General features: G+C 66.4%; 48 protein-coding genes (2 of these 48 running past the window's edge). 36 read left to right on the top strand and 12 right to left on the bottom strand.

The window, feature by feature from the left end:
* The 4 genes in view from ASC93_RS24655 to ASC93_RS24640 are tightly spaced (at most 36 nt apart) and all read right to left on the bottom strand, a layout consistent with a single transcriptional unit that may run on beyond the window.
* Positions 1-716, bottom strand: partial view of a carbohydrate ABC transporter permease gene (locus tag ASC93_RS24655; RefSeq protein ID WP_056448925.1) — the 5' portion only. The gene continues 199 nt to the left of window position 1, outside the view; 716 of the gene's 915 nt are visible here — the first part of the coding sequence; the start codon lies at positions 714-716; the stop codon falls past the left edge of the window.
* 10 nt (positions 717-726) lie between these two features.
* Positions 727-1,824, bottom strand: coding sequence for an ABC transporter ATP-binding protein (locus ASC93_RS24650; protein WP_307189032.1), 1,098 nt, complete (start codon positions 1,822-1,824; stop codon positions 727-729).
* On the bottom strand, positions 1,821-2,921 hold the full coding sequence (locus ASC93_RS24645) for a 1,4-beta-xylanase (protein WP_056448919.1): 1,101 nt from the start codon (positions 2,919-2,921) through the stop codon (positions 1,821-1,823). The genes ASC93_RS24650 and ASC93_RS24645 overlap by 4 nt, the downstream gene beginning before the upstream one ends.
* Before the next feature lie 36 nt (positions 2,922-2,957).
* The gene (locus ASC93_RS24640; protein ID WP_056448916.1) at positions 2,958-4,202 is read right to left on the bottom strand and encodes a sialidase family protein; all 1,245 of its coding nucleotides are present in this window, start codon (positions 4,200-4,202) and stop codon (positions 2,958-2,960) included.
* Positions 4,203-4,393: 191 nt separating this feature from the next.
* On the opposite strand from ASC93_RS24640, the gene ASC93_RS24635 reads away from it, so the two are divergent.
* The 6 genes from ASC93_RS24635 (at position 4,394) to ASC93_RS24610 (ending at position 15,241) form a co-directional block, all read left to right on the top strand.
* On the top strand, positions 4,394-5,362 hold the full coding sequence (locus ASC93_RS24635) for a transcriptional regulator (RefSeq protein ID WP_056448913.1): 969 nt from the start codon (positions 4,394-4,396) through the stop codon (positions 5,360-5,362).
* Between the two features lie 297 nt (positions 5,363-5,659).
* Positions 5,660-8,398: a TonB-dependent receptor gene (locus ASC93_RS24630; RefSeq protein WP_056448909.1), complete on the top strand. Its 2,739-nt coding sequence runs from the start codon at positions 5,660-5,662 to the stop codon at positions 8,396-8,398.
* Between the two features lie 78 nt (positions 8,399-8,476).
* Positions 8,477-9,970, top strand: coding sequence for an RICIN domain-containing protein (locus ASC93_RS24625; RefSeq protein WP_056448905.1), 1,494 nt, complete (start codon positions 8,477-8,479; stop codon positions 9,968-9,970).
* A 258-nt stretch (positions 9,971-10,228) separates the two neighbouring features.
* On the top strand, positions 10,229-14,236 hold the full coding sequence (locus tag ASC93_RS24620; RefSeq protein ID WP_056448902.1) for an FAD/FMN-binding oxidoreductase: 4,008 nt from the start codon (positions 10,229-10,231) through the stop codon (positions 14,234-14,236).
* Complete coding sequence (locus tag ASC93_RS24615; RefSeq protein WP_056448899.1) at positions 14,233-14,664, top strand: HIT family protein; 432 nt, start codon at positions 14,233-14,235, stop codon at positions 14,662-14,664. Before ASC93_RS24620 ends, ASC93_RS24615 begins: the two co-directional genes overlap by 4 nt.
* 139 nt (positions 14,665-14,803) lie before the next feature.
* A complete protein-coding gene (locus tag ASC93_RS24610; RefSeq protein WP_056448896.1) occupies positions 14,804-15,241 on the top strand; it encodes a gamma-butyrobetaine hydroxylase-like domain-containing protein in 438 nt (145 codons plus the stop codon).
* A 112-nt stretch (positions 15,242-15,353) separates the two neighbouring features.
* Here ASC93_RS24610 and ASC93_RS24605 read toward each other — a convergent pair whose 3' ends face one another.
* A complete protein-coding gene (locus tag ASC93_RS24605) occupies positions 15,354-15,557 on the bottom strand; it encodes a cold-shock protein (RefSeq protein ID WP_056448893.1) in 204 nt (67 codons plus the stop codon).
* A gap of 276 nt (positions 15,558-15,833) precedes the next feature.
* Here ASC93_RS24605 and ubiE point away from each other — a divergent pair, with 276 nt between their 5' ends.
* The 21 genes from ubiE to ASC93_RS24500 all read left to right on the top strand — a co-directional run bounded on the left by ubiE (position 15,834) and on the right by ASC93_RS24500 (position 39,517).
* A complete protein-coding gene (gene ubiE / locus ASC93_RS24600; RefSeq protein ID WP_056448890.1) occupies positions 15,834-16,568 on the top strand; it encodes a bifunctional demethylmenaquinone methyltransferase/2-methoxy-6-polyprenyl-1,4-benzoquinol methylase UbiE in 735 nt (244 codons plus the stop codon).
* Between the two features lie 9 nt (positions 16,569-16,577).
* Positions 16,578-17,528 (top strand): Tim44 domain-containing protein, encoded by a 951-nt coding sequence (locus tag ASC93_RS24595; RefSeq protein ID WP_056448887.1) that lies wholly within the window; start codon positions 16,578-16,580, stop codon positions 17,526-17,528.
* Positions 17,529-17,638: 110 nt separating this feature from the next.
* A complete protein-coding gene (locus ASC93_RS24590) occupies positions 17,639-18,325 on the top strand; it encodes an SCP2 domain-containing protein (RefSeq protein WP_157202109.1) in 687 nt (228 codons plus the stop codon).
* The gene (ubiB, locus tag ASC93_RS24585; RefSeq protein WP_056448884.1) at positions 18,325-19,893 is read left to right on the top strand and encodes a ubiquinone biosynthesis regulatory protein kinase UbiB; all 1,569 of its coding nucleotides are present in this window, start codon (positions 18,325-18,327) and stop codon (positions 19,891-19,893) included. The genes ASC93_RS24590 and ubiB overlap by 1 nt, the downstream gene beginning before the upstream one ends.
* Positions 19,893-20,498 carry a methyltransferase domain-containing protein gene (locus ASC93_RS24580; RefSeq protein WP_157202116.1) on the top strand — a complete coding sequence of 202 codons (606 nt, stop codon included), beginning with the start codon at positions 19,893-19,895 and terminating at the stop codon, positions 20,496-20,498. Before ubiB ends, ASC93_RS24580 begins: the two co-directional genes overlap by 1 nt.
* 312 nt (positions 20,499-20,810) lie before the next feature.
* Entirely contained in the window at positions 20,811-21,122 is a 312-nt protein-coding gene (locus ASC93_RS24575) for an FmdB family zinc ribbon protein (protein ID WP_056448878.1), read from the top strand.
* Positions 21,123-21,198: 76 nt separating this feature from the next.
* Positions 21,199-21,816 carry a DUF502 domain-containing protein gene (locus ASC93_RS24570; protein WP_056448875.1) on the top strand — a complete coding sequence of 206 codons (618 nt, stop codon included), beginning with the start codon at positions 21,199-21,201 and terminating at the stop codon, positions 21,814-21,816.
* Between the two features lie 86 nt (positions 21,817-21,902).
* Positions 21,903-23,696 carry an aspartate--tRNA ligase gene (gene aspS, locus ASC93_RS24565; RefSeq protein WP_200958399.1) on the top strand — a complete coding sequence of 598 codons (1,794 nt, stop codon included), beginning with the start codon at positions 21,903-21,905 and terminating at the stop codon, positions 23,694-23,696.
* Between the two features lie 139 nt (positions 23,697-23,835).
* Positions 23,836-24,291 carry a dihydroneopterin triphosphate diphosphatase gene (nudB, locus tag ASC93_RS24560; RefSeq protein WP_056449227.1) on the top strand — a complete coding sequence of 152 codons (456 nt, stop codon included), beginning with the start codon at positions 23,836-23,838 and terminating at the stop codon, positions 24,289-24,291.
* A 106-nt stretch (positions 24,292-24,397) separates the two neighbouring features.
* Complete coding sequence (locus tag ASC93_RS24555) at positions 24,398-26,074, top strand: diguanylate cyclase (protein ID WP_056448869.1); 1,677 nt, start codon at positions 24,398-24,400, stop codon at positions 26,072-26,074.
* A 163-nt stretch (positions 26,075-26,237) separates the two neighbouring features.
* The gene (locus tag ASC93_RS24550; protein WP_056448866.1) at positions 26,238-27,521 is read left to right on the top strand and encodes an HD-GYP domain-containing protein; all 1,284 of its coding nucleotides are present in this window, start codon (positions 26,238-26,240) and stop codon (positions 27,519-27,521) included.
* A complete protein-coding gene (locus ASC93_RS24545; RefSeq protein WP_056448863.1) occupies positions 27,518-29,194 on the top strand; it encodes an ATP-binding protein in 1,677 nt (558 codons plus the stop codon). The genes ASC93_RS24550 and ASC93_RS24545 overlap by 4 nt, the downstream gene beginning before the upstream one ends.
* 414 nt (positions 29,195-29,608) lie before the next feature.
* Positions 29,609-29,803: a hypothetical protein gene (locus ASC93_RS24540; RefSeq protein WP_056448860.1), complete on the top strand. Its 195-nt coding sequence runs from the start codon at positions 29,609-29,611 to the stop codon at positions 29,801-29,803.
* 106 nt (positions 29,804-29,909) lie between these two features.
* Positions 29,910-30,737, top strand: coding sequence for an endonuclease/exonuclease/phosphatase family protein (locus ASC93_RS24535; RefSeq protein ID WP_056448856.1), 828 nt, complete (start codon positions 29,910-29,912; stop codon positions 30,735-30,737).
* 2 nt (positions 30,738-30,739) lie between these two features.
* Entirely contained in the window at positions 30,740-31,900 is a 1,161-nt protein-coding gene (clsB, locus tag ASC93_RS24530; protein WP_056448851.1) for a cardiolipin synthase ClsB, read from the top strand.
* 10 nt (positions 31,901-31,910) lie between these two features.
* Complete coding sequence (locus ASC93_RS24525; RefSeq protein ID WP_056448848.1) at positions 31,911-32,294, top strand: RNA-binding S4 domain-containing protein; 384 nt, start codon at positions 31,911-31,913, stop codon at positions 32,292-32,294.
* A gap of 166 nt (positions 32,295-32,460) precedes the next feature.
* Entirely contained in the window at positions 32,461-33,090 is a 630-nt protein-coding gene (locus ASC93_RS24520; RefSeq protein ID WP_056448845.1) for a TetR/AcrR family transcriptional regulator, read from the top strand.
* Positions 33,091-33,126: 36 nt separating this feature from the next.
* Positions 33,127-34,917, top strand: coding sequence for an acyl-CoA dehydrogenase C-terminal domain-containing protein (locus ASC93_RS24515; protein ID WP_056448842.1), 1,791 nt, complete (start codon positions 33,127-33,129; stop codon positions 34,915-34,917).
* Positions 34,918-35,043: 126 nt separating this feature from the next.
* A complete protein-coding gene (locus tag ASC93_RS24510) occupies positions 35,044-37,440 on the top strand; it encodes a 3-hydroxyacyl-CoA dehydrogenase/enoyl-CoA hydratase family protein (protein WP_056448839.1) in 2,397 nt (798 codons plus the stop codon).
* Positions 37,441-37,469: 29 nt separating this feature from the next.
* Complete coding sequence (locus ASC93_RS24505; protein ID WP_056448836.1) at positions 37,470-38,666, top strand: acetyl-CoA C-acyltransferase; 1,197 nt, start codon at positions 37,470-37,472, stop codon at positions 38,664-38,666.
* 77 nt (positions 38,667-38,743) lie between these two features.
* Entirely contained in the window at positions 38,744-39,517 is a 774-nt protein-coding gene (locus ASC93_RS24500) for an enoyl-CoA hydratase (protein ID WP_056448832.1), read from the top strand.
* 6 nt (positions 39,518-39,523) lie between these two features.
* Here ASC93_RS24500 and cysS read toward each other — a convergent pair whose 3' ends face one another.
* Positions 39,524-40,903 (bottom strand): cysteine--tRNA ligase, encoded by a 1,380-nt coding sequence (cysS, locus tag ASC93_RS24495; RefSeq protein WP_056448829.1) that lies wholly within the window; start codon positions 40,901-40,903, stop codon positions 39,524-39,526.
* A gap of 157 nt (positions 40,904-41,060) precedes the next feature.
* Between cysS and ASC93_RS24490 the strand changes: the two genes are divergently transcribed.
* From ASC93_RS24490 to ASC93_RS24475, 4 genes are all read left to right on the top strand, one after another.
* Complete coding sequence (locus ASC93_RS24490; RefSeq protein ID WP_056448826.1) at positions 41,061-41,963, top strand: LysR substrate-binding domain-containing protein; 903 nt, start codon at positions 41,061-41,063, stop codon at positions 41,961-41,963.
* A 135-nt stretch (positions 41,964-42,098) separates the two neighbouring features.
* Positions 42,099-43,430, top strand: coding sequence for an MFS transporter (locus ASC93_RS24485; protein WP_056448822.1), 1,332 nt, complete (start codon positions 42,099-42,101; stop codon positions 43,428-43,430).
* A 16-nt stretch (positions 43,431-43,446) separates the two neighbouring features.
* Complete coding sequence (locus ASC93_RS24480; RefSeq protein WP_056449224.1) at positions 43,447-44,658, top strand: CaiB/BaiF CoA-transferase family protein; 1,212 nt, start codon at positions 43,447-43,449, stop codon at positions 44,656-44,658.
* Positions 44,655-45,605, top strand: a complete 951-nt coding sequence (locus ASC93_RS24475; protein ID WP_056448819.1) for a hydroxymethylglutaryl-CoA lyase — start codon at positions 44,655-44,657, stop codon at positions 45,603-45,605. The genes ASC93_RS24480 and ASC93_RS24475 overlap by 4 nt, the downstream gene beginning before the upstream one ends.
* A gap of 9 nt (positions 45,606-45,614) precedes the next feature.
* On the opposite strand, the gene ASC93_RS24470 is transcribed toward ASC93_RS24475, so the two are convergent.
* Positions 45,615-46,559 carry a hypothetical protein gene (locus ASC93_RS24470; protein WP_056448816.1) on the bottom strand — a complete coding sequence of 315 codons (945 nt, stop codon included), beginning with the start codon at positions 46,557-46,559 and terminating at the stop codon, positions 45,615-45,617.
* Positions 46,560-46,562: 3 nt separating this feature from the next.
* Complete coding sequence (locus tag ASC93_RS24465) at positions 46,563-47,312, bottom strand: DUF6345 domain-containing protein (RefSeq protein ID WP_056448813.1); 750 nt, start codon at positions 47,310-47,312, stop codon at positions 46,563-46,565.
* Between the two features lie 239 nt (positions 47,313-47,551).
* Between ASC93_RS24465 and ASC93_RS24460 the strand changes: the two genes are divergently transcribed.
* A complete protein-coding gene (locus ASC93_RS24460) occupies positions 47,552-49,072 on the top strand; it encodes a CYTH and CHAD domain-containing protein (protein ID WP_056448810.1) in 1,521 nt (506 codons plus the stop codon).
* A gap of 18 nt (positions 49,073-49,090) precedes the next feature.
* Here the strand turns inward: ASC93_RS24460 and ASC93_RS24455 are convergent, their stop codons facing one another.
* Positions 49,091-49,675: an O-methyltransferase gene (locus ASC93_RS24455; protein WP_056449221.1), complete on the bottom strand. Its 585-nt coding sequence runs from the start codon at positions 49,673-49,675 to the stop codon at positions 49,091-49,093.
* A gap of 237 nt (positions 49,676-49,912) precedes the next feature.
* Positions 49,913-51,349, bottom strand: a complete 1,437-nt coding sequence (locus ASC93_RS24450; protein WP_056448807.1) for a S41 family peptidase — start codon at positions 51,347-51,349, stop codon at positions 49,913-49,915.
* Between the two features lie 186 nt (positions 51,350-51,535).
* On the opposite strand from ASC93_RS24450, the gene ASC93_RS24445 reads away from it, so the two are divergent.
* Together ASC93_RS24445 and ASC93_RS24440 are read left to right on the top strand one after the other, a co-directional pair.
* The gene (locus ASC93_RS24445) at positions 51,536-53,203 is read left to right on the top strand and encodes an acid phosphatase (protein ID WP_056448804.1); all 1,668 of its coding nucleotides are present in this window, start codon (positions 51,536-51,538) and stop codon (positions 53,201-53,203) included.
* 166 nt (positions 53,204-53,369) lie between these two features.
* The gene (locus ASC93_RS24440) at positions 53,370-54,143 is read left to right on the top strand and encodes a DUF4142 domain-containing protein (protein WP_056448801.1); all 774 of its coding nucleotides are present in this window, start codon (positions 53,370-53,372) and stop codon (positions 54,141-54,143) included.
* A gap of 59 nt (positions 54,144-54,202) precedes the next feature.
* Here ASC93_RS24440 and ASC93_RS24435 read toward each other — a convergent pair whose 3' ends face one another.
* The gene (locus tag ASC93_RS24435; RefSeq protein WP_056448798.1) at positions 54,203-54,778 is read right to left on the bottom strand and encodes an FMN-binding negative transcriptional regulator; all 576 of its coding nucleotides are present in this window, start codon (positions 54,776-54,778) and stop codon (positions 54,203-54,205) included.
* Positions 54,778-55,242 (bottom strand): OsmC family protein, encoded by a 465-nt coding sequence (locus ASC93_RS24430; protein WP_056448794.1) that lies wholly within the window; start codon positions 55,240-55,242, stop codon positions 54,778-54,780. The genes ASC93_RS24435 and ASC93_RS24430 overlap by 1 nt, the downstream gene beginning before the upstream one ends.
* Before the next feature lie 103 nt (positions 55,243-55,345).
* Between ASC93_RS24430 and ASC93_RS24425 the strand changes: the two genes are divergently transcribed.
* Complete coding sequence (locus ASC93_RS24425; RefSeq protein WP_056449218.1) at positions 55,346-56,836, top strand: PLP-dependent aminotransferase family protein; 1,491 nt, start codon at positions 55,346-55,348, stop codon at positions 56,834-56,836.
* Positions 56,837-57,126: 290 nt separating this feature from the next.
* A protein-coding gene (tssA, locus tag ASC93_RS24420) for a type VI secretion system protein TssA (RefSeq protein WP_056448791.1) crosses the window boundary here: on the top strand, positions 57,127-57,671 show its 5' portion. Its footprint extends 520 nt past the window's final position; 545 of the gene's 1,065 nt are visible here — the first part of the coding sequence; it begins with the start codon at positions 57,127-57,129; its stop codon lies beyond the right edge, outside the window.

Below are 57,671 nucleotides of genomic sequence, written 5' to 3'. Positions count from 1 at the left end.
AACACCTGCAACTGTGCGATCAGCTGTGTGACCGCAACGAGGATCACGCTGTGGCGGATCGCCGGCAGCGTGATGTGGCGGAAGCTGCGCCAGCGGCTGGTGTTGTCCAGCGCGGCGGCCTCGTAGACATCGTGCGGGATCTGCTGCAGCGACGCCAGGAACAGCATCATCGGCATGCCGACGCCCCACCAGACGGTGGCCAGCACGACCATCGGCAATGCCAGCCATTCGCTGGTCAGCGGTGCGCCGGCGTCCAGGCCCATGCCATGCGCGGCGTTGGCCAGCATGCCGTGTTCCGGCATCAGCACCAGGCGCCAGACCAGCGTGACGATGGTGACCGACAGCACGCCGGCGCCGAAAAATACGCCGCGCAGGATGGCGGTGGCGCGGCCCGGCCGGTTCAGCGCCAGCGCCAGCGCCAGGCCCGTGATCACCATGGCGGGCGTGCACAGCGCCGCGAACAGCACGGTGTTGAACGTCGAGCGCACGAACATCTCGTCCTGCAGCAGGTCGATGAAGTTGACGGCGCCGACCCAGCGGCCGATGTTGGAGAGCAGGTCGATCGCGTGGAGGCTGAGCCACAGCCCTTTCGCCAGCGGCCACACCAGCAACGCCAGGTAGCACAGCAGGAAGGGGGTGACGAACAGCAGGCCGGTCCAGGCAAAGGCGGTGCGGCGCGCGGGCGCGAGCAGGGCAGAGGGGAGGTCGCGTTTCATCGGTCGCGCCTCATGCCGGATGGTGCGCGGTACCGGCCGCGTCGAACAGGTGGGCGCGCCGCAGGTCCAGGCGCAGGCGGATGGTGGAACCCACGGCCGGCTCCGCGGCGCGCGGCGGCGCGTCGGCCACGATCAGCAAGCCGTCCCGCAACTGCACGTGCAGCAGGGTGCGGTCGCCAAGGCGTTCGATCACCTCCACGGTGCCCTCGAGCTGCCCGTCGGCGGCGGGCGTGATGGCATCCGGGCGCAGGCCCAGTTCCAGCCTGCCTTCCGCCGCGAACGCGGGCACGGCGGTCCGCACGGTCGCGCCGTCTGCCAGCGTGACGGCGCAGCGGCCATCGACGTCGGGCGCGCGCACGACCGGCAGGAAGTTCATGCCTGGGCTGCCGACGAAGCCCGCCACGAACCGCGTGGCGGGGCGTTCATACAGTTCCATCGGCGCCGCGCACTGTTCGATGCGGCCCTGGTTCAGCACCACGATGCGGCTGGCCAGGGTCATGGCTTCGACCTGGTCGTGGGTGACGATGAGCATGGTCGCGCCCAGGCGCTTGTGCAGGCGCGCGAGCTCCAGCCGGGTGCGCGTGCGCAATGCGGCGTCGAGATTGGACAGCGGTTCGTCGAACAGGAACGCGAGCGGCTCCTTGACCACGGCGCGGCCGATGGCGACGCGCTGGCGCTGGCCGCCGGACAGCTGTCCGGGCTTGCGCTCCAGCAGCGCCTGCAGTTCGAGCATGTTGGCCGCATCGGTCACGCGGCGCGCGATGTCCGCTTCATCCATGCGGATGTTGCGCAGGCCGAACGCCAGGTTGTCGCGTACCGTCATGTGCGGATACAGCGCGTACTGCTGGAATACCATCGCCACGCCGCGCTGGCCCGGCGGCAGCGTGGTGACGTCGCGCCCGCCGATGGCGATGCGGCCGCCCGACACCGGCTCCAGTCCCGCCAGCATGCGCAGCAGCGTCGATTTGCCGCAGCCCGATGGACCCAGCAGCGCGATGAATTCGCCGGACGCGATCGACAGGTTGAAGTCCGGGATTACCGCGTTCTGGCCATAGCGCTTGCTGACGTCGACCCACTCGATGCCGCCCAGTTCATGTTCCATCTTCATTCTGTTTTGCCGTACTGCCGCAGCAGTTCGACCTCCTCTGTGCAATAGGGCGTCCCGTCGGCATGCAGCACGTCGTGGAACCAGACGGGCGGCGGCGTGTCCGCGTACGGCGTCTTCCACGAGTCCCACGGCATGTTGGTCTGGCTGCGGCCCGCCACGAAGCCCCAGTTGATCATGCCGATGTGTTCCGTGCGCGCGATCTCCAGGGCGGAACTGAAGGTGGACCCCATGCCGCGCGCCATGTATTCGGTGCAGATCAGCGGGCGGCCGTAGCCCTGCAACTGGTGGACGCGGGCCAGGAATTTTTCCGGACCGCTGTAATCGTGGAAGGTTAACACGTCCGACAGCGCCAACTGCGCTTTCTGCACGTCGTTGAGTACCGTGGACGCCGGCGACCAGTCGTCGCCGAACCAGACGCCGCTGGTCAGCGGCTGCTTCGGCGCGCAGGCCTGGGCCCAGCCGAATACCTGCGGCAGCAGCTTCGCCACCAGCGAGATCTTTTCCTTGGCTTCGAACGGCAGGTAGTACCCCAGGCCGCCGCCCTGGTTGTCAGGCTCGTTCCACAGGTCCCAGCACCACACGCGGTCGTCGTTGCCGAAGCTGGCGACGATGTCCTCCACGTATGCGCGCAGCGCCGGATAGCTGGACGGATCGGCCAGCTGGGCCGCGCCCGGGCTCTGCACCCAGCAGGAATTGTGGACGCCCGGTTCGGGCCAGCGCTGCGGCCCCAGCTCGGGACGCGGATCCCAGCACGAATCGAACAGCACCAGCATCGTACGGATCCCGTGCCGCGCGGCGATGCCCAGGTAAACGTCGATGCGCCGCTTGAATCCTTCCGCATCGTGTGCCCACAGCAGGTCGTGCAGGAACACGCGCATGGTGTTCATGCCCAGGCCGGCGGCCCAGCCCAGTTCGAGGTCGATGCGCTCCGCATCGAAGGTGTCGGCCTGCCACATTTCCAGCTGGTTGACCGCGCTGGCGGGAACGAAGTTGGCACCGAGGATGCGCGGTTGCGCCGCGAACCAGGCATGCGCGCGCTGCGGGCTCCACAGCGGAACTTGTGGAACGGTGGGCGTGGCGGGTGCAGTGGTCATCATGTTCTTTCTAAAATCAGGTTGGGAGGGGTGACGTCGTCATGGCGTCAGCGCGGCGGCGCCGAAGCGGGTCCGGCAGCTCTGGTCGGCGCCGCCGTCGGATTGCAGCATCGTCAGGCGCTTGCCGTCGGTCGACGGCAGCAGCGGGCTGGAATAGTTCTGGCACCAGTTGGTCGTCAGCGGAGGAGAAGCGATGGCCAGCGGCGCCGGCGCCAGCTTCCACGGGCCGCTGCCGTCGGCGGTGGTGTTGGTGAACATGACTTTGCCGTTGCCGCTGGCATCCGGGATGCCGTTCTTGTCGACGAGGATCTGGCCGATCGCGATCAGCATGCCGTTGGGCTGGCCCGGGACCGGGGCCCAGGTGAAGGTCGGCGCGTGGCGGAAGAACTGGCCGCTGGCGGTCTCCAGGCGGAAGCCCGGATCGTTGGCGGCGCCCCAGTCGAGGCCATCGCTGGACCGCTTGGCGCGCAGCGCGCAGTCCAGCGTCCCGAGATAGCAGTTCTCGAAGGTCAGCAGATAAGCGCCGTTCGGCAGCTGGCGCACGATGGCCATGCCGGGACGGGATTTGGGATCGTCGCCGGCGACGATGGTGCGCGGCGCGCTCCAGGTGACGCCATCGCGGCTGGTGACTTCCTCAAGGATCTGGGAGTGACCGGCCAGCGTCTCGTCCGAGTAGTAGCACACCAGTTCCCCGGATCTGGCGATGGCGAATTCCGGCTCCCAGATGCCGGACGGCGCTTTCGGGTTCTTGGGAACGCGCCCCGTGCCGCACAGGGACAGGTAGTTCCAGGTCGCGCCGCCGTCGGCGCTCTGGTAGATGCGGTTTTCCATCGGCGCGTCGCGTTCCTGGCCGACGGATGCCGCGTACAGCAAGGTGCCGGCCGGCAGCGCGCCGATCTTGACCGGCAGCTCGTACAAGGTGCCGCAGCAATGGCCGTTCTTGAAATCGGGATCGGCGACCGTGCCGATGCGGGTGAAACTGGCGCCGTCGTCGCTGCTGGCATAAATGCCCGCCACCGGTTGGTCGGTGTTCCTGCTGGTGACGCTGGCCACCAGGCGGCCGTTCAGTGCGGCGGTCTGGTGATGGCTCTGGCGGATCAGGCGCGGATAGGTCGCGAACGTGTCGGCCAGCAGCGTGCCCTGGTTCGATGCGCCCGCGGCGGGTGGCGTGGCGGCGGCAACTGCGTCCGGCGCGGCCGCGATCGCGCCGCTGCCGCCGCAACCGCTCAGGAACAGTCCCACGCACAGCGTGGCGATGGCAAACATGCCGGTCTTGTTGATCATGCTGGTCTCCTGTTGTTGAGTTCTTAAGTCACAAGTATTTTCGTTGGTTTATTCTCGCAATATACATCATTACTTACAAGAATAGTTGTTATAAATTTGCGTTACTGGCATTTTCGCCACGCGGTATGATGCAGGGCATCATCACCCAATGCGGTGAACTCACAGATTTATTCAGAGGAATAGGGCGCAACATGGATGCTGGGAATCGGTCTTTGCTGGTAGAGGGCGACGCGGTACTGCCGCTGGTAAAAGCACTGGCGTCGGAAACGCGGCAAGCGATGCTGGGCCTGTTGACGCACAAGGTGCTGAACCTGTCGGAGCTGGCCGCCACCATGGGCCTGCCGCATTCCACCGTCAGCTTCAACGTCAACCAGCTGGAAGCGGTGGGCCTCGTGGTGGTGGAAACCGAGCCGGGCACGCGCGGCATCCAGAAACTGTGTTCCAAGCGCTACGACGAAGTGCGCATCCGCCTGCCCGGCGCGGCGGTGGAGGCGGAGCAGAATACCGTCACCATCAGCATGCCGATCGGCAGCTATCGCAGCGTCGAAGCCAGTCCGACCTGCGGCCTGGTCAGCGAGAGCAAGATCATCGGCATGCTGGACGATCCGCGTTCCTTCTTCGAGCCGGAGCACGTCCACGCCCAGCTGCTGTGGTTCGGCGCGGGCCATGTGGAATATGCCTTCCCGAACAATGTGCCGTACGGCGCGGTGACCACCGAGCTGTCGCTGTCCATGGAACTGTGTTCGGAGGCGCCCAACTACAATCCCGACTGGCCGTCCGACATTACGCTGTGGATCAACGAGGTGGAAGTGGGCACCTGGACCTCGCCCGGCGACTTCGGCGGCAAGCCGGCCCTGCTGACGCCGTCGTGGTGGCAGGTCGAGGGCACGACGTATGGCATGCTGAAACAATGGAGCGTCAACGAGCGCGGCGCCATGATCGACGGCGTCTCGCTGGGCGGGACGACCATCGGCGACCTGAAGCTGGGGCAGGCCAATCACATCCGCGTGCGCATCGGCGTCAAGGAAGACGCGCGCAACAAGGGCGGCCTCAACCTGTTCGGCCGCAAGTTCGGCAACTACCCGCAAGACATCGTCATGAAGCTCGGCTTCGAGTTCCCGAGCGGCGTGCCGGTGCCGGTTTCCAAAAAAATCGGCTGAGACAGCGCTTATCCAACAAGTTTTGTTGTTGCTTAGCGTCGGGTTGGCCCATTTTTACCCGATATTCATAAAGTTTCAATATTTATCGCAAATATTATTGAAATAAATGGGAAATACATTCACTATTGCATCGCTGCTGGGGCACTATCGCAAATAAATTTGTTGTAGTGCCCGCCCATAACAAACAAGAATTAAAGCGATGACGCATCGTGCCAGTACTCACGGCATCCGGTATCTGTAGCTCGCCAGGGCATACCGGATCGGCACGGAAGCTTCGTTCAATAGTGGAGACATCACATGCAACAGTTCAAGAGGACGCCGGTCGCCGCGGCCCTGCTGGGCGTATTGACCGGCGCACCGGCCTGGGCGCAACAGCAGCCCGCCGATGCCATCAACGATACCAACACGGTGGTGGTGTCCGGCATCCGCCAGAGCGTACGCAAGGCGGAAGACATCAAACGCACCGCCGACCAGGTGGTCGACTCGATCAATGCCGAGGACATCGGAAAATTCCCGGACCGCTCCGTCGGCGAAGCGCTGCAGCGCATTCCGGGCGTGCAGGTGAGCCGCAATGCCGGCGAGGTCACCAACGTGTTGATCCGCGGCCTGCCGGACCTGGCCACCACGATCAACGGCAATGAAATCTTTACCGGCGACGGACGGCGCCTGTCTTACCAGGACCTGCGGATCGAAGGTGTGGCCGGCCTGGACATGTACAAGTCCGCCACCGCGAACCAGCAGGAAGGCGGCATTGCCGGCGTGATGGATGTGCGGCTGCGCAAGCCGCTGGATTTGAAGGGATTCACCGCCTCCGGCTTCATCGACGGCGTGAATCTCCATCCGCGCGGCAGCGGCGCCGACGCGCACACCGACCCGCAGCTCGGCGGCCTGATTTCGAATCGCTGGAAGACCGCGCATGGCGACGTCGGCGTGCTGCTGGACGGCACCTACGTCAAGGACCGCTTCGTCAATCCGGTGCAGTGGTTCGCGGAACCGGGCGGCGCCTCGTGGCAGGTGCGTCCCGACGGCAGCGCGTATCGCGACGATCGGGGCAATCCCAACCTGGCGGCCGAACGGGCCAAGGGCGGCACCACCACCACGGCCGTGATGCCTTTCCCCGGCGGCGTGTACAACTCCGGGAAGCGCGAGCGCGAGCAGTTGCACGGCGCGCTGCAATGGCGTCCGAGCGACAAGCTGGAAGTGGACAGCCAGGCGATCTACATGGGTTATCGCGGCCGCAGTGCCGAAGACTATCTGTTCGCCGTGGCGCGTGACGGCAACAAGGCGACCAATGTGGTGCTGGTGCCGGACGGCCCTTACTGCAACACGAGCCGTGGCCACGTCTGCCCGATCGCGTCCGCCGACGTGCTGCCGGACGCGGACGGCGTCGCGCCCTACACCGCCAGCAGCACCCAGGCGCACCAGCAGAAAACCGACACCGCGTACGGCAGCATCGGCGCCAAGTACAAGAACGGCCCATGGCAAGCCACGACGGACCTCGCGTTCACGTATTCGAAGGCCGTCGACGACCGCATCATCATCGACCAGAGCGTGCCGTTCGCCACGCTGCACGTGACCGGCCTGGACGGCGATGGGCACGGCGGCTTTTCCGCCTCCACGCCCGGCCACCCGAACGCCTTGAGCGATCCGTCGCAGTATGTGCTGCGCGGCTTCTTCCAGTCGTGGAGCGAGAGCAGCGGCCGGCAGACGCAGTGGCGCAACGACGTCAGCTACCGCCTGGCGCCGGGCTTGATCGAGAAGCTGTCGGCCGGGTTCCGCTTTTCGTCGCGCGATGCCGAATACCACGGCGCGGAAGGCGGCGCCGATACGCCGGGCGGTGTGCGTCCGGTGCCGGTCGGCGTGTTCGGCTCGTCGTTCGACGATGTCGTGCCGGGCGTGGAGCGGCTGGGCGGCGCCTTCGCTACGCCATCGACCAACTTCCTGCTGGATAACCGCGACCAGGTGCGTCAGTACTACGGCTTGCCGGCGGGACGCCTGGCGGACGACCCGAACCGCCTGTTCAAGCAGACCGAGAAGAACTACAGCGCCTACGGCATGGCCAGCTATGCGTTCGATGTGGGCTCGGTGAGCGTCTCGGGTGTGGGCGGCGTGCGCGTGAGCCGCCTGGACCGCGACCTGACCGGCAACAACCGCATCGGCAACACCATCAGCACGATCAACTCGAGCAGTTCGCATACCGACGTCCTGCCCAGCATCGGCGCCAAGATCGACTGGGCGGCCGACTGGATGTCGCACGTCGGCTGGGGCAAGACGGTCACGCGTCCGGATTTCGCGTCGCTGAACCCCGCGCTGTCGCTGACGCCGCCATCGATCAACCGCCCCGGCTACGGCAGCGCCGGCAATCCGGATTTGAAACCGGTGGAATCGAAGTCCTTCGACCTGACCCTCGAGCGCTACTTCGACAACAACGGCTACGCGTCGCTGGCCTATTTCGACCGCCGCATCGATGGTTATCTGCAGCCGTTCTCGCAGGTGGAAAACATCGACGGCCTGGATTACACGGTGACGCGTCCGCAGAATGCCGGCAAGGGCAAGCTGCACGGCTATGAACTGTCGGCGCAGAAGTTCATGGATTTCCTGCCCGGCGCGCTGTCCGGCCTCGGCGTGCAAGCCAATTACACGTGGATCAGCGGCAGCACCGAAACCGCGAATACCCTGAACGGCAGCGACTATACCGTCACGCCGCTGACCAACGTCGCCAAACGGAACGCCAACCTGGCGCTGATCTACGAGAAGTTCGGCTTCAGCGGCCGGCTGGCGTTCACCCGTCGCGACCGTTATGTCGAATCGCTGAACAACGGCGGCATCCAGCTGCCGCCGACCAATGTGGTGCGTGCGCGTAACCAGGTCGACCTGTCGGTCGGCTACGAGATCAATCCTCGGCTGTCCCTGCAATTCAATGCCTGGAACCTGAGCCACGCCGCCTACGAAAGCTACAGCGGCTACGAACAGTTCCCGCGCGATATCCGTTACGACCCGGCCGTCTATTCGCTCGGCCTGCGCTTCAAGCTGTAATACCGGCTCCTTGCTCCGTTGGAGTATTTGGCGGGGGCCTGCCCCCGCCTTTTTTTGGCACATACGAAAGGACATAACATGCAGATCCGTTTCTATGCCGTGCTGTTCGCGATGCTGTGCTGGCTAAGTGGCGCCAGTGCCGCCGTCACCCTGGGAAATCAGACGTCGTTCTATCCGCGCATGTTGAGGCTGGGCTCGAATGCGCATTTGGTCGCCAGCTTCGATTACGGCAATACGCAAAGCACGATCTGGGACAGCGCCGACAATGGCGCGAGCTGGACCCAGATCGCCACCATCAATCTCGGCGAACCCGGCCACTGCTGCAGCGGCATGTACGAAACGCCGCAAGGCGCGCTGCTGTGGACCACCTCCACCACCAATGGCAGCGTCCACGCCATCAAGATCTATCGCAGCACCGACCAGGGCCATACCTGGAACCTGCTGTCCACCCCGGTGACGGGCGGCACCGGCGTGTGGGAAGCGGAATTCGCGACCGACAGCGCCGGCCGCCTGGTCATGTATTACTCCAGCGAAGAATATAAAAGCAGCGGGTACAACCAGCTGATCGCCGAGCGCATTTCCAACGATGGCGGCGTCACCTGGAGCAGCGACACCATCGTCGTCGGCGTCAGCGACGGCAACGTGCAGCGGCCCGGTATGCCGCTGGTGGCGCGTCTGCCGAACGGCAGCTATGTGATGACGTACGAAGTCTGCGGCGGGTCGAATTGCGACGCCTTCATCCGCACGTCTTCCGATGGCGTGAGCTGGGGCGTGCCGTCGAATCTGGGCACACGCATCGAATCCACGTCCGGCAATCACTTCACGCAGACGCCGACCGTACGCTGGTACAACGATGGCAGCGCCAACGGCCGTCTGCTGGTGACCGGCATGGTCCTGCGCCGCAATGCCGACAACGGTATCGCCGCCGGTAATGGCCAGACGTTCATGTTCAATACCAACAATGGCACCGGACTCTGGACCGAAGGCGCGACCCCGCAGGCGGCCGTGACCAACGGCGGCAGCGATGTCTGCAATGGCTATTCCACGCAATTGCTGCCGTCGGCGAATGGCGCGCAATTGTATGAACTGGTCAATGTCGGCTGCTCGATCAAATTTGCCGCCGGCCCGATGAATAATCCGGTCGCCAGCGGTATCTATACACTGATCTCGAAGAACAGCGGGTTGGCATTGGACGTCAACGCCTGTTCGACGCTGGCCGGCGCCAACGTCCAGCAGTGGACGCCGAACGGCGCCAACTGCCAGCGCTGGAACGTGCAGAACCAGGGTAACGGCGATTACGTGCTGACGTCCATAAACAGCGGCCTGGCGCTGGACGTGAATGCCTGTTCGACGGCCAACGGCGGCAACGTCCAGCAGTGGACGCCGAATGGCGCCCCTTGCCAGGCATGGCATCCGGAGCCGGTCGGTGGCGGTTACTTCCGCCTCGTATCGAAGAACAGCGGCCTGGTGCTCGATGTCGATGCCTGTTCCACCGCGCCGGGCGGCAATGTCCAGCAATGGCAGTGGCTGGGCGGGGATTGCCAGCGCTGGAAGCTGCAACCGTCGCCCTGAAGTTGCCCTGATTGCATCGGCCAGCCCGGGCGGTAACGCAGACCGGACTGGCCGGCGTGGATAAGACGCATCTCTGCGCAGGACGCCGTGCTTTAGGCGGAAAAAGTCTGTTTTTCCAAAACAAATTCGAGCATAGCGTCAGTTTTCTGTTGGTTTCTGCCTTTCGACCGTTGCAAAAATCATTCCTTCGCCAGCGTGGTGCATCGCAATAAGCTAGAATAGAGAGTCCTACGCGTCAGTACGACAGTCGATCTCCCCATGAACGCTCCTGCCAATATCCACGCCCTGCTCGAAGAAAACGCGCCCATCCGGCTGCGCGAAATCCCCTATAACTACACGTCGTTCTCCGATCGCGAGATCGTGATCCGTCTGCTGGGCGAGTCATCGTGGCAATTGCTGGACGAATTGCGCGGCGCCCGCCAGACCGGGCGCTCGGCGCGCATGCTGTACGAAGTCCTGGGCGACATCTGGGTCGTGCGCCGCAACCCGTACCTGCAGGACGACCTGCTGGACAACCCCAGGCGCCGCGCCAAGCTGATCGAAGCGCTGCATCACCGCCTGGCGGAAGTCGACAAGCGCCGCCTGACGGTGGATGGCAGCGAGGCCGATCCGGCCACGGCAGCACGTCGGAGCAGCGCCGTCGAACAGCTGCTCGTCGCCGCCCGCAAGGCCGTCGACGACTTCGGCCGCGAGTTCGCCGAGACCTACGACCTGCGCAAGCGCGCCAAGTCCGTGCTGGGCCGCTACACCGACAAGCGCAACATCCGCTTCGACGGCATGCACCGCACGTCGCACGTGACGGATGCCACCGACTGGCGCGTCGAATACCCGTTCCTCGTCCTCGTGCCGGATTCGGAAGACGAAATGGCCGGCCTCGTGAAGGGCTGTATCGAACTCGGGCTGACCATCATCCCGCGCGGCGGCGGCACCGGTTACACGGGCGGCGCGATTCCGCTGTCGCCGCTGTCGGCCGTGATCAACACGGAAAAACTGATCGGCATGAGCGAGGTCGAGATGACCCGCCTGCCGGGCGTCGACCGCGACTACGCGACCATCTACACGGGCGCCGGCGTCGTCACGCAGCGCGTGTCGCAGGCGGCCGAGAAGGCCGGCTTCGTGTTCGCCGTCGACCCGACCTCCGCGCACGCCTCCTGCATCGGCGGGAACATCGCGATGAACGCGGGCGGCAAGAAGGCCGTCCTGTGGGGCACGGCGCTCGACAACCTGGCCTCGTGGCGCATGGTCGACCCGAACGGCGACTGGCTCGAGGTCACGCGCGTCGACCACAACCTGGGCAAGATCCACGACGCGCCGGTCGCCACGTTCAAGCTCGAATGGACGCACCCGTCGGAAAAGGGGGCGCCGAAAGGCGAGCCGTTCCGCACCGAGACGCTGGCCATCGAAGGCCGCCGCTTCCGCAAGGAGGGGCTCGGCAAGGACGTTACCGACAAGTTCCTCGCGGGCCTGCCGGGCATCCAGAAAGAGGGCACGGATGGCCTGATCACGTCCGGCCGCTGGATCCTGCACAAGATGCCGAAGTACACGCGCACCGTCGCGCTGGAATTCTTCGGCCAGGCGCGCGACGCGATCCCGTCGATCGTCGAGATCAAGGATTACCTGGACAGCCTGCCGAAGAACGGCAAGCCGGAATTCGCCAGCCTGCGCCTCGCGGGCCTGGAGCACCTGGACGAGCGCTACCTGCGCGCCGTCGGCTATGCGACCAAATCGAAGCGCGGCACCTTGCCCAAGATGGCGCTGTTCGGCGACATCGTCGGCGACGACGAGAACGCGGTCGCGCTGGCCACGTCCGAAGTCGTGCGCCTCGCGAACACGCGCGTGGGCGAAGGCTTCATCGCCGTGAGCCCGGAAGCCCGCAAGAAATTCTGGCTCGACCGCTCGCGCACCGCGGCCATCGCGCGCCACACGAACGCCTTTAAAATCAACGAAGACGTCGTCATCCCGCTGAACCGGATGGGTGAGTACACGGACGGCATCGAGCGCATCAACGTCGAGCTGTCGATCAAGAACAAGCTGCAGCTCGTCGAGGAATTGCACGCCTATTTCACGTCCGGGAACCTGGAAGTGACGAAGGCCGACGATGCGACCGGCGAAGGCGTGTCGAAGGAAGAAATCCTCGGCGACCGCCCGCAGCAGGCCGACGATCTGCTGGCCCGCGTGTCCGCGCGCTGGACCTGGATCATGGCCAACCTCGACCAGCCGCTGGGCGCCGTGCTCGATAAGCTGGCCGACTTCGGCCTCGACGGTTTGAGCGGCACGTTCCAGGCGCGCCTCGCGCAGCAGCCTGGCGCCACGCTGTTCGACGTCGTGCAGGACCACACCGTGCGCGTCTCGTGGAAGCAAGAGATCCGCGCGCAGCTGCGCCACATCTTCAACGGCGCGGCCTACGAGCCGATCCTGGCCGAGGCGACCGCGATCCACAAGCGCGTGCTGCGCTCGCGCGTGTTCGTCGCGCTGCACATGCACGCGGGCGACGGCAACGTGCACACGAACCTGCCCGTGAACTCGGACGACTACGCCATGCTGCAGGATGCGCACAAGGCCGTCGAGCGCATCATGAAGCTGGCGCGTTCGCTGGACGGCGTGATCTCGGGCGAGCACGGCATCGGCATCACGAAGCTGGAATTCCTCACCGAGGACGAGATCCGCGATTTCCGCGACTATAAAAAACGCGTCGATCCGGAAGGCCGCTTCAACAAGGGCAAGCTGCTGAACGGCGAGAGCGGCTACGCCGACCTGCGCAACGCGTACACGCCGTCGTTCGGCCTGATGGGCCACGAATCGCTGATCATGCAGCAGAGCGACATCGGCGAGATCGCCAACAGCGTCAAGGACTGCCTGCGCTGCGGGAAGTGCAAGCCGGTATGCGCCACGCACGTGCCGCAGGCGAACCTGCTGTACTCGCCGCGCGACAAGATCCTGGCGACGTCCGCGCTGATCGAAGCATTCCTGTACGAAGAGCAGACGCGCCGCGGCGTCTCGATCCGCCACTGGGAAGAATTCGAGGACGTGTCCGACCACTGCACCGTGTGCCACAAGTGCGTGACGCCGTGCCCGGTGGACATCGACTTCGGCAACGTCTCGATGAACATGCGTAACCTGCTGCGCAAGATGGACAAGCGCAGCTTCAAGCCGGCGCAGCGCGCGGGCATGTTCTTCCTGAACGCGACCGATCCGACGACCATCAACGCGATGCGCAAGGGGATGATCGACTGGGGCTACAAGGCGCAGCGCCTGGGCGCGAGCGTGCTGAAGGCCGTCGCGAAAGAGCAGACCAAGGCACCGCCCCCGACCACGGGCAAGGCGCCGATCCGCGAGCAGGTGATCCACTTCGTCAACAAGAAGATGCCGGGCAACCTGCCGAAGAAGACGGCGCGCGCGCTGCTGGACATCGAGGACGACAAGGTCATCCCGATCATCCGCAACCCGAAGGTCACGAACGCCGATACGGAAGCCGTGTTCTACTTCCCCGGCTGCGGCTCCGAGCGCCTGTTCTCGCAGGTGGGCCTGGCCACGCAGGCGATGCTGTGGGAAGTGGGCGTGCAGACCGTGCTGCCGCCGGGCTACCTGTGCTGCGGCTATCCGCAGCGCGGCGCCGGCCAGTACGACAAGGCCGACAAGATGATGACGGATAACCGCGTGCTGTTCCACCGCATGGCCAACACGCTGAACTACCTCGACATCAAGACGGTCCTCGTCTCGTGCGGCACGTGCTACGACCAGCTGGCGACCTACGAGTTCGAGAAGATCTTCCCGGGCTGCCGCATCATGGACATCCACGAGTACCTGCTGGAGAAGGGCGTCAGGCTGGAAGGCGTGACCGGTACGCGCTACATGTACCACGATCCGTGCCACACGCCGATGAAGCTGCAGGACTCGATGAAGACCGTGAACGCGCTCGTGCAGACCGTCGACAACGTCGCGATCGAAAAGAACGACCGCTGCTGCGGCGAGTCGGGCACGTTCGCCGTCAGCCGTCCGGACATCTCGACCCAGGTCCGCTTCCGCAAGGAGCAGGAAATGGAAAAGGGCGCGGACAAGCTGCGCGCCGACGGGTTCAAGGGCGACGTCAAGATCCTGACGAGCTGCCCGTCCTGCCTGCAGGGCCTGTCGCGCTACAACGACGACTCGGGCACCACGGCCGACTACATCGTCGTCGAGATCGCGCGCCACCTGCTGGGCGAGAACTGGATGCCGAACTACGTCGCCAACGCCAACAACGGCGGCATCGAGCGGGTGCTCGTATGACGCGTGTGGCCGGCTGCGAGCTGTGCGAGCTGTCGGCGCCCACCGTCGTCGACAACGATAAATTCGCGGTCATCCTCGTCGACGACGCCAACTACCCCGGCTTCGCGCGCGTGATCTGGAAGGACCACGTGCGCGAGGCGAGCGACCTGGCGGACGCGGATCGCCTGCTGCTGAACGATGCCGTGTACAAGCTCGAACTGGCGGTGCGCGAGGTGATGCAGCCGCTGAAGGTCAACGTGGCGAGCCTCGGCAACGTCGTGCCGCACCTGCACTGGCACGTGATCCCGCGCTACGCCGACGACGCGCACTTCCCGTCGCCCGTGTGGGCGCAGGCCGTGCGCGCGACGGACGAGGCGGTGCTGGCCGCGCGCCGGGCGCTGGTGCCGCAGCTGGCGGAGGCGATCAAGCGCCGCTTCATTAAGCGGTAAAATTCGCCTATCCACGTCGTCCCCGGACTGGCCGTCCGCCTTGGCGGGGACCCAATTTTGTATGCGCCGACGCGACGCACGCAGGACTTGGGCTCCCGCCTCCGCGGGAGCGACGGTCATTAACGTTTCCGATCCCATCATGCCTACGCCCACCAACCTCACCATCCGCCAGCAATCGAAGGTCCTGGAAATCGCCTTCGACGACGGCGCCGCCTTCGCCATCCCGTTCGAACTGCTGCGTGTTTATTCGCCGTCGGCCGAAGTGAAGGGCCACGGTCCGGGCCAGGAAGTGCTGCAGGTCGGCAAGCGCGACGTCGGCATCCGCGGCGCCGAGCCAGTCGGAAACTACGGCGTCAAGCCGCTGTTCACGGACGGCCACGAGTCCGGCATCTATACCTGGGATTACCTGTACAAGCTGGGCAACGAGCACGACCGGTTGTGGCAGGATTACCTGGCTCGCCTGCATGCGGCGGGGTATGAAGGCGACAGCGGCCGCGAAGCGAGTGCCGTGCCGGTGGCCGGACAGAAGGGCGGCGGTTGCGGGAGCGGGGGCGGCGGTGGCTGCGGAAGCCACTGAGCCGTCGCGGAACCGACGGCATCAACGAAAAAAGCGCCGGTTCGATACACGGCGCTTTTTTCTTTGCCGGCCTGGTGGGCCGGCGCTATCCGGTTTGCGTCCCGGTCGGGGATTATTGCGGCTGGATGTTTGCTGCCTGCTTGCCTTTCGGGCCCGACGTGACGTCGAAGCTGACGCGCTGGTTTTCCGCCAGCGATTTGAAGCCGGCCGAATTGATGGCCGAGAAGTGTGCGAACAGATCGTCGCCACCATCGTCAGGTTTGATGAAGCCAAAGCCTTTTGCGTCGTTGAACCATTTCACGGTGCCAGTCGCCATGTTTCTCTCTCTCAAGAAATTTTTTTGAAAAATAATGTGTTTTTGCTGGCGACACATGGTTAAGCGATAAGGCATCCCTGTTCCGAACTGTGCGCAAGCGAAAATCATTATAAGCAGAGTTTTAACAGTTGTGATGCACGATTGCTATCCCGTGTGGCAAAGACGACAGGTGTACGCATGGCAACGATTTCACTGGGCCCGCTCCGGGTAAGACACCTTTAAGCTGAGCACAGCACCCGGCTTGTATAATGTGGCAAGACTAAACGGCTTGCTACCATGACCAACACCACCCATTTCGGCTACAAGACCGTCTCGGAAGACGAGAAGGTTCACGAAGTAGCCAAGGTATTCCACTCGGTCGCGTCGAAATACGACGTGATGAACGACCTGATGTCCGCCGGCCTGCACCGGGTGTGGAAGGCGTTCACCATCGCCCAGGCCGGCATCCGTCCGGGCTTCAAGGTGCTCGACATCGCGGGCGGCACGGGTGACCTGTCGAAGGCGTTCGCCAGGCAGGCGGGGCCGAGCGGAGAGGTCTGGCTGACCGACATCAACGAGTCGATGCTGCGCGTGGGCCGCGATCGTCTATTGAACAAGGGTCTCGTCACCCCCACCTTGCTGTGTGACGCGGAAAAACTGCCGTTCCCCGACAATTATTTCGACCGCGTCAGCGTGGCCTTTGGCCTGCGCAACATGACGCACAAGGATCTGGCGCTGGCGGAAATGCGCCGCGTGCTCAAGCCGGGCGGCAAGCTGCTCGTGCTGGAATTCTCGAAAGTCGCGGCGCCGCTGCAAAAGCCGTACGACGTGTATTCGTTCTCCGTGCTGCCGTGGCTGGGCCAGCGCATCGCCGGCGATGCGGAAAGCTACCGGTATCTGGCGGAATCGATCCGCATGCATCCGGACCAGGACACGCTGAAATCGATGATGGAAACGGCCGGCCTGGACCGCGTGCAGTACTACAACCTGACGGCCGGTGTGGCCGCGCTGCACACCGGCATCAAACTCTGAGGTGAGCAGATGAAAAAGTTCTTGGCCAGCATGTTGATCGCGCTGACGGCGCTGTCCAGCATCGCCGACGCGCGCCCGCTCGGCGGCAGCCGGTCGTTCGGCCGCCAGTCGCAGTCCGTGAGCCGGATGCGCGCTCCGGCGCCGGCGCCTTACCAGCAGCCGTCGTACCAGCAGCCGTCGTACCAGCGCCCGGCCCCTGCGCCCGCCGTGCCGCCCGCGCTGCCGGTGAAGCGGCCGAGCATGTGGAAAGGCGTGCTGGGCGGTGCGCTGCTCGGCCTCGGCCTGGGTGCGCTGTTCTCGCACTTCGGCATCGGCGGCGCCATGGCGAGCGCCCTGTCGTCGGTGCTGATGATCCTGCTGCTCGTGTTCGCCGTGATGTTCATCGTGCGCATGTTCCGCCGCAAGGACACGCCGGCCAACCCGACGTTTACCGGCTTTAACCAGAATCCCATGCCGGCCTCGGCCACGCCGGAAATCGGCTCGGGCCTGAACAGCGGCTACCAGGGCAACCCCGGCGGCTTCCAGTCGGGCTTCTCGAGCGCGCCGTCGCTCGACAAGGCCGCGCCCGCGCACCAGCAGTGGGGCGTGCCGGCCGGCTTCGACACGGACGCCTTCCTGCGCCACGCCAAGGCATCGTTCATCCGCATGCAGGCCGCCTGGGACCGCGGCGACGTCGCCGACCTGCGCGAATTCACGTCGCCCGAGGTATATGCCGAACTGTCGCTGCAGATCCAGGAGCGGGGCGGCCAGCCCGACTTTACGGAAGTCGTCGCCATCGATTCCCAGCTGCTGGGCATCGAGACGAACGAGCGCGACTACCTGGCCAGCGTGCAGTTCAACGGCATGATCCGCAATGCGCCGGGCGCGCAGCCGGAACCGTTCGTCGAGGTGTGGAACCTGTCCAAGCCGCTGAACGGCAATGGCGGCTGGGTGCTGGCGGGCATCCAGCAAATTACTTGAACACTTCGCAATAAAAAGCTTGTGCTCCGGGTTTTATGCTCTGGTGAACTGGTAAGATCGAAACCGCCCGACGATGCCGGGCGGTTTTATTTTGTGAATACGAATCCTTCATGTCTTCGACTTCCTCTTTCCTGTCGCCGCAACGCGGCTTGACGGCCCCGGCCGTGGCGACGATCAATCACCTGCTGGCGCAGGAAGCGTGGGCACGCGACGCCCTCATGCGCCACGCCGGCAAGACCGCATGTATCGATACGGGCCACGTCGCCTTGCGCATGCGCGTCGCGCGCGACGGCATGCTCGAGACGGCGGGCGCCGACGATGCGGCCGGCGTCACCATCCACGTCAAGCTGAGCGACGTGCCGCTGATCCTGCAGAACCGCGACCGCGCGTTTTCCTATGTGCGCATCGAGGGCGACGCCGAGTTCGCCAACACGATCTCGCAATTGTCCAAGGGCCTGCGCTGGGATGCCGAGCACGACCTCGAGCGCCTGTTCGGGCCGATCGGCGCCGTGCGCCTGGCCGGCGGGGCGCGCTCGGCCGTGACGGGCGCCGCCGCGGCCGGACGCCGGCTGGCAGAGAACGTCGCCGAATTCCTGCTGGAAGAACGCCGCGTGCTCGTGCGTCCCGCGACCGTGGACAATTTCGCGGACGACGTCGGCCGCCTGCGCGACGACGTCGAGCGCACGGCCAAGCGCATCGCCAAACTCGAGCAGAAGCTGGAACAGCAGCTCGCACAGCGCGCCGGGCACGGCACCGCGCCCGCACCGACGCTCCCTGACACGCCTTCGGACCACTGATGATCCTGAAATTCCTGCGCCTGCTGAAGATCTTCACCGTCATCGTCAAATATGGCCTGGACGAGATCGCAATTTCCGGGCTGCACGTACCGCGCACCGCCCGCCTGATCAATACCGTCTTCTTCTGGCGCCGCATCAGTTCGCCCCGCGCGATCCGCCTGCGGCTGGCGCTGGAAGAGCTGGGGCCCATCTTCGTGAAATTCGGCCAGGTGCTGTCGACCCGGCCCGACCTGATGCCGCCGGACATCGTGGCCGAGCTGTCGCTGCTGCAGGACCGCGTGCCGCCGTTCGATTCCGACCTGGCCATCGCCCAGATCACACGCTCGCTCGGCGCGGCGCCGGACCTGCTGTTCGCGTCGTTCGAACGCACGCCGGTCGCTTCCGCCTCGATCGCCCAGGTGCACTTCGCCACGCTTAAAAACGGCAAGGAGGTGGCGGTGAAGGTGCTGCGACCGGGCATGAAGACCACGATCGACGAGGACATTGCGCTGATGCAGATGGCCGCCGGCCTCATCGAAAAAGTGTGGGCCGACAGCCGCCGCCTGAAGCCGCGCGAAGTGGTGGCCGAGTTCGACAAATACCTGCACGACGAGCTCGACCTCATGCGCGAGGCGGCCAACGCCAGCCAGCTGCGCCGCAATTTCGCGAATTCCGATCTGCTGCTCGTGCCAGAAATGTATTGGGATTACTGTTCCAGCAGCGTGATCGTGATGGAGCGGATGAACGGCATCCCGATCTCGCAGACGGACCGCCTCGCCGTGGCTGGCGTCGACCTCAAGAAATTGTCCAGCGACGGTGTCGAGATCTTTTTCACGCAGGTTTTCCGTGACGGCTTTTTTCACGCGGACATGCACCCAGGGAACATCCTCGTCTCCATCGATCCGGCCACGTTCGGCCGCTACATCGCGCTGGACTTCGGCATCGTCGGCACGCTGAACGATTTCGACAAGGACTACCTGTCGCAGAACTTCCTCGCCTTCTTCCGGCGCGACTACAAGCGCGTGGCCGAGGCGCACATCGAATCCGGCTGGGCGCCGCGCGAGACCCGCGTCGACGAACTGGAAGCCGCGGTGCGCGCCACGTGCGAGCCGATCTTCGACCGGCCGTTGAAGGACATTTCCTTCGGCCAGGTGCTGTTGCGCCTGTTCCAGACGTCGCGCCGTTTCAACGTCGAGGTGCAGCCGCAGCTCGTGCTGCTGCAAAAGACCATGCTCAACATCGAGGGCCTGGGCCGCCAGCTCGACCCCGACCTCGACCTGTGGAAGACGGCGAAACCGTACCTGGAACGCTGGATGGCCGAGCAGGTCGGCTGGCGCGGCATGGCCGAGCGTCTAAAAGCCGAGGCGCCGCGCTTCGGCCAGATCTTTCCGCAGCTGCCGCGCCTGATGCACCAGGTCTTGCACAAGCGTGCATACAGCGACCTCGACATGGGCGACCTCATGGCGAAGATGTTGCAGGAGCAGCGCCGCGCCACCCGTCTGCTGGCCTTCCTCGCCTGCGCGACGGGCGTGGTGGCCGTGCTCGTCGGCGCGATGTTCGCCGCCGGGCACTTGCACTGGACGCCATGATGGCCGCGCCGCCGGCGTTCGCCAGCCGCGATCCGCTGTCGCCGCGATTCTGGGACGAGCGCTTCGAGCGTGGTTTCACGCCGTGGGAGCGGGGCGGCGTATCGCTGGCACTGCGCCGTTTCGTGGCAAACGCCGATCGTCCGCTGGCGGTACTGGTGCCCGGCTGCGGTTCGGCGCACGAGCTGGCCTTGATGTGCGCGGCCGGCTGGGATGCCGCCGCCATCGATTTCTCGCCTGAAGCCGTCGCGCGCGCCCGCGCGCTGGCGGGTCCGTGGGCGGACCGCATCGTGCAGGCCGATTTCTTCGCGTACGCGCCGCCGCGGCCGTTGGACCTGATCTACGAACAGGCGTTCCTGTGCGCGCTGCCGCCCGCGCGCCGCCCGGACGTGGCGCGGCGCTGGGCGGCGTTGCTGGGGCCGGGCGGTTTATTGGCCGGGTATTTCTTCTTCGACGATGCGGCCAAGGGGCCGCCGTTCGGGATGTCTCGCGGGGAACTGGATGCGTTGCTGGCGAGCGCATTCGAATGCGTGGCCGACGAGGCGGTCGAGGATTCGATACCGGTGTTCGCGGGCAAGGAACGCTGGATGGTCTGGCGCCGCCGCTAAAAAGAAAGGGCCCGCAAGCGGGCCCCGATTTGAAGTGCTTTTCTTCGGTATTGCGGCGGGCCGGAAACCGGTCGCGCAAACTTCTGTTTCTTAAATCCTGTGCAGCGTTGACGCTGTCGAGAATGCTATTTAAACAGTTAAGTTGATGTTCGGCAAACGGAACTCATCCGTGCGCTGACGAAAAACAACACTGTTTCCATGCTGCAGCAAGTTGCTCGAGCGGCCATCCGGCCCCCGGATGCCGGCCAGAGTCAAAATCTCCCGCAAAAGCTTTATAATTCAGGGTTTTGATGATTTTTGCGGAGTATTCAGATGCCGATTTACGCCTACCGCTGCGATGAATGCGGTTTTGCCAAAGATGTACTGCAAAAGATTTCCGATCCGGTTCTGACCGTCTGCCCGTCGTGCGGGAAGTCATCGTTCAAGAAGCAAGTCACCGCGGCCGGTTTCCAGTTGAAGGGTACCGGCTGGTACGTGACGGACTTCCGCGGTGGCTCTGCGCCGGCAACCGGCACGACGCCGCCGGCGTCGACGCCGACGTCGTCCGACGGTGGCGCAAGCACGTCGGCGTCGTCGGACGCGCCGGCACCCGCCGCCGCGCCGGCGAAAGACAGCAGCACCTGACCGCGGCACCGGCCCCGCGGCCGGCGCATAATGAGCACCCGACACATTCACCGGACGAGATCCGTCACGACAATCGATGCGTAAATATTTCATCACAGGCGCGCTGGTGCTGGTGCCCCTCGCGATCACGGCCTGGGTGCTGAACTTCGTGATCAGCACGCTGGACCAGTCGCTCGTGCTCGTGCCGAGCGAGTGGCGGCCGCAGACGTACATTCCCGGCCTGGGCGCCATCATCACGCTGGCCATCGTGTTCGTGACCGGCCTGCTGACCAATAACCTGGTCGGCAAATGGTTCGTGCGCATGTGGGAGCGGCTGCTGCAGCGCATCCCCGTCGTGAACTCGGTGTACGGCAGCGTCAAGCAGGTGTCCGACACGCTGTTCTCGTCGTCGGGCAACGCGTTCCGCAAGGCCGTCCTGATCCCGTACCCGCACGAGAATTCGTACACGATCGCCTTTCTCACCGGCGTGCCGGGCGGCGACGTCAAGAACCACCTGGTGGGCGACTACGTGAGCGTGTACGTGCCGACCACCCCCAACCCGACCTCCGGCTTCTTCCTGATGATGGAACGCAGCCGGGTCGTCGAGCTGGACATGTCGGTCGACGCGGCGCTCAAGTACATCGTCTCGATGGGCGTCGTGGCGCCGCCGCCGCCGGCCGAGGCCACCGCCCCCGCCGCCATCGCGGCGCAATAGAAGAACAAGGCAGCAAAGAATCCAGGGGCCGCGATTGAAGCGGGCCCACCGAATCAACCAACCAGGATCGAAAAACTATGTCCTCCATGCGTACTCACTACTGCGGCCTCGTGACCGAAGAGCTGCTGGGCCAAACCGTCAGCCTGTGCGGCTGGGTGCACCGCCGCCGCGACCACGGCGGGGTGATCTTCATCGACCTGCGCGACCGCGAAGGCCTCGTGCAGGTCGTCTGCCACCCCGACAATGCCGACGTCTTCAAGGTCGCCGAGCACGTACGCAACGAGTACTGCCTGCGCGTGACGGGCACCGTCGTGAACCGCCTGGAGGGCACCGCCAACGCCAACCTGAAGTCGGGCAAGATCGAGATCAACACCACCAAGCTCGAAGTGCTGAACGCGTCCGTGCCGGTGCCGTTCCAGCTGGACGACGACAACCTGTCGGAAACGACGCGCCTGACGCACCGCGTGCTCGACCTGCGCCGCCAGCAGATGCAGCACAACCTGCGCCTGCGTTACAAGGTGTCGATGGAAGTGCGCAAGTACCTGGACAACCTGGGCTTCATCGACATCGAGACCCCGATGCTGACCAAGTCCACGCCGGAAGGCGCGCGCGACTACCTGGTGCCGTCGCGCGTCAACCCGGGCAACTTCTTCGCGCTGCCGCAGTCGCCGCAGCTGTTCAAGCAGCTGCTGATGGTCGCCAACTTCGACCGCTACTACCAGATCACCAAGTGCTTCCGCGACGAAGACCTGCGCGCCGACCGCCAGCCGGAATTCACCCAGATCGACTGCGAGACGTCGTTCCTGACCGAGCAGGAAATCCGTGACCTGTTCGAAGACATGATGCGCGTGGTCTTCAAGAACGCCGCCGGCATCGACCTGCCGAACCCGTTCCCGGTGATGGACTTCGCCACCGCCATGGGCCTCTACGGTTCGGACAAGCCGGACATGCGCGTGAAGCTGCAGTTCACCGAACTGACCGAATTGATGAAGACCGTCGAATTCAAGGTCTTCAACAACGCCGCCAACATGGCCGGCGGCCGTGTCATCGGCCTGCGCGTGCCGCAGGGCGGTTCGATGCCGCGTTCGGAAATCGACGCGTACACGCAATTCGTCGGCATCTACGGCGCCAAGGGCCTCGCCTACATCAAGGTCAACGAGAAGGCCAAGGGCCGCGACGGCCTGCAATCGCCGATCGTCAAGAACCTCTCCGACGACGTGCTGGCCAAGGTGCTGGAACTGACCGGTGCACAAGACGGCGATCTGATCTTCTTCGGCGCCGACAAGGCGAAGGTCGTGAACGACTCGATGGGCGCGCTGCGCGTGAAGATCGGCCACTCGGAATTCGCCAGGAAGGCCGGCCTGTTCGAAGAAGTGTGGGCGCCGCTGTGGGTCATCGATTTCCCGATGTTCGAGTACGACGAGGAAGGCGACCGCTGGAACGCCACGCACCACCCGTTCACGGCGCCGAAGGATGGCCACGAGGACATGCTCGAGACGAACCCGGGCGCCTGCATCGCCAAGGCCTACGACATGGTGCTGAACGGCTGGGAACTGGGCGGCGGCTCGATCCGTATCCACCGCGAGGAAGTCCAGAGCAAGGTGTTCCGCGCGCTGAAGATCGACGCCGAAGAAGCGCAGCTGAAGTTCGGCTTCCTGCTCGACGCCCTGCAGTACGGCGCGCCGCCGCACGGCGGCCTGGCGTTCGGCCTGGATCGCCTGATCACGCTGATGACGGGTTCCGAGTCGATCCGCGACGTGATCGCGTTCCCGAAGACCCAGCGCGCGCAGGATCTCCTGACCAACGCACCGTCGGAAGTCGACGAGAAGCAGCTGAAAGAGCTGCATATCCGTCTGCGCAACGAGCCGAAGGTCGCGTAAGCCTTCGTTATTGTAGACGGATGAATCGTCGTCCCCGCGCAGGCGGGGATCCAATTTTGCTTGCGTCTCGACTGCGCATGAAACTTGGGTCCCCGCCTCCGCGGGGACGACGCTTTTCATGTGGCGCTACAATGGCGTCATGACGCATAAAATCCCCGAATCCGTCCTCGTCGTCATCCACACCGCCGACCTGGAGGTGCTGCTGATCGAACGCGCCGACCGCCCCGGCTTCTGGCAATCCGTCACCGGCTCCCTCGACCACCCCGGCGAACCGTTGCTGGAAACGGCCGCGCGCGAACTGTTCGAGGAAACGGGCATCGTCGCCGACGGCGCACGCATCGTCCTCAAGGACTGGCACCTGTCCAACGTCTACGAGATCTATCAGACCTGGCGCCACCGCTACGCGCCCGGCGTCACCCACAACACCGAGCACGTGTTCTCCGTCTGCGTCCCCCGCGACATCGCGATCACCCTCGCGCCGCGCGAACACCTGCAATATGCCTGGCTGCCGTTGCTGGAAGCGGCCGACCGGTGCTTTTCCAGCTCGAACGCGGAAGCGATCCTGCATTTGCCGCGCCACGTCCAAGCGGCGTAGACAAAAACACGATCCAGGCGGCCGACGTCGTCCATTTCAACTGTGCGCCAAGGAATCTGTGCTATTTTGCCTTGCCTCGTAGCAATGACATTCCGATCGACATCCCATGCGCAGCGCAAAACATCTCAGATTCGTCGTCCTCGCCGTCTTCACCGTCATGGTGCTGGTGGCGGCGGTGCCGTTCTGGTTGAATCGCTCCGTCAACGTCCTGCTGGCGCAGACGCGCGCCGACCTGCTCGCGCAGCAGCGCCTGGACGACGTCCTGACCAGCCTGCGCGACGCCGAGACGGCGCAGCGCGGCTTCGTCATCACCGGCAACGAGGCCTTCCTCGAGCCGTATGAGCGGGCCCGGCGCACGCTGCCCTCGGCCCTGCACGACGCCAAGGAGCTGGCGCGCACGGATGCCGAACGGGCCAGCGTGTGGCGCATCGCGCGCGTGGCGGAACTCAAAATGGCCGAACTCGACGAGACCATCCTGCTGCGCCGCCGCGCCGGTTTCGACGCGACCGAGCGTGTGGTCAGCTCGCTGCGCGGCAAGCAATACATGGACGAGCTGCGCCAGCTCGTCGCCGCGGAAGATGCGCGCGGCAAGGCCAGGCGCGACGCGCTGCGGGTCGACCTGCTGGCGCGCTCCGGGCGGTCGTTCACCGTGAGCCTCGCGGCGACCGCCTGCAATATCCTCGTGCTGGGCACGTTGCTGCTGATCGTGATGCGCATGCTGCGCGCGCGCCGCGCCGCCGCCGCGCAGCTGGAGATGCAGGCCGGCCAGCTCACCGAGGCGGTCGCCCTGACGACGCGCCACAACCGCGAACTGAAACTGGTCGCGGAACTGCTGCGTGCCGTGGAAGCCGTGCCGTCGATCCCGGACGCCGGCCCGGTGATCGCGCGCACCATGCCGAAACTGCTGCCCGGCGTGGCGGGCACGCTGTTCCTGCTGCGCGACGACGACCCCAACATGCTGGACCGCCACACGCAGTGGGGCACGCCGTCCGACCAGCCTTCGGCCATCGACATCGAGTCGTGCTGGGCGCTGCGCCACGGGGCGCGTTACCGGACCGCCGGCTACGATGACCCGGCGTGCGCCCACTACCGCGCGCCGGCGGACGAGACGGCGGGGCGCCTGTGCATCCCGCTCGTCACGCACGATGAACTGGTCGGCATGCTGCACGTCGAAGGACTGGCGCGCGGCCCGGGGGAGGACGAGCAGGAGCGCCTGGCGGTGACGGTCGCGGAGCAGCTCGCGCTGGCGCTGGGGAATGTGCGCCTGCGCGAAACGCTGCGCCGGCAATCGGTGCTCGATCCGCTCACCGGCCTGTTCAACCGGCGCCATTTCGACGCCGCCCTGAAACGCGAGCTGGCGCGGGCGCGGCGCAAGGACGTGCCCGTGAGCCTCGTACTCGTCGACATCGACCATTTCAAGCGCGTCAACGACGAGTACGGCCACGCCGTCGGCGACGCCGTGCTGCGCACCATCGCCCAGCAACTGCGCCTCGGCATCCGCGAAGGAGACATCGCCTGCCGCTACGGCGGCGAGGAGATGGTCCTGCTCCTCCCGGAATGCACGGCGTTCGATGCGGGCGCGCGCGCGGAGGCGATCCGCATCGCGCTGGGCAGCATCAAGCCGAACGCCGAGGGCGAAGGGCCGGAGCGGATCACGGCGTCGTTCGGCGTCGCCGCCTATCCCGTCCACGCCGAGGATGCCGAGGCGCTGTTCTGGGCGGCCGACAAGGCGCTGTACCGCGCCAAGGAGCAGGGGCGCGACCGCGTGGCGACCGGCCCCTGAGACGGGACTGTTGCAAACACCCAACCGTCGAATCGTGCCGCCGCCGCCACAAGACGTCACAAATTCTACGTGGAAACAAATGTTTCTTGACCGAAATGGTGGGACTTGATACTTTCGGTCTTGAAGATTTCCCTCTACAAGTGCCCACGTACCGAGGCGCATCATGGCCGACACGCTTACCATTCCAATCGACCAGGTCCAGATCGGCCTGTATATCTACCTTGACCTGAAGTGGTTCCAGCACCCCTTCGCGTTCAGCCATTTCAAGGTCAAGACCGAAGACCAGTTGCGCATCCTGCACGGCCTCGGCCTGGCCACGGTCCGCGTCGATCCCGCGCTCAGCGACATCCCCGTGCCCACGGCGGCGCCGGCCCAGCCGGCACCGGCGGCGCCGGTCCCGGTGTCGCCGGAGTCGCGTGCCGACTCGCCGGTCATGGCGGCGAAACGGGCAATGATGGAGCGCATCCGCGAGCAGCGCGAGAGCGCGGCGCGCATCGAGCAGGCCTTCGTCAATACCGCGCGCGCCATCCGCGACATCGACCGCAACCTGTTTTCCCAGCCGGCCGAGACGGTCCGCGTGGCCGGCAAGCTGATCGGCCAGATCACGGATTCGATCCTGTCCGCGCCGGAACTGGCGATCAACCTGATGGGCGACAAGCTGGGCGGCGAGGAAGTCTATGTGCATTCCCTCAACGTCACGATGCTGTCGATGATGATCGCCCGTGACATCAAGCTGCCGCACGAGGTGGCCAGCCTGCTCGGCATGGGCGCGCTGTTCCATGACGTCGGCACCCGGAATATCCCGGACAAGGTGATGAACAAGCTCGATGCCTACAACCATGCCGAGCAGGCGTTGATGGAAACCCATTGCCACGGCGGTCTCGAGATCGGCCAGAAGCTGGGCCTGGCGGCACCGGCGCTGGCCATCATCCGCGACCACCACGAGATGTTCGACGGCAGCGGCTATCCGCGCCACCTGCAAGGGGAGGCGACCAGCATCCTCGCCCGGATCGTGTCGATCGCCAACCATTACGACGAATTGTGCAACCCGCGCAATCTGGCCGATTCGCTCACGCCGCACGAGGCGCTGTCGCTGATGTTCGCCAAGATGCGCAGCCGCTTCGATCCCAAGCTGCTGCAGGTGTTCATCCGCTGCCTCGGCGTGTACCCGCCGGGCACGATCGTCCAGCTGGGCAACGGTGTCGTCGGCATGGTCGTCAACGTCAACACCGCCAAGCCGACCAGGCCGCAGGTCATGATCTACGAGGCCAGCGTGCCGCGCGAGGAAGCGATCGTGGTCAACCTCGAGCAGCAGCCGGACCTGAACATCGTGAAGTCGATCCGCCCGTCCCAGGTGCCGAAGGACATCTACAATTACCTCAGCCCGCGCAAGCGCGTCAGCTACTACTTCGATGCAGGTGATCCGGGCCGGAGGAGCCAGCCATGAGCCTGCACCAGCTGATGGTCGACCACAGCCCCTACATGGTGATGCTGGTCGACCCGGCCGACCTGCGCATCCTCGTCGCCAACCGCATGGTCGAACAGGTGCTCGGTTACTCGGGCGCGCAGTTGCGCGAGATGCTGATCACCGACATCGAAAGCTCGCTGCAGGACGTGTTCTACTGGGAGGACGTGCGCGCCGGCCAGTACCTCGACGTCGAGGCGCAGGAGGGCGAGTACCTGTGCGCCGACGCGGCGATGCTGACGGTGATGAAGTCGATGCGCGTGATCCGCGACGGCGACCGCCCGCTGCTGCTGGTGCGGGCGCGCGACTGCCGCCACGAGCGCCAGGTCGAGGACCTGCTCGAGCAGACCCTGGCCCAGCTGCGCACGACGCTGGAGTCGACCGCGGACGGCATCCTGGTGATCGACTGGCACGGCAAGATCACGAGCATGAACCGCTTGTTGTCGGCGATGTGGGAGATCCCGGCCGCGCTGCTGGAGGCCGGCGACGACGACGGCATCGTCGAATACATCGCGGGCCAGGTCGAGCAGGGCGAGTTGATCCGCAGCCAGCTGCGCCAGGTGGCCGATACGACCGAGACGCAGGACCTGTTCCGGCTCCGTAACGGCCGGTTCTTCGAATGCCGCTCGCGGCCGCAGTTCCTGGGCGAGCGGGTGATCGGACGGGTGTTCGGCTACACCGACGTCACCGAGCGCCACCGGGCCGAGGAAGCGCTGCGCGAGTCGCGCGACCAGCTCGAATCGAAAGTGCGCGAACGCACGCGCGACCTGCGCGAGGCGAATGCGACCCTGGAGCACGAAAAGGCGCGCCAGGCGGAGCTGATCAAGAAGCTGGGCGAGGCCCAGAGCCAGCTGCTGCAATCGGAGAAGATGGCCTCGATCGGCGTGCTGGCGGCCGGCGTCGCGCACGAGATCAACAACCCGATCGGCTTCGTCAACTCGAACCTGGGCAGCCTGCAGCGGTATGCCCAGTCCATGCTCCGGCTGCTCGACAGCTACGAGGCGCTGGAGGGCTCGTTCAGTCCGGACGACCGCGCGGCGATCGCGCGGATCAAGAAAGAAGTCGACGCCGACTACCTGCGCGAAGACCTGGAGCCGCTGCTGCGCGAATCCCTCGACGGCATCGACCGCGTGCGCCGCATCGTGCAGGACATGAAGGATTTCTCGCACGTCGACGGCGGCGGCCTGCAGTACGCCGACCTCGAAGCTGGCCTGAACAGCACGCTGAACGTCGTCTGGAACGAGATCAAGTACAAGGCCGAAGTGACCAAGGAGTATGCGCAGATCCCGCAGATCGAGTGCTATCCGTCGCAGCTGAACCAGGTATTCATGAACCTGCTGGTCAACGCCGCGCATGCGATCGAAAAGCACGGACGCATCACCCTGCGCACCGGCCACGACGCGACGCAGGTATGGATCGAAGTCGAGGACACCGGCACCGGCATCCCGGAGGACAAGCTGGGGCGCATCTTCGAACCCTTCTTCACGACCAAGCCGGTGGGCAAGGGGACCGGCCTCGGCCTGTCGCTGTCGTACGGCATCGTGCAAAAGCACGGCGGGCGCTTCGACGTGCACAGCGAAGTGGGCAAGGGCACGCGGTTCCGCGTCGTCTTGCCGCGTTTCCGGCCGGCGTCCGACGCCGACGCGGCCAACTGACGATTGCCGGGCGCAAGCCCATCTTCTCCCTCGACGACCTGGCGCCGGCAGCAACCGGTGCGCGCGCCCTGCTGCGCGCCGGCCCGGAACTTCCGGACGGCGCCCTGGTCAAAATTTGGCGCTGGCGGACTGAAGCCCGAAGCGCGCCATGACGCTCCCCGCCCGGCACGCCGAGGGCCGGATCGCGTCGTAAACACATTAATCGACGTGATAATTTGAGAGATTTACTTTGATCGATCCTGCTCGATTCTTTCACGAGCGGTTCTGCTTCACTGTATGCACAGAATTTAATTTAGACAATTTAAATTCGCACAATACAATCGTTCGTTTGACAGTGAGAAATGATTTTATTAAGGTCAACAAGTCGTTTCTGACGGCTTTTCATTTTAGCAATGTCCAACAAAGGGAGGAATCATGAGCGAACGCAGACACGAGCAGAAGGTCAAGGACGTTGGCGTTGATAACGATTACCTGTGCATCGAGCTATTGAGCGGTCTCCGCCTGATGGGCCCGCTGCGCACCAATCCGGTCTACCGCGACCCCGTCATCCCACCCGAAGCGCGTCCTCTGCCGAACGGCGATTTCAGGCACGCCGCCGTTGCCCCCTGAGCAGTCCCCCGACGCCTTTCCCGGCCACGAGCCGGGAGAGGCTCCCCGCGCACGATTGCGCTCCCCGCCCGGGAAGGGCACGGACTGATGGGGTTACAATGTTCCCATGAAAATCCGTGTTGCGACCTACAACATCCACAAGGGCGTCTCTTCCTTTCGTAGTACGCCGCGCGTGTTGGCGCTGAAAAAAGCCATCGGCGCGTTCGGTGCGGACGTCGTGTTCCTGCAGGAAGTGCAGGGCCGGCACGACCGCTACCAGGTGCGCTACGGTGAAAAGGTACGCAGCCCCCACCATCACTGGCCGGAGAAGGCCCAGCACGAATTCTTTGCCGGCGAAAACCTGCATTCCGCCTATGGCATGAACGCCGTGTACGACCATGGCCACCATGGCAACGCGCTGCTGTCCGGTTTCGAGATCTCGAATACGCGCAACCACGACGTGTCCGACCATGCTTACGAGCAGCGCGGCATCCTGCACTGCGTGCTGGAGACGCCGTCCGGCAATGTGCACTGCTACGTCGTGCACCTGGGCCTGTTCGAAGGCAGCCGCCGGCGCCAGACCGACCTGTTGATTCAATGTGTGCAGGATTCCGCGCCGAACGGCGAACCGGTCATCATCGCGGGCGACTTCAACGACTGGCGCAATACCCTCAGCGATTGCCTGCGCATGAAGCTGGGCGTCGTTGAAGTATTCGATGAACTGGAGCGGCCGGCCCGGCTCGGCGTCAAGATTGGTGATATGGTGCGGAATGTGGCCGGACGCGAAAAACGCCTGGTCCCGGCGCGGACGTTTCCCGCCGCGCTGCCCTGGTTCCGGCTCGACCGGATTTATGTGCGCGGCTTCAAGGTCGAGCATGCCGAAGTGCTGCACGGCCCGCAATGGGCGCGCCTGTCCGACCACGCACCGATCGTGGCCAATCTGCAGCTGGCATAGCAATGCGCACCGTCACCTATGTAGCCAACAACGACGTTACCCTCCTCGAAAGCGGCAGCACTTATTTCCCGGCGCTGCTGGCCGCGATCGATGCGGCCCAGCACGAGATCCTGTACGAAACCTATATCTATGCCGAGGACGCGACGGCGCGTGCCGTCACCGATGCGCTGATCCGCGCCGCCGGGCGCGGCGTCAAGGTGCGCGTGCTGGCCGACTGGTTCGGCACCGGCAACCGCATCGCCTGCCGCCTGAAAGCGGAATTCTGCGCGGTCTGCGTGCATTACCGCATGTTCAATCCGTGGTTCAGGCGCGGCGCCGCACGGAGCCACCGCAAGATCGCCGTGATGGACCGCCAGGTCGCCTTCGTCGGCGGCATCAACACGAACGACGACAACCTGCACGACTACGAACCGCACGCGCCGCTGCCCGCGCCGCGCTGGGATTTCGCCGTGTGCGTGCGCGGCCCGCTCGTGACGGAAATCCACCGCGAAGCCCAGGCGCAGTGGACGCGGGCCGGACACTTGCCGCTCGTTCGACGGATCAATTTGTTCCGCGAAATGCGCAAGCAGCCGGCCGCGCTCGGCGATCACCCGATGCGCGCCGCCTTCGTCGTGCGCGACAACCTGCGCAACCGCCGCACCATCCAGCGCGCCTACCTGCAGGCGATCGGCCGCGCGCGCAAGCGCGTGCTGATGGCCACGCCGTATTTCGCGCCGGGCCGTAAATTCCGCGAGGCGCTGTGCCAGGCCGCGCGCCGCGGCGTCGACGTCTGCCTGATGATCGGCGTGGGCGAATTCCGCATGCAGGATGCCGTCGCCTCGTCGTTCTATTCGCAACTGCTGGCGGCCGGCGTGCGCATCGTCGAGTACCGCAAGACCCAGCTGCATGCCAAGGTCGCGGTCGTGGACGACAACTGGGCCACGGTCGGGTCCAGCAATTGCGACGGGCTGTCGCTGTTCGTCAACCAGGAGGCGAACGTCGTCGTGCGCGATGCGCATTTTGCCGCCAGCCTCGCCCGCCAGATCGAGCGCGGCATCGCCGACGGCGTGCAGGTCTGCATGGATGATTTGAGACAATTGGGTTGGGTGCGCCGCTGCGGCCACGAAATGGCCTATTTTCTCTATAAAATGACCATGCGCGTCGTTGCGATCGGCTATGCATGAGTGGAGTGATATGACGGAACATGACAACGTAAGGATCGACAAATGGCTGTGGGCCGCGCGCTTCTTCAAGACGCGCTCGCTGGCGGCGGATGCCGTCGACCGCGGACGCGTGCGGATCGGCGGCGAGCCCGTCAAACCCGCCCGTTCCGTGAGAGTCGATGATAAGATTTTCATCGACAACGGTTCGAACCGCTGGGAAGTGGTCGTGCTGGGCCTGTCCGACAAGCGCGGGCCGGCACCCGTCGCCCAGGCCCTGTACCGCGAGACGGAAGAGAGTATCGTGCGCCGCGAAAATGATCAGGAAGCACGCCGTTTGTTCCCCGAACCGGGCAGCACGATCAAGGGCCGCCCGACCAAGCGCGACCGCCGCGCCATCACCCGCGCCGGGGGCTGAGCAGCCCGCCGCGCGTTGCGACCAGGGCACTAGAACGGTGCCTCTAAGTTCCCGTTTGACATTTCACGGCCGGTAGATAATAGTACGAGCGTTCGGATTTTTTCGGCCAGAAGAAATCCTCTCTTACGCGAGGCATATTATTAATACTTCCGCAAAATCGATGAGCATGCGCAAAGGCGAGATGACGCGGGCCGCCATCCTCGACGTTGCGCTCGAGCTCGCCAGTCGCGACGGTCTCGAAGGCTTGACGATCGGCCTGCTGGCCGACCGCATGAACATGAGCAAATCGGGCGTGTTCGCGCACTTCGGTTCGCGCGAAGACCTGCAGATCGACGTGCTCAAGCTGTACCACCGCCGCTTCGAGCAGGAAGTCTTTTTCCCCAGCCTCAAGGAAGCGCGCGGCCTGCCGCGCCTGGAGGCGATGTTCAACCGCTGGCTCAAGCGCGTGTCGGTCGAGATCGCGTCCGGCTGCATCTATATCAGCGGCGCCGTCGAGTACGACGACCGTCCGGGCCCGATCCGCGAAGAACTCGTGGCCATGGTCCGCACGTGGCAGGGTGCCCTGCTGCGCTGCGCCCAACAGGCGATCGAGATCGGCGACCTGAAGACGGGCACGGACCCCGAGCAACTCGTGTACGAGATGTACGGCCTCGTGCTGGCGGTGCACCACGATGCGCGCTTCCTGCGCATTCCGGGCGCCGTCGACCGCGCGCACCGCGGCTTCGCGCGCCTGGTCGAAGATTACCGCAACCCCAACAAGCAAAGCAGCCAGGCGGATACCGTCCGCGCTCAGTAATTCAACACAAAATATTCACCTGTCAGGAGAACAACCATGGGTCAGTACGTCGCGCCACTTCGGGATATGCAGTTCGTTCTGCACGAGTTCCTCAACGTCACCGAAGAATTCAAGAACCTGCCGGCGTACCAGGAGATCGACGCCGACATCATCAACCAGGTGCTGGAAGAGGGCGCGAAATTCACGCAGGAAGTGCTGTTCCCGCTGAACCACAGCGGCGACCGCGAAGGCTGCCACTACGACGCCGCCACCAAGGCCGTCACCACGCCCAAGGGTTTCAGGGAAGCGTATAAACAGTACGTGGAAGGCGGCTGGGCGGCGCTGGCCTGCGATCCGGAATACGGCGGCCAGGGCCTGCCGGTCTCGCTGAACAACTCGTTCTACGAGATGCTGAACTCCTCGAACCAGGCATGGACCATGTACCCGGGCCTGTCGCACGGCGCGTACGAGTGCCTGAAGGAACACGGCACCGACGACCAGAAGAAGTTCTACCTGCCGAAACTGGTGTCCGGCGAATGGACCGGCACGATGTGCCTGACCGAAGCCCATTGCGGCACCGACCTGGGCCTGCTGCGCACCAAGGCCGAACCGCAGGCCGACGGCACCTACAGCATCACCGGCTCGAAGATCTTCATCTCGGCCGGCGAGCACGACATGTCGGAAAACATCGTCCACCTGGTGCTGGCCCGCCTGCCGGACGCGCCGGAAGGCTCGAAAGGCATCTCGCTGTTCCTCGTGCCGAAGTTCCTGCCGAACGCCGACGGTTCGGTCGGTGCCCGTAACGGCATCACGTGCGGCGCCATCGAGGAAAAGATGGGCATCCACGGCAACTCGACCTGCCAGATGAACCTGGACGGCGCCATCGGCACCCTGATCGGCCAGCCGCACAAGGGCCTGAACGCGATGTTCGTGTTCATGAACGCGGCCCGCCTGGGCGTCGGCATGCAGTCGCTGGGCCTGACCGAAGTCGCGTACCAGAACGCGCTGGTGTATGCGAAAGACCGCATCCAGATGCGCAGCCTGTCGGGCCCGAAGGCGCCCGACAAGCCGGCCGACCCGATCATCGTCCATCCGGACGTGCGCCGCATGCTGCTGACCGCCAAGGCCTATGCCGAAGGCGCGCGCGCCCTGACGTCGTACGTCGCGCTGCAGATCGACCGCGAACTGAACCACCCGGACGAAGCGGTCCGCAAGGAAGCCGCGGACGAAGTCGCCCTGCTGACCCCGATCGTCAAGGCCTTCATCACCGACAACGGCTGGATCGCCACGTCGGAAGCGATGCAGGTGTACGGCGGCCACGGCTACATCGCCGAGTGGGGCATGGAGCAGTACGTGCGCGACGCCCGCATCAACATGATCTACGAAGGCACCAACACCATCCAATCGCTGGACCTGCTGGGCCGTAAGATCCTGATGGACAACGGCGCCAAGCTGCGCGCGTTCGGCGAGAAGGTCAAGGCGTTCGTCGAAGAGAACGGCCTCGATGAGCAGATGGCCGAATTCGTGAGCCCGCTGGGCGAACTGGGCGAGAAGGTCGGCAAGCTGACGATGGAAATCGGCATGAAGGCCTTCCAGAACCAGGACGAAGTGGGCGCCGCCGCCGTGCCTTACCTGCGCGTCGTGGGCCACATGGTGTTCTCGTACTTCTTCGCGCAGATGGCGAAGATCGCGCTGGCCAAGAAGGATTCGGGCGACAAGTTCTACGAATCGAAACTGGCGACCGCACGCTTCTACTTCGCCCGCCTGTACCCGGAAACCGCGATGCTGATCCGCCAGGCACGTTCGGGCGCTTCGAACCTGCTGGCGCTGGACGCAGACCTGTTCTAAATACGCACCATCACACTTACCCGTCGTCCCCGCGCAGGCGGGGATCCAAGTTCCGCGCAGTGTCTGCGTATGCAATCTTGGGTTCCCGCCTCCGCGGGAACGACGACTAATCAAAGGATAACGAGTATGTCCAACTTCATCGTCAAGAAAGTCGCCGTCCTGGGCGCCGGCGTGATGGGCGCGCAGATCGCTGCGCACTGCGTCAACGCCAAGGTCCCGGTCGTGCTGTTCGACCTGCCGGCCAAAGAGGGCAATAAAAACGGTATCGTTTTGAAGGCCATCGAGAACCTGAAAAAACTGTCGCCGGCCCCGCTGGGCAACAAGGACGACGCCGCGCTGATCGAAGTCGCCAACTACGAGGACAACCTCGACGTGCTGGCCGGCTGCGACCTGATCATCGAAGCCATCGCCGAGCGCATGGACTGGAAGCACGACCTGTACAAGAAGGTCGCGCCGCACATCGGCGCCAACGCCATCTTCGCGTCGAACACGTCGGGCCTGTCGATCGAGAAGCTGGCCGAAGGCTTCGACGCCGAGCTGAAGTCGCGCTTCTGCGGCGTGCACTTCTTCAACCCGCCGCGCTACATGCACCTGGTCGAACTGATCCCGACCGCGGCCACGAAACCGGAAATCCTCGACCAGCTCGAGACGTTCCTGACGTCGACCCTGGGCAAGGGCGTCGTGCGTGCGAAAGACACGCCGAACTTCATCGCCAACCGCGTCGGCATCTTCGGCATGCTGGCCACGATCCACGAAGCCGAGAAGTTCGGCCTCTCCGTCGACGTGGTCGACGACCTCACCGGCGCGAAGCTGGGCCGCGCCAAGTCGGGCACGTTCCGCACGGCGGACGTCGTCGGCCTGGACACGATGGGCCACGTCATCAAGACGATGCAGGACAACCTGAAGGACGACCCGTTCTTCAGCGTCTACAAGACCCCGGACGTGCTGGCCAAGCTGATCGAAAAGGGCGCGCTGGGCCAGAAGACCGGCGGCGGCTTTTACAAGAAGGTCGGCAAGGAGATCATGCGCCTGGACTTCGCGAGCGGCGAATACGTGCCGGGCGGCGCCAAGGCCGCCGACATCGTCGCGCGCATCCTGAAAGAAAAGGACCCGGTCAAGAAATTCAAGGCAATGCGCGAGTCGACCAACCCGCAGGCGCAGTTCCTGTGGGCGATCTTCCGCGACGCGTTCCACTACATCGCGTTCCACCTCGACTCGATCGCCGACAACGCGCGCGACGTCGACTTCGCGATGCGCTGGGGCTTCGGCTGGAGCGTCGGCCCGTTCGAGACGTGGCAGGCCGCCGGCTGGAACACCATCGCCCAGTGGGTCAAGGAAGACATCGAGGCCGGCAAGGCCCTGACCGATGCGCCGCTCCCTGGCTGGGTGTTCAGCGCCCCGGTCGCGGAGAAGGGCGTGCACACGCCTGAAGGTTCCTACTCCGTCACCAAGAACGCGTTCGTAGCACGGTCGGACCTGCCGGTGTATCAACGCCAGCAGTTCCGCGCACCGGTCGTGGGTAGCGGCGGCGACGATCCGAAGACTGCCGGCACCACCGTGTTCGAAGACGACTCCGTGCGCCTGTGGCACTCGGGCGACGAAGTGCTCGTCATCTCGCTGAAGACGAAGATGCACGTGATCGGCGACGGCGTCATCAAGGGCATCAGGCGCGCGCTGGACGAAGCCGAGAAGGGCTACAAGGGCATCGTGATCTGGAGCGCCGATGCGGCCGAAGGCGGCGCGTTCTCGGCCGGCGCCGACCTGCAATCGGCCCTGCCGGCCTTCATGGCGGGCGGCGCGAAAGCGATGGACCCGATCGTCAAGGAACTGCAGGACACGTTCATGGCGATGAAATACTCGAACATCCCGGTCGTGGCCGCGGTGGCCGGCCTGGCGCTGGGCGGTGGCTGCGAAATGGCGCTGCACGCGTCGAAGCGCGTGGCGGCCATCGAGTCGTACATCGGCCTCGTGGAAGTGGGCGTCGGCCTGGTGCCGGCCGGCGGCGGCCTGAAGGAAGCCGCGGTGCGCGCCGCCAACGAATCGAAGGGCAACGACATCCTGCAATTCCTGAAGACCGGTTTCACCAACGCGGCCACCGCGCAGGTGTCGAAATCGGCCCTGGAGGCGAAGGCGATGGGTTACCTGAAGGACGACGACATCATCGTCTTCAACCCGTACGAGCTGCTGCACGTGGCGAAGGTCACCGCGCGTTCGATGTTCGATGCGGGCTACCGCGCGCCGCTGCGCCGTCCGGTGACCGTGACCGGCCGCTACGGCTGGGCGACGATCCGCGGCCAGCTGGTCAACATGCGCGACGGCGGTTTCATTTCGGCGTATGACTACCAGCTGGGCGACACGATCGCGGAGATCGTCTCCGGCGGCGACGTCGACCAGGGCAGCGTCGTGTCCGAGCAGTGGCTGCTCGACATGGAGCGCCGCGCATTCGTCGCGCTGCTGAACAATCCGAAGACCCAGGAACGCATCATGGGCATGATGCAGACCGGTAAACCAGTGCGTAACTGATCGCGGCGCGGACAACAAGGACTACTGACATGAGCAAACAACTTCAAGACGCATACATCGTCGCGGCGACCCGTACCCCGATCGGCAAGGCGCCGCGCGGCTTCTTCAACAAGACCCGTCCGGACGACCTGCTGGTGCACGCGATCCGCGGCGCGATGGCCGCCGTGCCGAACCTGGACCCGGCGCTGATCGTCGACGCCATCGTCGGCTGCTCGTTCCCGGAAGCGGAGCAGGGCTTCAACGTGGCCCGTAACGCCGTCGTGCTGGCCGGCCTGCCGAACACCGTCGGCGGCGTGACCGTCAACCGCTACTGCGCCTCGGGCATCACCGCCCTGGCCATGGCCGCGGACCGCATCCGCGTCGGCGAGGCCGACGTCATGATCGCCGGCGGCGTCGAGTCGATGTCGATGGTGCCGATGATGGGCCACCACCCGTCGATCAACATGGAGACCTTCAAGGACGAGAACGTGGGCCTGGCCTACGGCATGGGCCTGACGGCCGAGAAGGTCGCCCAGCAGTGGAAGGTGTCGCGCGAAGACCAGGATGCGTTCGGCCTGGAATCGCACCGCCGCGCCATCGCCGCCCAGCAGGCCGGCCTGTTCAAGGACGAGATCACCCCGGTCGAAATCGTCACCCGCACGCCGGACCTGGCGAGCGGCGAGATCAAGGTCAAGCGCCGCACCGTCGACCTGGACGAAGGCCCGCGCGCCGACGCCAGCATGGAAGGCATGGCGAAGCTGAAGCCGGTGTTCGCCGCCAAGGGCAGCGTGACGGCCGCGACGTCGTCGCAGATGTCGGACGGCGCGGGTGCGCTGATCGTCGTCAGCGAGAAGATCCTGCGCGAACACAACCTGACCCCGCTGGCCAAGTTCTCGTCGTTCGCCGTGCGCGGCGTGCCGCCGGAGATCATGGGCATCGGCCCGAAGGTCGCGATTCCCGCGGCGCTGGCCGCCGCCGGCCTCACGCAGGACCAGCTGGACTGGATCGAACTGAACGAAGCCTTCGCGGCACAGGCACTGGCCGTGATCCGCGACCTGGGCCTGGACACCAGCAAGGTGAACCCGATGGGCGGCGCGATCGCCCTGGGCCACCCGCTGGGCGCGACCGGTGCGATCCGCGCCGCGACCGTCGTCCACGCCCTGCGCCGCAACAACCTGAAGTACGGCATGGTCACCATGTGCGTCGGCGCCGGCATGGGCGCGGCGGGCATCATCGAACGCGTGTAATCCACACGGCGTGAACGGAAGGGTGGGTGCGGCACAACCGTTCCCACCCTTTTTTATATGAATAAGCGAGACACCGAATGGACATCCTGACCACCACCGCCGACGGCATCCTCACCCTCGAATTCAACCGCCCGGACCGCAAGAACGCGATCACGGGCGCCATGTACACCACGCTGGCGGACGCGCTGCGCGCCGCCGACGCCGACCCGCAAGTCCGCGCCATCCTCATCACGGGCAAGCCCGAGATCTTCACGGCCGGTAACGACCTCGAAGACTTCCTGCACAACGTGGGCGAAGGCGCGATGACGGCATCGCGTCCCGTGTTCCAGTTCATGCAGGCGCTGGAAGGCTGCACCAAGCCGGTGGTCGCGGCCGTCGCCGGCGCCGCCGTCGGCATCGGCACGACCATGCTGATGCACTGCGACCTCGTCTACTGCGCCGACACCGCGAAATTCTCGATGCCGTTCAGCCAGCTGGGCCTGTGCCCGGAATTCGCGTCGTCGCTGCTCGTCGCGCAGTCCGCCGGCTACACGCGCGCGGCGGAAAAGCTGATGCTCGGCGAAGCGTTCGGCGCCCAGGAAGCGTTCGAGATGGGCATCGTGGCCCGCGTGCTGCCGGCGGCCGAGCTGCTGTCGTTCGTGCACGGCCAGGCCGCCAAGCTGGTGAAGCTGCCGGCCGCGTCGATCCGCGCCACCAAGGCCCTCATGAAGCGTTCGCGCGCGGCGCTGGTGAAAGACACCATCGCGGCGGAGAACGAGCGCTTCAGCGCGATGCTGACCGGCGCCGAGGCGAAGGAAGCCTTTACGGCGTTCTTCCAGAAGCGCAAGCCGGATTTCAGCAAGTTCGACTGAGCCGCTTCACGCGGACACCGGTTCGGCGACCGGTCCCGCGGCCGTGTCGCGGATGACGAACCCCGCGGCTTCGATCGCCGCCCGCAACGCGTCCGCGTCGGTCCAGCGTTTTTCCGCGCGCGCCCGAGTGCGTGCGTCGAGCAGTTCCAGCACGGCATCCGGCACGGTAGGCGTGTCGGGACGCCACTCGTCCAACCCGAGACCGAGCGCCTCGTCCAGCCAGCGCAGCGTTGCCTTCTGCACGTCGCCGGGCAGGACGGATTTCAGCGTTTCCCACGCCAGCGCCAGCGCACGGGGCGTGTTCAGGTCGTCGTTCAGCACCGCCAGCATCCGTTCCCGCATCGCCGCGTCAGCCGTGCCGCCCGGAGGCAGCCGATGATAAGCGCGCCGCAAACGCCCCAGCGCCGTCTGCGCGGCGTCGAGCGCCGCCCATGAAAACACCAGCTTCGACCGGTAGTGGGCGGTCAACGCGAGGTAGCGGTAGGCCAGCGGATCGACGCCGCGCTCCAGCAGCGTGTCGAGCCGGATGAAGCTGCCGTCGGACTTCGACATCTTGTCGCTGTCCTGCAGCCGCAGGAATGCGCCATGCAGCCAGTAGCGGGCCGGCGGATGGCCGTGGCAGGCTTCGTGCTGGGCGATCCCGTTCGAGTGATGGACCGGCACGTGATCCTCGCCGCCGATGTGGATGTCGAACAGCGCGCCCAGGTAGCGTGTCGACATGGCGGAGCACTCGATGTGCCAGCCGGGGAAGCCGCGGCCCCACGGGCTGTCCCATTCCATCTGGCGCCGTTCGGCGCCGCTGAATTTCCACAGCGCGAAGTCGGTCGGCGCGCGTTTTTCGCCGAGGTCCACGCGGTGCCCGGCCTGCAGTCCGGCGATGTCGAGCCGCGCCAGGTGGCCGTAGCGTTCCAGGCGCGCCGTGTCGAAATAGATGCCGTCCGACGTCCGGTACGTAAAACCCTCGCGCTCGATCGCGGCGATGAAGTCGATCTGCTCGGGAATGTGGTCGGTCGCGCGCGCCCACACGGTCGGCGCGAGGATGCGCAGGCGCTCCAGGTCGCGCTGGAAGGCCTGCGTGAAGTGGGCCGCGATGTCCCATGCGGTGCGTCCGGTGCGGCGGCTGCCCTTTTCCATCTTGTCTTCGCCGCTGTCGGCATCGGAGGTCAGGTGGCCGACGTCCGTGATGTTGACGACATGCCGGACCTCGAAGCCGTTCAGCCGGAGCACGCGCCTGAGCGTGTCCCCGAACAGGTAGGTGCGCAGGTTGCCGATGTGGGCGTAGTCGTACACGGTGGGACCGCACGCATACAGGCCGGCGCGGCCGGGTTCCAGGCTCGTGAAAGGGCGCACGCGCCGCTCGTAGGTGTCATACAGCATCAACGCCATCGGGGCTCCAAAAACAAAAAAGCCACAGGAGACGGTTCTCGCTGTGGCCATAGAAACTGTGGATGTGAAAACGCAATCGGCAGGCTTCTAGGGCCGCCGGCGACATGCTCCAAAGTGGATTGAGTGTTTACGCATGCGGCAAGTGTAGCATGTCGCCATGAACCTGCACCGTCTCGACCTCGTCTCGCTTTCCCTGTTCAGCCAGGTGGTACGCTCCGGCAGCATCAGCAAGGGCGCGCTGCTGGCCAATCTCGCCGTCGGCGCGGCGAGCAAACGCATTTCCGATCTGGAGGCCGCGGTCGGCGCCGCCCTGTTCGAGCGCCATTCGCGCGGCATCACGCCCACCGCGGCCGGCCTGGCGCTGGCCCGGCACGCGCAGCGCATCCTCGGCGACGTGAACCTGCTCGCGGCCGAGCTCCACGACCACGCCAGCGGCATCGTCGGCGTGGCGCGGCTGTGGGCCAATACGTCGGCCATCACCCAGTTCCTGCCGGCCGACATCGCCGCCTTCGCCAAGGCCACGCCGGCGATCCGGATCGAACTGGCTGAACTCAACAGCGGCGAGATCGTGCTCGGCGTGCTCGAAGGACGCGCCGACATCGGCATCTTCGCCGACCGCACGCCGGCCCTCGGCCTGCACCTGATGCCGTATCGCGAAGACCGCCTCGTGCTGGTGGTCCCGGCCGGCCATCCGCTCGCGAAGCGGCGCAGCCTGCGCTTCGAGGAAGCGACCGATTTCGACGTCGTCAGCCTGTCGCAGGGCACGTCGCTGGCGCAGCGCCTGCAGGCCGAGACCGAAGCGATGGGACGGCGCCTGCGCGTGCGCATCCAGGTGCGCAGCTTCGACGCGATGTGCCAGATGGTGGCGGCCGGGCTGGGGGTGGCGGTGCTGCCGGCCGATGCGGTGCGCGCGCTGGTGCGCTCGCTGAGCCTGCGCCAGATTCCGCTCACGGACGGCTGGGCGCGGCGCCAGTTGCTGATCGGCGTGCGCGACCTCGAGAGCCTGCCGCGCGCCGCGCGCCAGCTGGTCGACCATCTCGCCGGGGGCAGGCCGCACTGAGCGGGCTTTCGCGAAACGCGAAAGCGGGGTTCGCACCTTGGTCATTCCGCGCCCGGGACGGTGCTGCCAGAATCGCATCCATCACGCCAGCAAGAGCGTGCGGGTCATTCGACGAATCCTATCCGGAGACAACACATGAGCAAGATTCTTTCCGCCGCGTCCGGCGCGGCCGACGTGGCCGTGCCCGACATGGCGCGGATCGTGGCGAAGGTGGCATGGCGCATCATGCCCCTCATCATGATCTGCTACCTGTTCGCCTTTTTCGACCGCATCAACATCAGCTTCGCCAAGTTCGCCTTGCAGAGCAGCCTGTCGCTGTCCGACACCGCGTACGGCCTGGGTGCCGGCCTGTTCTCGGTCGGCTACGTCCTGTTCGAAGTCCCCAGCAACATGATGCTGTACAAGGTCGGCGCGCGGCGCTGGATCGCGCGCATCATGGTGTCGTGGGGCATCGCCACCGCGCTGATGGCGCTGGTCCAGACCGAATGGCAGTTCTATGCGCTGCGCTTCCTGATCGGCGCCATGGAAGCCGGCTTCGCGCCCGGCGTGCTGTACTTCCTGACCTTGTGGTTCCCCACCGCCTACCGCGGCCGCATCACGTCGATGCTGTTCCTCGCCTCCGCGTTTTCCGGCCTCGTCGGCGCGCCCGCCGCCGGCCTGGTGCTGGGGCACATGGACGGCGTGCTCGGCATGTCCGGCTGGCACTGGCTGTTCCTCGTGGGCGGCCTGCCGTGCATCGTGCTGGGTGCCGTCGTGTTCGTGGTGCTGAAGGACCGCGTCGAGGACGCGTCCTGGCTGGCGCCGCAGGAACGGTCGCTGCTGGCCGCGCGCATCGCCGAGCAGAGCCGGCAGATCGGCAGCCATTCGCTGCTGGGCGCCCTCAAGACGCCGGGCTTCCTCACGCTGGGCCTGGTCTACTTCCTGATCCAGGTGAGTTCCTACGGCCTGAACTTCTGGACGCCGCACATGATCCGCAGCGCCGGCACGACGAACCCGACCACCATCGGCCTGCTCACCGCCGTGCCCTACCTGTGCGGCGCGATCGCGATGGTGCTCGTGGGCCGGCTGTCGGACGCCAGCGGCGAGCGCCGGAAATTCGTGATCGGCCTCGTGCTGCTGGGCGCGGCGGGCTTTTGCGGCGCCGGCCTGTTCGACCACAGCCCGGGCCTGCTGGTGGCGGCCCTGGCGGTGATGGGCGCGGGTGTGGTAGCGTCGATCCCCGCGTTCTGGGCGCTGCCGCCGAAGCTCGTGACGGGGGCGGGCGCGGCGGGCGGCATCGCGCTGATCAATACGCTGGGACAGCTGGGCGGCATCGTCAGCCCGGTGATGGTCGGCCGCGTCAAGGACGTCACCGGCAGCACGACGCCGGCGCTGTACGTGATCGCGGCCCTGAGCGTGGCGTGCGCAGCGATCCTGGCGTTCGGCATGCCCGAACGGCTGCGCCGGCGCGAACACTCCGACAACTGACGAGGACAATATGAGCATGACGGCTGCAAGCACGATGTCCGCCACGGCCCTGCAGGGCGTGCGCGTGATCGAGATGGGACAATTGATCGCCGGCCCGTTCGCCGGCAAGACGCTGGGCGAATTCGGCGCCGACGTGATCAAGATCGAGGCGCCGGGCGCGGGCGATCCGCTGCGCAACTGGCGCATGATGAAGGACGGCACGTCCGTGTGGTGGCAGGTCCAGTCGCGCAACAAGCGCTCGCTCGCCCTCGACCTGAGGAGCGAGGAGGGGCAGGACATCGCGCGCAAGCTGATCGCCGAGGCCGACGTGCTGATCGAAAATTTCCGCCCCGGCACCCTGGAAGGCTGGGGCATGGGCTGGGACGTGCTGTCCGAACTGAACCCGGGCCTCGTGATGCTGCGCATCTCGGGCTATGGCCAGACGGGGCCCTACCGCGACCTGCCTGGCTTCGGCATGATCGGCGAAGCGATGGGCGGCCTGCGCCACCTGACCGGCGAGCCGGGACGGGTGCCGGTGCGCTGCGGCATCTCGATCGGCGACACGCTGGCCGCGCTGCACGGCACCATCGGGGTCTTGAGCGCGCTGTACCACCGCAAGGTCAACGGCGGGAAAGGGCAGGTGATCGACGTTGCGCTGCATGAAGCCGTGTTCAATGTGATGGAAAGCCTGATCCCCGAATACAGCGCGTTCGGCGCCGTGCGCGAGGCTGCCGGCAGCGCGCTGCCGGGCATCGCGCCGTCGAACGCCTACCGCTGTGTCGACGGCTATGTGCTGGTCGCCGGCAACGGCGACAGCATTTTCAAGCGCCTGATGCAGGCGATCGGCCGGCCCGACCTGGGCGACGCGCCCGACCTGGCGAACAACGCCGGCCGCGTCGCGCGCGTGGACGAGATCGACGCCGCCATCGGCGCCTGGACCTCGGACCGTACCGTGGCCGATGTAATGGACCTGCTCGGCGCGGCGAAGGTCCCGGCCGGCAAGGTCTACACGGCCAGGGACATCGCCGAGGACCCGCATTACCGGGCGCGCGACATGATCCTCACCCAGCAGACGCGCGAAGGCTACGAGGTCGAGGTGCCGGGCATCGTGCCGAAACTGATGGGCACCCCGGGCAGCGTGCGCTCGGCCGCGCCGCGGCTGGGCGAGGACACGGACGCCGTGCTGCGCGAGATCGGCCTCACCGACGACCAGATCGCAGCGCTGCGGGCGCGCAAGGTGGTCGCATGAGCGCTTTCATCGGCAGCGGCCGCCGCATCCACATCCAGGAAGTGGGCCTGCGCGACGGCCTGCAGGCCGAATGCCGCTTCGTGCCGACGGCCGACAAGATCGCGCTGGCCGACACGCTGGCGGACGCGGGCCTCGCCAAGATCGAGGCCAGCTCCTTCGTGTCGCCGAAGGCCGTGCCCGTGCTGGCCGACGCGGCCGAGGTGTTCGCGGGCATCGCGCGCCGTCCCGGCGTGGTGCTCAGCGCCCTCGTGCCGAACCTGCGCGGGGCCGAGCGCGCCGTCGCGGCCGGTGTCGACGAGATGAACCTCGTCATGTCGGCCAGCGAAAGCCATAACCTGTCCAACCTGCGCATGACGCGCGCGGCTTCCTTCGCCGGTCTTGCCGACGTGGCCGCGCTGGCGCGGCGCCACGGCATCCGCGTCAACGTGTCGCTGTCGTGCAGCTTCGGCTGTCCGATGGAAGGCGACGTGGCGCAGCAGCAAGTGCTGGACTGGTGCGCGCGCTTCGTCGACGACGTGAATGTGCAGGGCATCACGCTGTGCGACACCACCGGCATGGCCTATCCGACGCAGGTGCGCGCGCTCACGGAGGCCGTACGCGCGCGCTGGCCCGGCATCGAACTGACGCTGCACTTCCATAACACGCGCGGCATGGGCCTGGCCAACGTGCTGGCCGCGATCGACGCCGGCGCCGAGCGTTTCGACGCATCCCTCGGCGGCATCGGCGGCTGCCCCTATGCGCCCGGCGCGACCGGCAATGTGTGCACGGAAGAAGTCGTGCATGCGCTCGAACTGATGGGCTACGACACCGGCGTCGACCTGGCCCTGCTGCTGCGCGCCGCGATGCGCCTGCAGGAACTGGTCGGCCACGACGTGCCCAGCCAGATCGTCAAGGCGGGGCGGCGCCTGGACCTGCATCCGCGCCCGTCCGCGCAAGCCGTCGCCTGATCGCGCCGGTCAGCGCAGCACCGCCTCGCAGCGCGCGATGTCGGTCCGCCCGTGCCCGGCCACGACCTCGGCGCCATACACGGGCAGCTCGAGATACGCCCGTTCCGTCGCGCGCACGGCCAGCACGTACGCCTGGCGCACCGTCTTGTGGCGCAGGACGATGCGTGCCACGTAGGCCGGCGCCAGCACGCGCTGGGCCTTGCGCCTGCCCAGGTCGAGATAGCCGAACTGCAGGGTCGCCGATTCCACCAGGCCGCCCGCGATTTCGCGCTGGCCGAGCAGGGTGCCCAGCTGCGCCACGATCTGGCGCGCGCCCTGTTGCGGTTCGATGACGGCTGCGCGGTCCAGCACTTCGCCGTTCGCGGGCCGCACCTGCACGGACAGCGTGTCGAGGCGGCCGTCGCCGGCGAGCCGCAGTGCCGCCGACGCGGCGCCCAGCACGGGGATGCCGCCGGCGTACTGGCGCCAGGCGCCCAGGGCGCGGAACAGCGTCGTCGCGGACGCCTGGCCGGTCGGGTCGGCGCCCTGGCCGCGCGTGCGGAACAGGCGTTCGAAGCGGAGTTCTCCGTTCGGGCCGGCCCAGTCGGACAGGGCCAGCTTGCGCGCGCGTTCCTCGACGAGGCGTTGCAGGGCGTCGCGCTCCGCCTCGCGCGCGAACGGGCTCTCCGCCGGGGCGAGGCCGGACACGTAGCGCAAGGCGCCGGACGCGTGGTAGACCATGGCGCGCGCGCCGTCCGGCAGGTAGATCACCGTGTGGTCGTCGCGCTGCTGCCAGGTGCCGCCATTGTCGTGCGGGCAGTCGCCATGCTCCGCCAATTGCGCGACGAAGCGCCGGGCGCGGGCCTGCAGTTGTTCCTGTGTCGGCGCCTGCAGCAGCAGGACGTCCGCCTGGTCGGGGATGCGGGCGTCGGCGCAGGCGCCGGCCAATGTGTGCAGCAGGGTGTGATCGTTCATGGTTCAGCCCTCCGTCCAGTACCACAGCAGGCAGGCCTGTTGGGCCGGCGCCAGGTCCGGGGTCACGGTGCCGTGGCCCCACAGGTGATCGCGGTTGATGGCGCTGAGCTCCCAGCGGATGGCGCCATCGTTCCAGGTGGCGGCGTCGCCCACGCAGACGGTGATCGGGTGGTTGTCGACCCACCAGTCCGAGACCCCGTCGTGCCAGGCGTGCGACACGGTGTCGCCGTGGACGAGGTTGTCGCCCACGTCGTCGCCGCATTCGTCCGTCGTGATGCCGTCCCACATCAGGTCCCACGCGCCGCAATAGATGTGCATGCGCGCGAAGATGTTCCACAGGCCGGTGACGGTGGGCAGCGCGGCCGTGTCGCAGGAATAGGCCATCACCCATTCGTTGTTCCAGTCCTCGCCCAGCTGCCAGCGCGAGGAGTTGGCATACCACTCGGTGACGGGCGTGTCGTACAGCAGCACGGCGTGGCCGCCGTCGTCGTGGTTGCCGTGGGTCTCGATCCAGAACAGGTCGACGTCGTCGGCCCAGTGGCGGTCGTCGCCGCCCTGGTCGCTGTCGCGGATGTCGGTCTCCCAGACATCCGTATTGGCCCAGTAGAACGCGCGCGTGTGGCCGGCGCCGCGCAGTTTATTGTCCAGGCCATTACTTCGATTGAATGTGTACGTGAGGTCGCCCGCCGTGTCCACGTGCGCCGCGCGCGCGTGGCTGAAATAGCGGATCGCTTCGACACCGAACCGTGCCATGACTGTCTCCTTGGTGATGCCGGTTGCATGAATGCCGGCGCAGCCCATGTACGGTAGCGGTACGCGACCGGCGCCGGCCTGCTCTGCATCAGTCGTGCATGCGCACGGCCTTGACGCGGCGCGGGTACGTGCCGTGCAGAGTCGCATATGGATGACGCGAAGAATCATTGCAGCGGGATGGCGGCGCGCGCGGGCGCGGGGATGCGCTACAGTGGGAGGATGTCGCGAGAGGAGCCATCATGGAGTGTGAAATCAAACTGGCCGTGGACGCGGGCGGCGCCGCGCAGCTCAGGAAGTCCGCCGTGCTGCGCGAGCACGCCGTGTCCAGACCGCACGAAGAAGAGCACGTCGACCGCTATTTCGACACCGGCGGTTTCGACCTGTGGAAGCACGGCTTCGCCCTGCGCGTGCGCAGCGCCGGCGAGCGCCATGTGCAGACCCTGAAGGGCGGCGGCAGTGCCGTGGCCGGCCTGCACCGGCGCACCGAGCTGGAGGCCGAGATCCCGTCCGGGACGCCCGACCACGACCTGTTCGACAAGCAATTACGCGAAGCGTTGCCCGACCTGGCGCGCAGCCTGGACGGCCAGGCGCTGGCCGCCGAACCGGTGTTCGTCAACCGCACGAAGCGCACGACGTGGATGCTTGCCCTGCCGGACGGCACGCACGTCGAGTGCGCGCTGGACGTCGGCGAATTGCAGCGCGGCGAACGCACGACGCAGGTGCGCGAGCTGGAACTCGAAGTCAAGGACGGCGACCCGGCCTGCCTGTACGATCTGGCGCGCCGGGTGCACGAGGCGACGCCGGTCCGCATCGAGAACGTCAGCAAGGCCGAACGCGGCTATGCGCTGGCGACCGAGGACAAGGCGCATGCCGTCAAGGCCACGCCGGTGCCGCTGAAGCGCAAGGCCACGCTGGGCGACGCCCTCGGCGGCATCCTGCTCAACTGCCTGCAGCAGATGCAGGCCAACGAGGCGGGCGTGCTGGCGGGCGACGTCGAAAGCCTGCACCAGATGCGCGTGGGCCTGCGCCGCCTGCGCGCGGCCCAGGCGATGGTGCGGACCCTCGTGCACCTGCCGGACCCGCTGGCCGCCGACATCGAATGGCTCGCGGGCGAACTGGGCGACGCCCGCAACTGGGACGTGTTCCTCGAATCCGTGCTGCCCGGCCTGCCGCTGACGGAAGAACAGAAAGCGGCACTGGCGCGCGTGGAGGCGGCGGCGCGCGAAGAGGCCGGGCGCCATCGGGCACGCGTGCGCTCGGCCGTCGGCAGCCCGCGCTACACGACGCTGATGCTGGCGCTGGGCGGCTGGATCGCGGGCAAGGGCTGGCACCACACGACCGTGCCGACCGACCCGCTCGAGCAAAAGATCGCGAAGGCCGCGCCGCGGCTGGTGCAGCACGCCAGCGCGCGCGTGCGCAAGCGCGCCCGCGGCTTCGACCTCGAACGGCCGGAATGCCTGCACAAGGTGCGGATCGCGGCCAAGAAGGAGCGTTATGCGCGCGAGTTCTTCGCCGCGCTGTCGCACGACCGCAAGGCGACCAGGCGCCATGACCTCCTGAGCGGCATGCAGGACGAGCTGGGCGAGATCAACGATGCCTTCGTCGCGCGCACGCTGGTCGCCCGGTTGCGCGAGCGGGTGCCGCAGGAGGCGGGGCTGCTCGGCTTCATCGAGGGTGTGCTGGCGGCGCGCGCGCTCGCTGCGATGCCGCGCGCGCGCCGGCACGTCAAGAACCGGCTGCGCGACAAGGCGCGCTTCTGAGCGGGGCGGGGCGGGCCGTTACGCCTTCACGGCCAGGAATTCGCCTTTCCCGACCGGGACCAGGCTCGCCCTGAAGGCGCGATCGGCGCGCACGGCCGCCGTGAATGCGGCCATCTCTTGCGCGTGCGACGTCGCGTTGTCGACGACGAGCAGGCCGCCGGGACGCAGCACGCGGCGGATGTCGGGCCACCAGTCCAGGTAGGCGCTGCGGTTCGAATCGAGGAACAGCAGGTCGAACGAGGCGTCGAACAGGCTGGCCAGCATCGCGCCGGCATCGCCTTCCAGCAGCGTGATGCGGGTGTCCAGCCCCGCGCGCGCAAAATTGGCGCGCGCCATGTCGATCTTGCCGTGGGCCAGTTCGATCGTCGTGACGGCCCCGCCGACGTCCGCCACGGCATCGGCCAGCCACAGCGTGGAATAGCCGTTCGACGTGCCGATCTCGAGGATGCGGCGCGCCCCCGTCGCCTTGGCCAGCACGGCGAGGAACGCGCCGGTGTCCGGCGTGATGTTGAGCATGCGCGTGGCGCCGTTGGCGGGATCGCCGTCGTGCGCGGCGCCGAAGGCAGCCAGTTCGTCGAGCAGGGTCTTGAGGTGCGAATCCAACGTCAACTCCTATCGTGGGCGATCCCGTGATGATGCGCCAAAACGCCGCTCCCCATACCTCGCGAGATGTACAGGGAGCGACGAACCATGGAATTTGGTGCCGGTATGTTTCCCGACCGCCGGCGCCGGTAGGGCGGCCTTGCCGCCTTGTGCCCTTTTTCCCAGGAGCGATGCGTATTCTGACGGCCGAATATGACGCCGGTTTGACGTCCGTGTGACCGCACGGTGACGGCACCGTTACGGCGCGCCGGTCGCCACGACGCTGCCGCCCGCGGTCCCGGCCGCGGTCCCTGCCGGCAGCGCGCCGCCCCAGCGGCGCAGCAGGCCGGCGAGCGTGGACGTGCGCCTGTCCTCGGGCGTGAGGACGGCCACCGCGGTCCGCAGGGCCGTGTCGGCGCGCGTGCCGAACGTGCGCGTGGATTCCGACGGTTCGCGCGGCGCCTGCGCGCCGGCGTCCGGCGGCTGGGTCGCGGGCAGGTGCCGGGCGAGGTCCGCCTCGCGCAGCAGCAGGTCGTCGTCGGCCGCCGCGGCGGGCGCCGCGACGATGTCGGGCGTGATGCCGCGCGCCTGGATCTCGTGGCCGTCCGGCGTGAAATAGCGCGCCACCGTGAACTTGATGCCGCTGTCCTCGGTCAGCGGAATGACGGACTGGATCGAGCCCTTGCCGAACGTGCGCGTGCCGATCACGGTGGCGCGGTGCTGGTCCTGCAGGGCGCCCGTGACCAGTTCGGCCGCCGAGGCGGACGCGCCGTTCACGAGCACCGCCAGCGGCACGGTGCGGGTCCAGGCGGGCAGGCCGGCCAGCACGTCGGGCTGGCCGGGTGCGCGGTAGTAGCGCGCGTCGACGGTGACGGTGGCGTTGGCGCCCGGCTCGCGCCCGCGCGCCGAGAACAGCACGGTGCCCGGCTGCAGGAAGGCGCCGGCGACGGCCACGCCGGACGACACCAGGCCGCCCGGATCGTTGCGCAGGTCCAGGATCAGGCCGCGCGGCGCGTCCTTGCCGTCCAGCTTTTTCAGGGCCGCCGCCAGGTCGGCCGCCGTGGCGCCGCCGAATTCCGCGACGCGGATCCAGGCCAGGCCGGGCGCCGCCATGCGCACGTGCACCGTGTCGCTATGCAGGTCGGCGCGCGTGATGCGCAGCGTCTCGATCTTGTTGCGGCGCGCGACGCCGATGGCGACGACCGTCCCCGGCGCGCCATGCATGCGCCGGGCGACGTCGTCGTTCGACATGCCGGAGACGGGGGCGTTGTCCACGGCGACGATCACGTCGCCGGCCCGGATGCCGGCCCGTTCGGCCGGGCTGCCCTCGGTGGCGGCGACGACGCGCAACCGGTCGCGGTTGCCTTCGACCTCGATGCCGATGCCCACGTACTGGCCGCTGTTCTCGCGGCCGACGTCGCGCATGGCGTCCTTGTCCAGGTAGCGCGAGTGGGCGTCGAGCGCGGCCAGCATGCCGGACAGGGCGCCGTCGAACAGTGTCCTGTCGTCGGTCGGGCCGACGTAGTTCCGCTTGATCATCGCATACGCGTCCAGCAGGCGTTCCACTTCGGCCTGCGGCAGCTTGAGCGCCGGGCGCGCGGCCGGAGCGGCCGGCGCCTCCGGCTCCGTGGCGTGCACGAAGGGCGCGCAGGCCAGGAAGAGGGCGCCGGAGACGGCGAGCGCGGTGCGTTTCATGGTGATCCTTTCGTCGATTCGTTCATGGAATTCTGGCGCGCCGGCGTGTTAAGCGCCGTTAAACCCGGGTAAATCGGCGTTAAGGAGTTGTAAGCGCCTGTATTGACGGACTTTTTTCTTTTCCTAGTGGCAAAAAGAAAAGATAATCGTTGCTTTACGGCCGGGTGGCCGCGACAGGAGAACGCCATGCAGGATCACGACGACGACCAGGATCGCAATGCGGACGACCGGCCCGCCAGTCCGGCGCGCCGCCGCATCTTCCAGGCCGCGGCGGCCGTGGGCCTGGGCGCGTCGGTGGCGCCGGCCAGCGAGGCGAAGCCGGCCCGGCGTGCAAAACCCGTCGCCGGGTCGCTGGACGCCAAGCTCAAGGCGCACGTGAAAAACGTCGTCGTGATCTACCTGGAAAACCGCAGCTTCAACAACCTGTTCGCCGACTTCCCCGGCCTCGCGCAGCCGCTGTCCGCGCTGCCCGCCAGCGCCGTCCTGCAGAAGGACCGCGACGGCAGCGTCCTGCCGGAACTGCCGAAGATCTGGGGCGGCATGGTGCCGGCGCGCCAGAACCTGGGCGGCAAGGATTACCTCATCAAGGAAGACGACATCCGGCATCTGCCGAACGCGCCGTTCAAGCTGGCGGATGCCGCCGGCAAGCCGTTGCCGGAAGGGATCGTCACGCGCGACCTGTGGCATCTGTTCTACCAGAACCAGATGCAGATCAACGGCGGCAGGAACGACGGCTTCGTCGCCTGGGCCGACAGCGGCGCGCTGACGATGGGGCGTTACGGCGAGACGTCGAAGACGCTGGGCCTGTGGCAGATCGCGCGCGAGTTCACGCTGTGCGACAACTTCTTCATGGGCGCGTTCGGCGGCTCCTACCTGAACCATCAGTTCCTGATCAGCGGCCGCGTGCCCGAATTCTTTGATGCCGCATCCACCCCGGCCGCGGCGAAGATCGCCGTGCTGGACGACGGTCCGACGGGATATCGCCTGGCGACCGCACCGGATTCGCCCAGGTCGGCGTTGGACGGCAAACCGACATTCGTCAACAACGGCGCCATCACGCCGGACGGCTACGCGGTCAACACGATGGCGCCGCCGTACCAGCCGAGCTGGGTGCGGCCGGCGCCGGGCGGCGACGCGCAACTGGCCGATCCGCACGACCCCGCCGTGCTGCCGCCGCAGACGTATCGAACGATCGGCGACCTGCTGTCCGAACGGGGCGTCACCTGGGCGTGGTATGCGGGCGCCTGGCAGGCGGCGCTGGACGGCCGCGGCGAAGGCGAGCGTCCGAACTTCCAGTTCCACCACCAGCCCTTCAATTACTTCAGGCAGTTCGGACCCGGCACCGCGGCGCGCGCCGCGCACCTGCGCGACGGCGGCCTGGGCGACAGCCCGATCTCGAACCGGTTCATCGCCGACGCCATCGCCGGCAAGCTGCCGGCCGTGACGTTCTACAAGCCGCAGGGGAACCTGAACCTGCACGCAGGCTACTCGGACGTCGAATCCGGCGACGCCCACGTGGCCAACGTGATCGAGCACCTCAAGAAGTCGCCGCAGTGGAAGGACATGGTCATCGTCATCGCCTTCGACGAGAACGGCGGCTGGTGGGACCACGTGGCGCCGCCGAAGGGCGACCGCTGGGGGCCGGGTTCGCGCATTCCGGCCATCGTCGTCTCGCCGTTCGCGAAGAGGGGCGCGGTCGACCACAATTTCTACGACACGACGTCGATCCTGCGCTTCATTTCGCGCCTGCACGGGCTGCCGCTGCTGGAAGGCCTGGCCGCGCGCAACGCGGCGTTCGCGGCGCGCGGGGCGCGTCCGCCGGGCGACCTGACGGGGGCGCTGAGCTTCCGCTGACGGTCGCCCGTTCTTCGCATATCGATAAAACTTTCCTGTTGGCTAACGCGCGCTGTTCAAGAAAACACGGCGATACACTGTGCCGGCCGTTGTCATTTGAATACGAGCTTGCGCACGGCTTGTCCCCGCCAGGCGCCAACTTCATAACAGAGTTCAGGAGAGCAAAATGCAGAAGAATAAAACGTTGCAAGCACTGCTGGCCGTCGCGGCAGTGGCAGCCATGTTCAGCGCCGTCGGCGTGCAGGCGCAGACGGCGGTCAGCCAGACCCCCAGCCAGACCGGCACCAGCAGCGTCGGCAAGCAGAACACGTCCGGCAAGACCACCCGCGAAGGCACCATCGACAACAGCAACAGCACCGGCATGGAAAACCGCGTCAAGCAGACGAACGGCATGGGTTCCTCGGGCATGGCCGGCCACAGCGCCGCCAGCCCGAGCATGGGCGCCAGCGGCGCCGGCCAGTCGGCGGCGGGCACCGGCGCCAAGCTGAGCGCGTCCGACGAAAAAATTCTCAAGGATATGGCGATGGCCGACATGGCCGAAGTCGAAGGCGGCAAGCTGGCCCAGAGCAAGAGCCAGAACGGCGACGTGAAGTCGTTCGCGCAGCAGATGATCGACGATCACACGTCGAACCTGAACGACGTGAAGGCCCTGGCCCAGGCACGCGGCGTGACCTTGCCGACCGAGCCGGACGCCAAGCACAAGGCCATGGCCGCCAAGCTGGAAAAGATGAGCGGCGACGCCTTCGACAAGGCGTACATGAAGCAGGCCGGCGTGCAGGATCACAAGGCCGTCCACGCCAAGCTGATGGCCGCGGCCAAGAAGGCCAAGGACCCGGAACTGAAGGCCCTGGTCGAGAAGACCGAGCCGGTGGTCGCGCAACACCTGAAATCGGCCGAGCAAATGCCGATGGCCAAGTCGGGCACGACGTCCGGCAAGTGATGCCTGCCTGAGATGTAGCGAGGCACACCAGCGCCGCGCCCGTCCGCGCGGCGTTGGTGTTATTCCATTGCCTGCAGCACCCGTGCCCGGTCCCCGGTACTGCGGTTCTGGCTCAGCTTGAATTTCGCTTCCAGCCGCTCGATGGCGATCTCGATGCCGACGGTCGTCCGCACGAGCTTGTCGATGTAGTCGCGCGGCGCATCCTCCACCTGCCAGCCGGCGCGGGCATCTTCGTGACGTCGCGTCATCCGCGTCATCTGGCCCAGGACCCAGGCCGGGTCCTCGATCGCGCGCAACCGCCCGTGCGCATGCACGACGGCGTAATTCCACGTCGGCACGGCGCGGCCGCCGGCTGCCTCCAGGTCGTACAGCAGCGGCGACACATAGCGGGATGTACCCTGGAACAGCACGAGTACCGGCGCGCCGTCCGCTTGCCAGAGGGGATTCGCGCGCGCCACGTGGGCCCGCAGCAGGCCATGCGGCGCGGCGTCGGACGGCGGCGCCAGCTCGAACGGGATGTGGTCGGCCTGCAAGCCGCCGTCACCGGCAAGCACCAGCGCGCCCAGCGGGTGCGCGGCGATGAGCGCCAGCATGTCGGCTTGCGAGCCGGCCGTGAAATGCGTCGGCACGTACATTATTCGAATCCCTCCACGACGATGTCTCCCTTCAGCGAATTGGCGATGTAGCAGCGCGCGTGCGCCTCGTGGTGCAGCTCGGCCAGCGCGGCGCGGTCGGGCTGGCGCGCGCCGCCGAACGCGATGGCCGGGCGCAGCAGGATGCGCGTGAAGGCCATGCGGCCGCCGGCGTCGAGGTCGAGCGTGCCGACGGCGTGGTCGTCGTAGCGCTCGACGACGTAGCCGCGCGCGGCCGCCAGCGACAAAAAGAACAGCATGTGGCAGCTGGCGGCGGCCGCGACGAGCGCTTCCTCCGGATCGACGGCGGCCGGATCGGACAGCGGCACGGGCACGGACTGCGGCGAGGACGAGGCGGGCACGTCCAGGCCGCCGTCGAAGCGCCAGCGGTGCGCGCGGCTGTAGCGCTGGTCGGTGAAAGCCTGGTCGCCGCGCTGCCAGGCCAGGGTGGCTTCGAATCGTTTCATCGTATCCCCGTGTGTGAACGAGTCTCCATCTTAGGGTGCCAGGTGGCTTGCTCAAATGACCAATTATTGCGAAGATGGGCGTACCAATCACGATGACGCCGCCATGCACGTCCACGACATCCTCGCCGCCGCCGCGCTCGACCGCGATGCCGCCACGCCGCTGTTCCGCCAGTTGTACGTCCACCTGAAGGCCGCGATCCTGAGCGGGCGCATCGGCGCCGGCGTGCGCCTGCCGGCCACGCGCACGCTGTGCGGCTTGCTGCGCGTGTCGCGCCAGACCGTGCTGGCCGCGTACGAGCAGCTGATGGCGGAAGGCTACCTCGAGGGCACGGTCGGGAAGGGCACCTTCGTCAGCGCGTCGCTGCCGGCCGGCACCCGCTGCGCCGCCGCCGCGGCGACGATGGTGCGCCCGCTGTCGCCGCGCGGGGAACTCATCGCGGGCGGCATGGCGCGCGTGCTGCACCACGCGGGGCCGCTGCGCGCCTTCCGCGCCAGCATGCCGGGCCTGGACCTGTTCCCGTTCGACGTCTGGCGCCGGCTCGAGGCGCGCCACTGGCGCCATTCGACGGCCAGCCTGGGCTACGCCGGCGCCGCCGGCCACGCGCCGCTGCGCGAGCTGCTGTGCGCCTATCTGAAGGCGTCGCGCGGGGTGCAGTGCACGGCGGACCAGATCGTGATCACGTCCGGCTCGCAGCAGGCCTTGTATCTGCTGGCCCAGTTGCTGCTCGCGCCGGGCGAATCGATGTGGATCGAATCGCCCGGCTACCAGGGCGCGGTGGCGCCGTTCACGGTGGCCGGCGCGCGCGTCTGCCCGGTCCCCGTCGACGCCGAGGGCATGGACGTGGCCTACGCGGCCCGGCACTATCCGGATGCGCGCCTGGCCTTCGCGACGCCGTCGCATCAACTGCCGCTGGGCGTGACCATGAGCCTGCGGCGCCGCCTCGAACTGCTGCGCTGGGCCGAGGCGAACCGCGCGTGGATCGTCGAGGACGACTACGACAGCGAATACCGCCATACGGGCCCGCCGCTCGCGTCGCTGCAAGGCCTCGATCGCGCGGGCTGCGTGATCTACGTGGGCACCTTGTCGAAGGTGCTGTTCCCCGCGCTGCGCCTGGGCTACGTGGTGGCGCCGCCGGCGCTGGCCGCCGCGCTGGCGCGGGCCAAGGCCGTCGTCGACCGCCACAGTCCCATCGTGGCGCAGGCGACCCTGGCCGACTTCATCGCCGGCGGCCACTTCGCGCGCCACATCCGCCGCACGCGCGACGCGTACGGCGAGCGCCGGCAGGCCCTCGTCGATGCGCTCGACGCGCGCCTCGCGGACCGGCTGCGCCAGGGGCCGTCCGACGCGGGCCTCGACTTGTGCGTGCACTTCGTGGAAACGGAAAAGCTCGACGAGGAGACCGTCGCGCAGCACGCGCGCGAACTCGGCGTCGACGTGCGCACGCTGGGCTATTACCGGAATCCGGCCGCCGGTGCCGAGTGCGCCGTCGCGCCCGGGCTGCTGCTGGGCTTTTCCGCGTTCACGCCCGACGTCCTGCGTGCCGGCGTGGATGACCTGGCGCGCGCGCTGGAGCGGGCTGCCCGGTGCGTGTAAATATATTACTGCCATCGTTCCATCAGGCGCTATCGACGTCGTCGCCGCGGCTCGGCAGTACCGAAAACGAGCGCGTCCTGAAACTGTTGTCAACCTTTTTGCACAAACATTAGTGTAAAAAAAATTACGCCTCGTGCTAACGATGGGGCCGTTAAATGGCGTATAGTGCGCGGTTCGTGGAGCAATATCTCCATGAAAAAAAGCTATTAATTATGAAACCGCGCGCGGCACTCGATGCCGTGACGATGAGTTCGAAATCCGTCCTAAAACTAGTAAGAACGCGCACAATCATGAGTATTGTCGACGTCGATGTCCTGCTCGAGGATTTGGAGGAGGCCGCCCCGTGCGGGCCGAATCTCGAGTACGACCCCGCATTTATGGAGCTCGAGCAGAGTGCGCTCGGCAAGCCTGAAGTCCAGTATGGGGACACCATCGTCCCCGCCGTCCCCCCCGAATGGAAGCAAGTCAAGAAACAGGCCCTCGACCTGTTCGCTCGCACGCGTGACCTGCGCGTGGCGATGCCGCTCGTGCGTGCGCTGCTGGCGCTGCACGCGATGCCCGGTTTCGCCGACGGCGTGCGCCTGCTCGAACGCCTCGTCGAAGAGCGCTGGGACAGCGTCCACCCCGAGCTCGATCCGGACGACGACAACGACCCCCTGCTCCGCATCAATTCCCTGGCCCAGCTGACCGACCCCGCGACCATCCTGCGCGACCTGCGCGAGACCGCCTTCGTCATGCTGCCCGGCCTGGGCGCCCTGACGCTGCGCGTGCTGGAGCAGGCGAACGGCGAGGCGCCGGTGCCGGACGGGCAGACCGCGCTGACCCCGGATTCGAT

Origin of the sequence: Massilia sp. Root335, from assembly GCF_001425685.1 — a bacterium.
GTDB classification, from domain to species: domain Bacteria; phylum Pseudomonadota; class Gammaproteobacteria; order Burkholderiales; family Burkholderiaceae_D; genus Telluria; species Telluria luteola.
The sequence above is the reverse complement of the archived record's forward strand: the minus strand, read 5'-3'. Positions and strand labels throughout refer to the sequence as shown.

Bases quoted from the DNA above. Each gene is read 5' to 3' on its own strand.
- ASC93_RS24650 (WP_307189032.1), bottom strand. From the start codon at position 1,824: ATGAAGATGGAACATGAACTGGGCGGCATCGAGTGGGTCGACGTCAGC.
- ASC93_RS24645 (WP_056448919.1), bottom strand. From the start codon at position 2,921: ATGATGACCACTGCACCCGCCACGCCCACCGTTCCACAAGTTCCGCTG.
- ASC93_RS24640 (WP_056448916.1), bottom strand. From the start codon at position 4,202: ATGATCAACAAGACCGGCATGTTTGCCATCGCCACGCTGTGCGTGGGA.
- ASC93_RS24635 (WP_056448913.1), top strand. From the start codon at position 4,394: ATGGATGCTGGGAATCGGTCTTTGCTGGTAGAGGGCGACGCGGTACTG.
- ASC93_RS24630 (WP_056448909.1), top strand. From the start codon at position 5,660: ATGCAACAGTTCAAGAGGACGCCGGTCGCCGCGGCCCTGCTGGGCGTA.
- ASC93_RS24625 (WP_056448905.1), top strand. From the start codon at position 8,477: ATGCAGATCCGTTTCTATGCCGTGCTGTTCGCGATGCTGTGCTGGCTA.
- ASC93_RS24620 (WP_056448902.1), top strand. From the start codon at position 10,229: ATGAACGCTCCTGCCAATATCCACGCCCTGCTCGAAGAAAACGCGCCC.
- ASC93_RS24615 (WP_056448899.1), top strand. From the start codon at position 14,233: ATGACGCGTGTGGCCGGCTGCGAGCTGTGCGAGCTGTCGGCGCCCACC.
- ASC93_RS24610 (WP_056448896.1), top strand. From the start codon at position 14,804: ATGCCTACGCCCACCAACCTCACCATCCGCCAGCAATCGAAGGTCCTG.
- ASC93_RS24605 (WP_056448893.1), bottom strand. From the start codon at position 15,557: ATGGCGACTGGCACCGTGAAATGGTTCAACGACGCAAAAGGCTTTGGC.
- ubiE (WP_056448890.1), top strand. From the start codon at position 15,834: ATGACCAACACCACCCATTTCGGCTACAAGACCGTCTCGGAAGACGAG.
- ASC93_RS24595 (WP_056448887.1), top strand. From the start codon at position 16,578: ATGAAAAAGTTCTTGGCCAGCATGTTGATCGCGCTGACGGCGCTGTCC.
- ASC93_RS24590 (WP_157202109.1), top strand. From the start codon at position 17,639: ATGTCTTCGACTTCCTCTTTCCTGTCGCCGCAACGCGGCTTGACGGCC.
- ubiB (WP_056448884.1), top strand. From the start codon at position 18,325: ATGATCCTGAAATTCCTGCGCCTGCTGAAGATCTTCACCGTCATCGTC.
- ASC93_RS24580 (WP_157202116.1), top strand. From the start codon at position 19,893: ATGGCCGCGCCGCCGGCGTTCGCCAGCCGCGATCCGCTGTCGCCGCGA.
- ASC93_RS24575 (WP_056448878.1), top strand. From the start codon at position 20,811: ATGCCGATTTACGCCTACCGCTGCGATGAATGCGGTTTTGCCAAAGAT.
- ASC93_RS24570 (WP_056448875.1), top strand. From the start codon at position 21,199: ATGCGTAAATATTTCATCACAGGCGCGCTGGTGCTGGTGCCCCTCGCG.
- aspS (WP_200958399.1), top strand. From the start codon at position 21,903: ATGCGTACTCACTACTGCGGCCTCGTGACCGAAGAGCTGCTGGGCCAA.
- nudB (WP_056449227.1), top strand. From the start codon at position 23,836: ATGACGCATAAAATCCCCGAATCCGTCCTCGTCGTCATCCACACCGCC.
- ASC93_RS24555 (WP_056448869.1), top strand. From the start codon at position 24,398: ATGCGCAGCGCAAAACATCTCAGATTCGTCGTCCTCGCCGTCTTCACC.
- ASC93_RS24550 (WP_056448866.1), top strand. From the start codon at position 26,238: ATGGCCGACACGCTTACCATTCCAATCGACCAGGTCCAGATCGGCCTG.
- ASC93_RS24545 (WP_056448863.1), top strand. From the start codon at position 27,518: ATGAGCCTGCACCAGCTGATGGTCGACCACAGCCCCTACATGGTGATG.
- ASC93_RS24540 (WP_056448860.1), top strand. From the start codon at position 29,609: ATGAGCGAACGCAGACACGAGCAGAAGGTCAAGGACGTTGGCGTTGAT.
- ASC93_RS24535 (WP_056448856.1), top strand. From the start codon at position 29,910: ATGAAAATCCGTGTTGCGACCTACAACATCCACAAGGGCGTCTCTTCC.
- clsB (WP_056448851.1), top strand. From the start codon at position 30,740: ATGCGCACCGTCACCTATGTAGCCAACAACGACGTTACCCTCCTCGAA.
- ASC93_RS24525 (WP_056448848.1), top strand. From the start codon at position 31,911: ATGACGGAACATGACAACGTAAGGATCGACAAATGGCTGTGGGCCGCG.
- ASC93_RS24520 (WP_056448845.1), top strand. From the start codon at position 32,461: ATGCGCAAAGGCGAGATGACGCGGGCCGCCATCCTCGACGTTGCGCTC.
- ASC93_RS24515 (WP_056448842.1), top strand. From the start codon at position 33,127: ATGGGTCAGTACGTCGCGCCACTTCGGGATATGCAGTTCGTTCTGCAC.
- ASC93_RS24510 (WP_056448839.1), top strand. From the start codon at position 35,044: ATGTCCAACTTCATCGTCAAGAAAGTCGCCGTCCTGGGCGCCGGCGTG.
- ASC93_RS24505 (WP_056448836.1), top strand. From the start codon at position 37,470: ATGAGCAAACAACTTCAAGACGCATACATCGTCGCGGCGACCCGTACC.
- ASC93_RS24500 (WP_056448832.1), top strand. From the start codon at position 38,744: ATGGACATCCTGACCACCACCGCCGACGGCATCCTCACCCTCGAATTC.
- cysS (WP_056448829.1), bottom strand. From the start codon at position 40,903: ATGGCGTTGATGCTGTATGACACCTACGAGCGGCGCGTGCGCCCTTTC.
- ASC93_RS24490 (WP_056448826.1), top strand. From the start codon at position 41,061: ATGAACCTGCACCGTCTCGACCTCGTCTCGCTTTCCCTGTTCAGCCAG.
- ASC93_RS24485 (WP_056448822.1), top strand. From the start codon at position 42,099: ATGAGCAAGATTCTTTCCGCCGCGTCCGGCGCGGCCGACGTGGCCGTG.
- ASC93_RS24480 (WP_056449224.1), top strand. From the start codon at position 43,447: ATGACGGCTGCAAGCACGATGTCCGCCACGGCCCTGCAGGGCGTGCGC.
- ASC93_RS24475 (WP_056448819.1), top strand. From the start codon at position 44,655: ATGAGCGCTTTCATCGGCAGCGGCCGCCGCATCCACATCCAGGAAGTG.
- ASC93_RS24470 (WP_056448816.1), bottom strand. From the start codon at position 46,559: ATGAACGATCACACCCTGCTGCACACATTGGCCGGCGCCTGCGCCGAC.
- ASC93_RS24465 (WP_056448813.1), bottom strand. From the start codon at position 47,312: ATGGCACGGTTCGGTGTCGAAGCGATCCGCTATTTCAGCCACGCGCGC.
- ASC93_RS24460 (WP_056448810.1), top strand. From the start codon at position 47,552: ATGGAGTGTGAAATCAAACTGGCCGTGGACGCGGGCGGCGCCGCGCAG.
- ASC93_RS24450 (WP_056448807.1), bottom strand. From the start codon at position 51,349: ATGAAACGCACCGCGCTCGCCGTCTCCGGCGCCCTCTTCCTGGCCTGC.
- ASC93_RS24445 (WP_056448804.1), top strand. From the start codon at position 51,536: ATGCAGGATCACGACGACGACCAGGATCGCAATGCGGACGACCGGCCC.
- ASC93_RS24440 (WP_056448801.1), top strand. From the start codon at position 53,370: ATGCAGAAGAATAAAACGTTGCAAGCACTGCTGGCCGTCGCGGCAGTG.
- ASC93_RS24435 (WP_056448798.1), bottom strand. From the start codon at position 54,778: ATGTACGTGCCGACGCATTTCACGGCCGGCTCGCAAGCCGACATGCTG.
- ASC93_RS24430 (WP_056448794.1), bottom strand. From the start codon at position 55,242: ATGAAACGATTCGAAGCCACCCTGGCCTGGCAGCGCGGCGACCAGGCT.
- ASC93_RS24425 (WP_056449218.1), top strand. From the start codon at position 55,346: ATGCACGTCCACGACATCCTCGCCGCCGCCGCGCTCGACCGCGATGCC.